The 57671-nt window shown below is 38.4% G+C and carries 52 protein-coding genes, 1 tRNA gene and 3 rRNA genes (2 of these 56 cut by a window edge); 46 read left to right on the forward strand and 10 right to left on the reverse strand.

The window, feature by feature from the left end; all coding sequences use genetic code 11:
- A protein-coding gene (locus PECL_RS00270) for an MFS transporter (protein WP_014214590.1) crosses the window boundary here: on the reverse strand, nucleotides 1-270 show its 5' portion. It extends 1065 nt beyond the left edge of the window; only the first 270 of its 1335 coding nucleotides appear in the window; the start codon lies at nucleotides 268-270; its stop codon lies beyond the left edge, outside the window.
- A gap of 436 nt (nucleotides 271-706) precedes the next feature.
- Here PECL_RS00270 and PECL_RS00275 point away from each other — a divergent pair.
- From PECL_RS00275 to PECL_RS00310, 8 genes are all read left to right on the forward strand, one after another.
- A 16S ribosomal RNA gene (locus PECL_RS00275) occupies nucleotides 707-2285 on the forward strand.
- A gap of 230 nt (nucleotides 2286-2515) precedes the next feature.
- Nucleotides 2516-5438, forward strand: a 23S ribosomal RNA gene (locus PECL_RS00280).
- A 92-nt stretch (nucleotides 5439-5530) separates the two neighbouring features.
- A 5S ribosomal RNA gene (rrf, locus tag PECL_RS00285) occupies nucleotides 5531-5647 on the forward strand.
- Together the 16S, 23S and 5S rRNA genes with 1 tRNA gene alongside form the textbook arrangement of a ribosomal RNA operon.
- Before the next feature lie 95 nt (nucleotides 5648-5742).
- Nucleotides 5743-5816 (forward strand) — tRNA-Thr (locus tag PECL_RS00290).
- Nucleotides 5817-5888: 72 nt separating this feature from the next.
- Nucleotides 5889-6344: a GNAT family N-acetyltransferase gene (locus PECL_RS00295; RefSeq protein ID WP_014214591.1), complete on the forward strand. Its 456-nt coding sequence runs from the start codon at nucleotides 5889-5891 to the stop codon at nucleotides 6342-6344.
- Between the two features lie 289 nt (nucleotides 6345-6633).
- Nucleotides 6634-8007 carry a cytosine permease gene (locus tag PECL_RS00300; protein WP_014214592.1) on the forward strand — a complete coding sequence of 458 codons (1374 nt, stop codon included), beginning with the start codon at nucleotides 6634-6636 and terminating at the stop codon, nucleotides 8005-8007.
- On the forward strand, nucleotides 7997-9232 hold the full coding sequence (gene codA, locus PECL_RS00305; RefSeq protein ID WP_014214593.1) for a cytosine deaminase: 1236 nt from the start codon (nucleotides 7997-7999) through the stop codon (nucleotides 9230-9232). Before PECL_RS00300 ends, codA begins: the two co-directional genes overlap by 11 nt.
- Before the next feature lie 182 nt (nucleotides 9233-9414).
- Nucleotides 9415-10362, forward strand: a complete 948-nt coding sequence (locus tag PECL_RS00310) for a quinone oxidoreductase family protein (protein WP_014214594.1) — start codon at nucleotides 9415-9417, stop codon at nucleotides 10360-10362.
- A 312-nt stretch (nucleotides 10363-10674) separates the two neighbouring features.
- Here PECL_RS00310 and PECL_RS00315 read toward each other — a convergent pair whose 3' ends face one another.
- Complete coding sequence (locus PECL_RS00315; RefSeq protein ID WP_014214595.1) at nucleotides 10675-11037, reverse strand: rhodanese-like domain-containing protein; 363 nt, start codon at nucleotides 11035-11037, stop codon at nucleotides 10675-10677.
- Nucleotides 11038-11039: 2 nt separating this feature from the next.
- On the reverse strand, nucleotides 11040-11522 hold the full coding sequence (locus PECL_RS00320) for a MarR family winged helix-turn-helix transcriptional regulator (protein ID WP_231952064.1): 483 nt from the start codon (nucleotides 11520-11522) through the stop codon (nucleotides 11040-11042).
- Nucleotides 11523-11744: 222 nt separating this feature from the next.
- On the opposite strand from PECL_RS00320, the gene PECL_RS00325 reads away from it, so the two are divergent.
- The 8 genes from PECL_RS00325 (at nucleotide 11745) to PECL_RS00360 (ending at nucleotide 23707) form a co-directional block, all read left to right on the forward strand.
- Nucleotides 11745-13274 (forward strand): ABC transporter permease/substrate-binding protein, encoded by a 1530-nt coding sequence (locus tag PECL_RS00325; RefSeq protein ID WP_014214597.1) that lies wholly within the window; start codon nucleotides 11745-11747, stop codon nucleotides 13272-13274.
- On the forward strand, nucleotides 13274-14254 hold the full coding sequence (locus PECL_RS00330) for an ABC transporter ATP-binding protein (protein ID WP_014214598.1): 981 nt from the start codon (nucleotides 13274-13276) through the stop codon (nucleotides 14252-14254). The genes PECL_RS00325 and PECL_RS00330 overlap by 1 nt, the downstream gene beginning before the upstream one ends.
- Before the next feature lie 24 nt (nucleotides 14255-14278).
- Nucleotides 14279-15607, forward strand: coding sequence for a dihydrolipoyl dehydrogenase family protein (locus PECL_RS00335; RefSeq protein WP_014214599.1), 1329 nt, complete (start codon nucleotides 14279-14281; stop codon nucleotides 15605-15607).
- A gap of 111 nt (nucleotides 15608-15718) precedes the next feature.
- Entirely contained in the window at nucleotides 15719-16891 is a 1173-nt protein-coding gene (locus tag PECL_RS00340; protein ID WP_014214600.1) for a cation:proton antiporter, read from the forward strand.
- A gap of 93 nt (nucleotides 16892-16984) precedes the next feature.
- Entirely contained in the window at nucleotides 16985-17470 is a 486-nt protein-coding gene (locus tag PECL_RS00345) for a zeta toxin family protein (protein WP_014214601.1), read from the forward strand.
- Between the two features lie 112 nt (nucleotides 17471-17582).
- On the forward strand, nucleotides 17583-21014 hold the full coding sequence (locus PECL_RS00350) for a pyruvate carboxylase (RefSeq protein ID WP_014214602.1): 3432 nt from the start codon (nucleotides 17583-17585) through the stop codon (nucleotides 21012-21014).
- A gap of 10 nt (nucleotides 21015-21024) precedes the next feature.
- Nucleotides 21025-22206, forward strand: coding sequence for a pyridoxal phosphate-dependent aminotransferase (locus PECL_RS00355; protein ID WP_014214603.1), 1182 nt, complete (start codon nucleotides 21025-21027; stop codon nucleotides 22204-22206).
- A gap of 361 nt (nucleotides 22207-22567) precedes the next feature.
- A complete protein-coding gene (locus tag PECL_RS00360; protein ID WP_050899545.1) occupies nucleotides 22568-23707 on the forward strand; it encodes a glycoside hydrolase family 3 protein in 1140 nt (379 codons plus the stop codon).
- Nucleotides 23708-23822: 115 nt separating this feature from the next.
- On the opposite strand, the gene helD is transcribed toward PECL_RS00360, so the two are convergent.
- Entirely contained in the window at nucleotides 23823-26114 is a 2292-nt protein-coding gene (gene helD / locus PECL_RS00365) for an RNA polymerase recycling motor HelD (protein WP_014214605.1), read from the reverse strand.
- A gap of 449 nt (nucleotides 26115-26563) precedes the next feature.
- Here helD and trpS point away from each other — a divergent pair, with 449 nt between their 5' ends.
- Nucleotides 26564-27586, forward strand: a complete 1023-nt coding sequence (trpS, locus tag PECL_RS00370) for a tryptophan--tRNA ligase (protein WP_014214606.1) — start codon at nucleotides 26564-26566, stop codon at nucleotides 27584-27586.
- 106 nt (nucleotides 27587-27692) lie between these two features.
- Entirely contained in the window at nucleotides 27693-28490 is a 798-nt protein-coding gene (locus PECL_RS00375) for an alpha/beta hydrolase (protein WP_014214607.1), read from the forward strand.
- 208 nt (nucleotides 28491-28698) lie between these two features.
- Here the strand turns inward: PECL_RS00375 and PECL_RS00380 are convergent, their stop codons facing one another.
- Both PECL_RS00380 and PECL_RS00385 read right to left on the reverse strand, forming a co-directional pair.
- Entirely contained in the window at nucleotides 28699-29151 is a 453-nt protein-coding gene (locus tag PECL_RS00380) for a hypothetical protein (RefSeq protein WP_014214608.1), read from the reverse strand.
- Nucleotides 29152-29158: 7 nt separating this feature from the next.
- On the reverse strand, nucleotides 29159-30088 hold the full coding sequence (locus tag PECL_RS00385) for an NAD-dependent epimerase/dehydratase family protein (RefSeq protein ID WP_014214609.1): 930 nt from the start codon (nucleotides 30086-30088) through the stop codon (nucleotides 29159-29161).
- A 175-nt stretch (nucleotides 30089-30263) separates the two neighbouring features.
- Between PECL_RS00385 and PECL_RS00390 the strand changes: the two genes are divergently transcribed.
- The 4 genes from PECL_RS00390 (at nucleotide 30264) to PECL_RS00405 (ending at nucleotide 35336) form a co-directional block, all read left to right on the forward strand.
- On the forward strand, nucleotides 30264-31205 hold the full coding sequence (locus tag PECL_RS00390) for a Ppx/GppA family phosphatase (protein ID WP_014214610.1): 942 nt from the start codon (nucleotides 30264-30266) through the stop codon (nucleotides 31203-31205).
- On the forward strand, nucleotides 31198-32418 hold the full coding sequence (locus tag PECL_RS00395; RefSeq protein ID WP_041534528.1) for a hydroxymethylglutaryl-CoA reductase, degradative: 1221 nt from the start codon (nucleotides 31198-31200) through the stop codon (nucleotides 32416-32418). The genes PECL_RS00390 and PECL_RS00395 overlap by 8 nt, the downstream gene beginning before the upstream one ends.
- Before the next feature lies 1 nt (nucleotide 32419).
- Nucleotides 32420-33382, forward strand: a complete 963-nt coding sequence (locus PECL_RS00400; protein ID WP_014214612.1) for a hypothetical protein — start codon at nucleotides 32420-32422, stop codon at nucleotides 33380-33382.
- 316 nt (nucleotides 33383-33698) lie between these two features.
- On the forward strand, nucleotides 33699-35336 hold the full coding sequence (locus tag PECL_RS00405) for a peptide ABC transporter substrate-binding protein (RefSeq protein ID WP_014214613.1): 1638 nt from the start codon (nucleotides 33699-33701) through the stop codon (nucleotides 35334-35336).
- A gap of 186 nt (nucleotides 35337-35522) precedes the next feature.
- Here PECL_RS00405 and PECL_RS00410 read toward each other — a convergent pair whose 3' ends face one another.
- Nucleotides 35523-35699, reverse strand: coding sequence for a PspC domain-containing protein (locus PECL_RS00410; protein WP_014214614.1), 177 nt, complete (start codon nucleotides 35697-35699; stop codon nucleotides 35523-35525).
- Between the two features lie 141 nt (nucleotides 35700-35840).
- Here PECL_RS00410 and PECL_RS00415 point away from each other — a divergent pair, with 141 nt between their 5' ends.
- The 11 genes from PECL_RS00415 (at nucleotide 35841) to PECL_RS00465 (ending at nucleotide 45955) form a co-directional block, all read left to right on the forward strand.
- Nucleotides 35841-36506: a hypothetical protein gene (locus PECL_RS00415; RefSeq protein WP_014214615.1), complete on the forward strand. Its 666-nt coding sequence runs from the start codon at nucleotides 35841-35843 to the stop codon at nucleotides 36504-36506.
- Nucleotides 36507-36558: 52 nt separating this feature from the next.
- Complete coding sequence (locus PECL_RS00420) at nucleotides 36559-37410, forward strand: DUF72 domain-containing protein (RefSeq protein WP_014214616.1); 852 nt, start codon at nucleotides 36559-36561, stop codon at nucleotides 37408-37410.
- 478 nt (nucleotides 37411-37888) lie between these two features.
- Nucleotides 37889-39901 (forward strand): methionine--tRNA ligase, encoded by a 2013-nt coding sequence (gene metG, locus PECL_RS00425; RefSeq protein ID WP_014214617.1) that lies wholly within the window; start codon nucleotides 37889-37891, stop codon nucleotides 39899-39901.
- A gap of 1 nt (nucleotide 39902) precedes the next feature.
- The gene (locus PECL_RS00430) at nucleotides 39903-40685 is read left to right on the forward strand and encodes a TatD family hydrolase (RefSeq protein ID WP_014214618.1); all 783 of its coding nucleotides are present in this window, start codon (nucleotides 39903-39905) and stop codon (nucleotides 40683-40685) included.
- Nucleotides 40672-41241 (forward strand): ribonuclease M5, encoded by a 570-nt coding sequence (gene rnmV, locus PECL_RS00435; RefSeq protein WP_014214619.1) that lies wholly within the window; start codon nucleotides 40672-40674, stop codon nucleotides 41239-41241. The genes PECL_RS00430 and rnmV overlap by 14 nt, the downstream gene beginning before the upstream one ends.
- Nucleotides 41225-42118 carry a 16S rRNA (adenine(1518)-N(6)/adenine(1519)-N(6))-dimethyltransferase RsmA gene (gene rsmA, locus PECL_RS00440; RefSeq protein WP_014214620.1) on the forward strand — a complete coding sequence of 298 codons (894 nt, stop codon included), beginning with the start codon at nucleotides 41225-41227 and terminating at the stop codon, nucleotides 42116-42118. The genes rnmV and rsmA overlap by 17 nt, the downstream gene beginning before the upstream one ends.
- Nucleotides 42119-42429: 311 nt before the next feature.
- Complete coding sequence (locus PECL_RS00445; protein WP_014214621.1) at nucleotides 42430-42678, forward strand: Veg family protein; 249 nt, start codon at nucleotides 42430-42432, stop codon at nucleotides 42676-42678.
- Between the two features lie 587 nt (nucleotides 42679-43265).
- Nucleotides 43266-44117 carry a 4-(cytidine 5'-diphospho)-2-C-methyl-D-erythritol kinase gene (gene ispE, locus PECL_RS00450; RefSeq protein ID WP_014214622.1) on the forward strand — a complete coding sequence of 284 codons (852 nt, stop codon included), beginning with the start codon at nucleotides 43266-43268 and terminating at the stop codon, nucleotides 44115-44117.
- 8 nt (nucleotides 44118-44125) lie between these two features.
- Nucleotides 44126-44638 (forward strand): TetR/AcrR family transcriptional regulator, encoded by a 513-nt coding sequence (locus tag PECL_RS00455; RefSeq protein ID WP_014214623.1) that lies wholly within the window; start codon nucleotides 44126-44128, stop codon nucleotides 44636-44638.
- Between the two features lie 384 nt (nucleotides 44639-45022).
- On the forward strand, nucleotides 45023-45490 hold the full coding sequence (locus PECL_RS00460) for a universal stress protein (protein ID WP_014214624.1): 468 nt from the start codon (nucleotides 45023-45025) through the stop codon (nucleotides 45488-45490).
- A 15-nt stretch (nucleotides 45491-45505) separates the two neighbouring features.
- Nucleotides 45506-45955, forward strand: coding sequence for a universal stress protein (locus PECL_RS00465; RefSeq protein WP_014214625.1), 450 nt, complete (start codon nucleotides 45506-45508; stop codon nucleotides 45953-45955).
- Nucleotides 45956-46126: 171 nt separating this feature from the next.
- Here the strand turns inward: PECL_RS00465 and PECL_RS00470 are convergent, their stop codons facing one another.
- A complete protein-coding gene (locus PECL_RS00470) occupies nucleotides 46127-46360 on the reverse strand; it encodes a cytochrome b5 domain-containing protein (RefSeq protein ID WP_014214626.1) in 234 nt (77 codons plus the stop codon).
- 117 nt (nucleotides 46361-46477) lie between these two features.
- Between PECL_RS00470 and PECL_RS00475 the strand changes: the two genes are divergently transcribed.
- The gene (locus PECL_RS00475) at nucleotides 46478-47107 is read left to right on the forward strand and encodes a hypothetical protein (protein WP_014214627.1); all 630 of its coding nucleotides are present in this window, start codon (nucleotides 46478-46480) and stop codon (nucleotides 47105-47107) included.
- A 90-nt stretch (nucleotides 47108-47197) separates the two neighbouring features.
- Here PECL_RS00475 and PECL_RS00480 read toward each other — a convergent pair whose 3' ends face one another.
- On the reverse strand, nucleotides 47198-47458 hold the full coding sequence (locus PECL_RS00480) for a Txe/YoeB family addiction module toxin (protein ID WP_014214628.1): 261 nt from the start codon (nucleotides 47456-47458) through the stop codon (nucleotides 47198-47200).
- Complete coding sequence (locus PECL_RS00485; RefSeq protein WP_014214629.1) at nucleotides 47455-47718, reverse strand: type II toxin-antitoxin system RelB/DinJ family antitoxin; 264 nt, start codon at nucleotides 47716-47718, stop codon at nucleotides 47455-47457. The genes PECL_RS00480 and PECL_RS00485 overlap by 4 nt, the downstream gene beginning before the upstream one ends.
- A 450-nt stretch (nucleotides 47719-48168) precedes the next feature.
- Between PECL_RS00485 and fabZ (PECL_RS00490) the strand changes: the two genes are divergently transcribed.
- From fabZ (PECL_RS00490) to fabI, 12 genes are all read left to right on the forward strand, one after another.
- On the forward strand, nucleotides 48169-48609 hold the full coding sequence (gene fabZ, locus PECL_RS00490; RefSeq protein WP_014214630.1) for a 3-hydroxyacyl-ACP dehydratase FabZ: 441 nt from the start codon (nucleotides 48169-48171) through the stop codon (nucleotides 48607-48609).
- An 8-nt stretch (nucleotides 48610-48617) separates the two neighbouring features.
- Nucleotides 48618-49592, forward strand: coding sequence for a beta-ketoacyl-ACP synthase III (locus tag PECL_RS00495; protein WP_014214631.1), 975 nt, complete (start codon nucleotides 48618-48620; stop codon nucleotides 49590-49592).
- Nucleotides 49593-49621: 29 nt separating this feature from the next.
- Entirely contained in the window at nucleotides 49622-49858 is a 237-nt protein-coding gene (locus PECL_RS00500; protein WP_014214632.1) for an acyl carrier protein, read from the forward strand.
- Between the two features lie 10 nt (nucleotides 49859-49868).
- Entirely contained in the window at nucleotides 49869-50792 is a 924-nt protein-coding gene (locus PECL_RS00505; protein WP_014214633.1) for an ACP S-malonyltransferase, read from the forward strand.
- A 2-nt stretch (nucleotides 50793-50794) separates the two neighbouring features.
- A complete protein-coding gene (gene fabG, locus PECL_RS00510) occupies nucleotides 50795-51523 on the forward strand; it encodes a 3-oxoacyl-[acyl-carrier-protein] reductase (protein ID WP_014214634.1) in 729 nt (242 codons plus the stop codon).
- Nucleotides 51524-51536: 13 nt separating this feature from the next.
- Nucleotides 51537-52769, forward strand: coding sequence for a beta-ketoacyl-ACP synthase II (fabF, locus tag PECL_RS00515; RefSeq protein WP_014214635.1), 1233 nt, complete (start codon nucleotides 51537-51539; stop codon nucleotides 52767-52769).
- A 159-nt stretch (nucleotides 52770-52928) separates the two neighbouring features.
- Nucleotides 52929-53375: an acetyl-CoA carboxylase biotin carboxyl carrier protein gene (locus PECL_RS00520; RefSeq protein ID WP_014214636.1), complete on the forward strand. Its 447-nt coding sequence runs from the start codon at nucleotides 52929-52931 to the stop codon at nucleotides 53373-53375.
- The gene (gene fabZ, locus PECL_RS00525; protein WP_014214637.1) at nucleotides 53376-53789 is read left to right on the forward strand and encodes a 3-hydroxyacyl-ACP dehydratase FabZ; all 414 of its coding nucleotides are present in this window, start codon (nucleotides 53376-53378) and stop codon (nucleotides 53787-53789) included.
- A 12-nt stretch (nucleotides 53790-53801) separates the two neighbouring features.
- Entirely contained in the window at nucleotides 53802-55169 is a 1368-nt protein-coding gene (gene accC, locus PECL_RS00530; protein ID WP_014214638.1) for an acetyl-CoA carboxylase biotin carboxylase subunit, read from the forward strand.
- Entirely contained in the window at nucleotides 55159-55980 is an 822-nt protein-coding gene (locus PECL_RS00535; protein ID WP_014214639.1) for an acetyl-CoA carboxylase carboxyltransferase subunit beta, read from the forward strand. The genes accC and PECL_RS00535 overlap by 11 nt, the downstream gene beginning before the upstream one ends.
- 12 nt (nucleotides 55981-55992) lie before the next feature.
- Nucleotides 55993-56763 (forward strand): carboxyltransferase subunit alpha, encoded by a 771-nt coding sequence (gene accA, locus PECL_RS00540; protein ID WP_014214640.1) that lies wholly within the window; start codon nucleotides 55993-55995, stop codon nucleotides 56761-56763.
- A 212-nt stretch (nucleotides 56764-56975) separates the two neighbouring features.
- Nucleotides 56976-57671 carry the 5' portion of an enoyl-ACP reductase FabI gene (gene fabI / locus PECL_RS00545; RefSeq protein ID WP_014214641.1) on the forward strand. The gene runs 63 nt beyond the window's last position, so the window shows 696 of its 759 coding nt (coding positions 1-696); the start codon lies at nucleotides 56976-56978; the stop codon falls past the right edge of the window.

Below are 57671 nucleotides of genomic sequence, written 5' to 3' on the forward strand. Positions count from 1 at the left end.
TAAGGTACCTGCAATGAATATTGTAATAAGTGTTAGATACAACAGTTTAAAGTTAACATTATTCAATAGCCAAGGAGATAGAGGCATAACGACACACATCACCAGCATAAACCCGGTTGTTAACCATGAGATTGTACTGGCTGGTAAATTAAAATAGTGCATGAAAGTTGGATAAGCAGTGGACAGTGCTGACTGGCTAATTGACATTGTAAACGTTCCAATTAGTAGTGTTACAACGAACCACCAACGTCTTTTTGAATCTAGTTTCAAGATAACCCCTCCTTTAAATCTTAGAACGATTCTAAAATACTACCAAAAATTGAATGTGTAAAGGGGAAAAATGGGATTATAAAAACCGTTTTTGCAGTATTTTTGATTATTTTGAAAATTAATTTTGAATTTTAGTTGACGAATCAAAGAAATGCTAGTATAGTTAATCTCTGTTGTCGCGACGAACATTCGCAACACTGATTCAAAATAAATGAAATTAGTTGTTGACATGTTCAATCGATGATGTTATGATTAATTAGCTGGCAACAAAGCAGTAAGCTTTGAAAACCAACACAGTAGACCTTTGAAAACTGAACAAAATTTTGACAATCAAATGGTGTAGGGATTGAGTAACGAAAGTTATTCGATAAAACATTATGCGAACGAAGTCAATTCGCAAAACAAACAATTAATGAGCTTATATAGACTCATCATATAATATGAGAGTTTGATCTTGGCTCAGGATGAACGCTGGCGGCGTGCCTAATACATGCAAGTCGAACGCATTTCCGTTAAAAGAATCAGAAGTGCTTGCACGGAAGATGATTTTAACAATGAAATGAGTGGCGAACGGGTGAGTAACACGTGGGTAACCTGCCCAGAAGAGGGGGATAACACTTGGAAACAGGTGCTAATACCGCATAATAAAGAAAACCGCATGGTTTTCCTTTAAAAGATGGTTTCGGCTATCACTTCTGGATGGACCCGCGGCGTATTAGCTAGTTGGTAAGGTAAAGGCTTACCAAGGCAGTGATACGTAGCCGACCTGAGAGGGTAATCGGCCACATTGGGACTGAGACACGGCCCAGACTCCTACGGGAGGCAGCAGTAGGGAATCTTCCACAATGGACGAAAGTCTGATGGAGCAACGCCGCGTGAGTGAAGAAGGGTTTCGGCTCGTAAAACTCTGTTGTTAAAGAAGAACGTGGGTGAGAGTAACTGTTCACCCAGTGACGGTATTTAACCAGAAAGCCACGGCTAACTACGTGCCAGCAGCCGCGGTAATACGTAGGTGGCAAGCGTTATCCGGATTTATTGGGCGTAAAGCGAGCGCAGGCGGTCTTTTAAGTCTAATGTGAAAGCCTTCGGCTCAACCGAAGAAGTGCATTGGAAACTGGGAGACTTGAGTGCAGAAGAGGACAGTGGAACTCCATGTGTAGCGGTGAAATGCGTAGATATATGGAAGAACACCAGTGGCGAAGGCGGCTGTCTGGTCTGTAACTGACGCTGAGGCTCGAAAGCATGGGTAGCGAACAGGATTAGATACCCTGGTAGTCCATGCCGTAAACGATGAATACTAAGTGTTGGAGGGTTTCCGCCCTTCAGTGCTGCAGCTAACGCATTAAGTATTCCGCCTGGGGAGTACGACCGCAAGGTTGAAACTCAAAAGAATTGACGGGGGCCCGCACAAGCGGTGGAGCATGTGGTTTAATTCGAAGCTACGCGAAGAACCTTACCAGGTCTTGACATCTTCTGACATTCTAAGAGATTAGAAGTTCCCTTCGGGGACAGAATGACAGGTGGTGCATGGTTGTCGTCAGCTCGTGTCGTGAGATGTTGGGTTAAGTCCCGCAACGAGCGCAACCCTTATTACTAGTTGCCAGCATTAAGTTGGGCACTCTAGTGAGACTGCCGGTGACAAACCGGAGGAAGGTGGGGACGACGTCAAATCATCATGCCCCTTATGACCTGGGCTACACACGTGCTACAATGGATGGTACAACGAGTCGCGAAACCGCGAGGTTTAGCTAATCTCTTAAAGCCATTCTCAGTTCGGACTGTAGGCTGCAACTCGCCTACACGAAGTCGGAATCGCTAGTAATCGCGGATCAGCATGCCGCGGTGAATACGTTCCCGGGCCTTGTACACACCGCCCGTCACACCATGAGAGTTTGTAACACCCAAAGCCGGTGGGGTAACCTTTTAGGAGCTAGCCGTCTAAGGTGGGACAGATGATTAGGGTGAAGTCGTAACAAGGTAGCCGTAGGAGAACCTGCGGCTGGATCACCTCCTTTCTAAGGAATAATACGGAAACTACACCATGTCAAAGTTTTGTTTAGTTTTGAGAGGTCTACTCTCAATTTGTTCTTTGAAAACTGAATAATATCTAAATTTTCTAATATTAATTATGTAAATAATTAAACCGAGAAAACCACCGCGTAATTTAAAGAGTTATATTAACAAGATTAGTTCAATTAATCGCTAGAATTAAACTCATAAACCACTTTGCCGTCGGCAAAGTATAGGTTAAGTTAGGAAGGGCGCATGGTGAATGCCTTGGTACTAGGAGCCGATGAAGGACGGGACTAACACCGATATGCCTCGGGGAGCTGTACGTAAGCTTTGATCCGGGGATTTCCGAATGGGGCAACCCAGCAAGCTTTACCGCTTGTTATCCACATCTGAATACATAGGATGTGTGAAGGTAGACGTGGGGAACTGAAACATCTCAGTACCCGCAGGAAGAGAAAGAAAAATCGATTCCCTGAGTAGCGGCGAGCGAAACGGGAAAAGCCCAAACCAGAAAGCTTGCTTTCTGGGGTTGTAGGACTGAACATTTGAGTTACCAAAGAGTTTGATAGTTGAGGAGTCTGGGAAGGCTCGCCAAAGAGGGTGATAGCCCCGTAAACTAAATCAAGCTCCCTCAGTTCAGGATCCTGAGTACGGCGGAGCACGTGAAATTCCGTCGGAATCCGGGAGGACCATCTCCCAAGGCTAAATACTCCCTAGTGACCGATAGTGAACCAGTACCGTGAGGGAAAGGTGAAAAGCACCCCGGAAGGGGAGTGAAATAGTTCTTGAAACCATGTGCCTACAATAAGTCAGAGCCCGTTAATGGGTGATGGCGTGCCTTTTGTAGAATGAACCGGCGAGTTACGTTCGTATGCCAGGTTAAGTTGAAGAGACGGAGCCACAGCGAAAGCGAGTCTGAAGAGGGCGAATAAGTATGCGGATGTAGACCCGAAACCAAGTGACCTACCCATGTCCAGGTTGAAGGTGCGGTAAAACGCACTGGAGGACCGAACTCGTGTACGTTGAAAAGTGCTGAGATGAGGTGTGGGTAGCGGTGAAATTCCAAACGAACTTGGAGATAGCTGGTTCTCTCCGAAATAGCTTTAGGGCTAGCCTCGGAATTAGGATCATGGAGGTAGAGCCACTGTTTGGACTAGGGGCCCGTCACGGGTTACCGAATTCAGATAAACTCCGAATGCCATTGATTTATGTCCGGGAGTCAGACGGTGAGAGATAAGTTCCATCGTCGAAAGGGGAACAGCCCAGACCGCCAGTTAAGGTCCCTAAATATATGTTAAGTGGAAAAGGATGTGGAGTTGCATAGACAACTAGGATGTTGGCTCAGAAGCAGCCACCATTTAAAGAGTGCGTAATAGCTCACTAGTCGAGTGATTCTGCGCCGAAAATGTACCGGGGCTTAAACATATTACCGAGACTGCGGATGTCACCAATAGGTGACGTGATAGGAGAGCGTTCTAAGGGCAATGAAGGCAGACCGTGAGGACTGTTGGAGCGCTTAGAAGTGAGAATGCCGGTATGAGTAGCGAAAGATAGGTGAGAATCCTATCCACCGAATGACTAAGGTTTCCTGGGGAAGGCTCGTCCACCCAGGGTTAGTCGGGACCTAAGTCGAGGCCGAGAGGCGTAGACGATGGATAACAGGTTGATATTCCTGTACTAGTTAAACTTGTTTGAACAATGGAGGGACGCAGTAGGCTATGGAAAGCATCCAGTTGGAAACGGATGTCCAAGCAGCAAGTCTGAAGAAGAGTCAAATGCTTTTTTTCTTAAGGACAAGCTGTGATGGGGAGCGAAATTATAGTAGCGAAGTTCCAGACGTCACACTGCCGAGAAAAGCTTCTAGTTAGAGTTTAATTACCCGTACCGCAAACCGACACAGGTAGTCGAGGAGAGTATCCTAAGGTGAGCGAGAGAACTCTCGTTAAGGAACTCGGCAAAATGACCCCGTAACTTCGGGAGAAGGGGTGCTGACCGCAAGGTCAGCCGCAGTGAAGAGGCCCAAACGACTGTTTATCAAAAACACAGGTTTCTGCAAAATCGTAAGATGACGTATAGGGGCTGACGCCTGCCCGGTGCTGGAAGGTTAAGGGAATGAGTTAGCGTAAGCGAAGCTTTGAACTGAAGCCCCAGTAAACGGCGGCCGTAACTATAACGGTCCTAAGGTAGCGAAATTCCTTGTCGGGTAAGTTCCGACCCGCACGAAAGGCGTAACGATTTGGGCACTGTCTCAACGAGAGACTCGGTGAAATTATAATACCCGTGAAGATGCGGGTTACCCGCGACAGGACGGAAAGACCCCATGGAGCTTTACTGTAACTTGATATTGAGTGTTTGTACAGCTTGTACAGGATAGGTAGGAGCCGTTGAAGTCGGAACGCTAGTTTCGATGGAGGCATTGGTGGGATACTACCCTCGTTGTATGAACCCTCTAACCCGCGCCACTAATCGTGGCGGGAGACAGTGTCTGGTAGGCAGTTTGACTGGGGCGGTCGCCTCCTAAAGAGTAACGGAGGCGCCCAAAGGTTCCCTCAGAATGGTTGGAAATCATTCGTAGAGTGTAAAGGCAGAAGGGAGCTTGACTGCGAGACAGACAGGTCGAGCAGGGACGAAAGTCGGGCTTAGTGATCCGGTGGTACCGTATGGAAGGGCCATCGCTCAACGGATAAAAGCTACCCTGGGGATAACAGGCTTATCTCCCCCAAGAGTTCACATCGACGGGGAGGTTTGGCACCTCGATGTCGGCTCATCGCATCCTGGGGCTGTAGTCGGTCCCAAGGGTTGGGCTGTTCGCCCATTAAAGCGGTACGCGAGCTGGGTTCAGAACGTCGTGAGACAGTTCGGTCCCTATCCGTCGCGGGCGTAGGAAATTTGAGAGGAGCTGTCCTTAGTACGAGAGGACCGGGATGGACATACCGCTGGTGTACCAGTTGTTCTGCCAAGAGCATCGCTGGGTAGCTACGTATGGATGAGATAAACGCTGAAAGCATCTAAGTGTGAAACTCGCCTCAAGATGAGATTTCCCATTGCCTTCGGGCAAGTAAGACCCCTGAAAGATGATCAGGTAGATAGGTTAGGAGTGGAAGTGCAGCGATGCATGAAGCGGACTAATACTAATCGGTCGAGGACTTAACCAAGTAAGTGGTGGTTTTCGAAGGAAAATTTAAGATATTATTCAGTTTTGAGAGAACAAAGATTTTCTCAAGCGATAACGTAAGTTAGCGTTGAGTGTGGTGACGATGGCAAGAAGGATACACCTGTACCCATGTCGAACACAGAAGTTAAGCTTCTTAGCGCCGAGAGTAGTTGGAGGATCGCCTCCTGCGAGGGTAGGACGTTGCCATGCAACTTAAAGAATTCTTTATCGAAAGATAGAGGATTCTTTTTTTGGTTAAGGTAGTCGAAACGGCTTGAAATATGATATACTATAAAGGCTTAATTGCCACTATAGCTCAGCTAGGTAGAGCACTTCCATGGTAAGGAAGGGGTCATCGGTTCAAGTCCGATTAGTGGCTTCATCGATACTACGTAGGTTAGGGGAATGAATACATCATTTCTTTAGCCTTTTTATTTTTAGGAGTTTTTTCATGGAGATTAAACGAACCCATTTTAGCGACGAACTAACTGAATTGTTACTCAGTGCAGACCCATCACTTGAAATGATTAAGAGTTATATATATGAGAGCAATATTTGGATTATTAAGAAGTCTACCTCAACAGTTGGAATAATAATTGTTAAAATACTGAACGACGAAAGTGCCGAAATAAAAAATATTGCAGTTCTTGAGGCTGAACAGCATCAAGGATTAGGAACAAAATTAATTGAATTTGTTTCAGATTATTACGCTAAACAAGGAATTAAAGACCTTCTAATTGGAACTGGTAATTCATCGTTTAAACAGTTAAAACTTTACCAAGAGCTCGGATTTCACATCTATGGTCTTCTGCCTGATTTCTTTATAAAGAATTATTCTAAGCCTATTTTTGAGAATAAAATTAGATGTGAAAGTATGATAAAGCTTAGAAAGAGGCTTAACAATTAAGCAGGCATCACAGAAGTCTAATCATTAAGCGTTCTTCTCTGTACGGCTTGTAGAAGTGGCCTGAGAATTTAAGAAAGAGAATTAGATATTGATTTAGATATTTATTGATAATAACTTAATTGAATACTAAAAAAGATAAGGGGAGTCACTCTAAAGTTCGGTCGTATTCCTTGGTTTAGAATTGTATCAGACTACTCATTAAAAGCTAGAATAATAAAAAGTTCTTGAATAAAATTCTACGGCTAGTATAATTTATAAAAATGTGTAAAAAAACTAGCAGGAGGATTTTATGCAAAAAGAGAACAAATATCAGGTAGAAAGTATTCCAATGGAAAGCCGTCATATGACCTATTGGGACATGTTTGCAACTTGGATTGGGGCCAATGCTAACAACGGAACTTGGTTTGTTGGTGGAATCATCGCTGCATGTGGATTTTGGGGTGGGATCAAAGCATTGATCATCGCCTCAAGTATTTCATATGTATTTTTAGCATTAGTTGGTTATATGGGATATAAGACCGGCGTTACAACGATGGCAATTTCACGTGCTTCATTTGGGATTCGTGGTAGTATCGTTCCGTCTTTGGTTAATTTAACGCAATTTGTAGGTTGGACTGCCGTCAACACTTTTATTGCTGCTACTTCAATGTCATACATATTACACACATTATTTGGTTGGGCAGTTTACGGGCAACCTGGTGGTAACTTAGGGCTCATTGTCGGTATTTTGATAATGAGTGGATTACATTTAATAAGTATTATTTCTGGACAACGATCGATTCAAATCATTGAGCGAATTGGAATTATTTTAGTGATAATTTTCGTGATATGGGAATCCATCGTTGTTTTTCGTGATGTATCTTTCAATCAGATTGCAAATTGGAAAGTACCTCTACACTCACAAATGAAATTTGGTTCGGCAATTGATACTTTAGCAGCTTTTAATTTAGCGTGGGTTACCGCTGGCGCAGATTTTACAAGATTTACAAATAAGGCGCGAACTTCAACCACGGCACCTTTTATTGGTGCAAACTTAGGGGTTTTTGGTTTTGCTTTCATCGGTCTGAGCGCAACAATTAGTATTGCTTTGACATCAGGCGTATACGATCCGAACAATTCTGATCCTAGTACGATAGCAAATAGATTAGGATTAGGGATTATTGCTATGTTGGTAATCGTTTTAACTAGTGTGACTGCCAACGCTGTGAATATTCAAGCGGCGGGTTCGGCATTGAATAATATGTTTTCCAAAATAACCCTGAAGCGCGCACTGTTAATTGTTACGGTTCTTTCAACAATCGTTACCTTTATTCCAGTGTTTTATGGTAGCTTCTTAAGTGCATTTACGGCATTTTTAGATTACGTGGGGATGGTTTTAGGACCGATTGTTAGTATTATGGTTGTCGACTTTTTCTTAATTAATAAACAAAAATACTATCCTGCCGAGCTTGGTGATTCCAAGGGACGATACTGGTTTGGAGGCGGTATACATTGGTTAGCGTTTATTCTTTGGGTAACGGGGGTTATCCTATACTTACTACTACAAAAGGTGTCGTTTATTATAGATTATACTGGTGCGACCTTTGTTGTGATGATCGTTATAGGTGTGATTTACTATACAGCAATGTGTTTAGGAAAGAAGGAAAATAAATATGCTAATTAAACAAGTTTACATAGAAAATTCAAACTCAAAAAAAGATGTTAGGATTATGGATGGCAAGTTTGCAGCGATTGAAACAAGCATTGAACCATATCAAAATGAAGAAGTTATTGAAGCAGATGGTAAGCTACTATTACCTCCCTTTATCGACTCACATGTTCATTTAGATGCTACATTGACGGCTGGGGATCCAGAATGGAATGAAAGCGGCACTTTATTTGATGGCATTCGTATTTGGGCGGCGCGTAAACAAAAATTAACAAAACAAGATGTGAAAGAACGGGCTTTGCAAACCTTGAAAAAACAGGCAAGCCATGGATTACAATTTGTCAGAAGCCATGTTGATACAACAGATCCTAGTTTTACCGCGTTAGAAGCATTACTTGAAATTCGGGATGAAGTAAAAGATTTTATGGAATTACAACTAGTCGCTTTTCCGCAAGAAGGAATTTTATCTTTTCCCAAAGGCAAAGAGCTTTTGAAGACTGCCGTTGACGAAGGAGTCGACGTAATCGGTGGTATCCCTCATTTTGAGTTTAATCGCGATTACGGTGTTGAATCCTTGAAATATTTGGTAGGACTTGCAGAAAAATATGATCGATTAGTTGATGTTCACTGTGATGAAATTGATGATCCTAACTCCAGACATTTGGAAGTATTAGCTACTTTAGCATATGAAACGGGTCTGAAGAATCGTGTAACAGCTAGCCACACAACTGCGATGGGCTCTTATAATGACGCTTATGCTTATAAACTAATGCGGTTGCTTAAACTTTCAGAGATAAACATGGTTTCTAACCCACTGATTAATATGCATTTAGGTGGTCGATTTGATACATATCCCAAACGACGGGGATTAACACGGGTTAAGGAACTGGATAAAAACTTAATTAATGTTTCTTTTGGAGAAGATGATATCAAAGATCCATGGTATCCCATGGGTGATGGCAATATGCTTGATCCAATCCATATGGGTATTCATGCATCACAACTGATGGGATATCACCAAATTTTAGATTCATACCAATTTGTAACAAATAACGCCGCCAAAACCCTTAATATTGAGGACCATTATGGTATTGAAGTGGGCAAACCGGCCAGCTGCCTGATCTTTAATGCTTCAAATTTCTATGATGAGCTAAATGAACGCAAAGAGTTATTATATTCGATTCATAACGGTAAAATTTTGGTACAAACTGAACCACAGGTTAAAAAAATAAATTTTTAGATATATATAATTAGACTGCGAGCCGTAAGTTACGCTTCGATTTAAGTGGGGTAAATTATGGTTCGTTTTTTTATTTTTATATTACTGGTAATAAATATTTGACTTTTTAAGGGATTATTAATATAATTTGTTTTATATTACCAGTAATATAAAAATGATGTTTAGAAAAATAGGAGATAATTATGAAGGCAGTAGTTGTACATGATTTTAATGAAGGGCCAAAATTTGAAATGGGATATTCTGAACCTGTAACTAAATTAGATGAAGTTTTGATTAATGTAGTAGGGGCTTCCTTATCTAATCGCGCTCGTTCCAGTGCAACAGGACAACACTATACATCTACGGGGAAACTACCAATGATCCCTGGTGTAGATGGGGTTGGGATTCTACCAAACGGAAAAAAGGTCTACTTTGTTGCAAATGGAAGTTTTGCCGAGCAAGTTGCTGTGGAAAAAGGACATTGGGTTGAAATACCCAAGAGGGTTGATGGTTTAAAAGTTGCGGGTCTTATGAATCCAGCGTTGTCTTCTTGGATGGCTTTAAAATACCGTGCCGATTTTAAAAGAAATCAGAAAATTATGATTCTTGGAGCAACTGGTAATGCTGGAAGTGTAGCAATTCAGGTCGCTAAACGTTTAGGAGCCTCAGATATTATTGCGGTTGGTCGTGGAGAGAAGCGATTAGAAAATTTGAGATCCCTTGGAGCAACTCGTTGGGTTGATCTTGAAGGTGACAAAGAAATTGTTAAGAAAAACCTTGCTGATGCCGGCAAAGATGTTGATATAATTTTGGATTATCTTTGGGGGGATGTGACTGCGGAAGCAATGTGGTCCATTATTCCTCACCGGAGTAGTGATGAACAAGATCTAAAATGGGTTTCAATTGGTACTGCAGCAGGACAAACTGCGCCACTTCCAGGTGCTGCATTTCGAGCTGTAAGGCTGCAGTTAATCGGTTCTGGGCAGGGATCAGTAGATATTCAAGATATTTTAAAATCTTTTAAAGAGATTATAAGGTCGGAAAAGGAAAATCCCTTTGATTTTGCAGTTGAAGAGGTACCATTATCCTCTTTTGAAGAAGGATGGAACAAAAAAGGAGGAAAGCGAATTGTCTTCAACACGAGTAAATAAAATTTCTGCTGGAGAAGAACCTGCAAACTTGAATAAAACGATCCTTGATATATAACTTTGTGCTACATGAAATCCTTGGGTTAGTGCATGAACTACACGAAGCGATTGGGTAATATTCATCATTTAACTCGTGATATCCTAGTACGATGTACACCACTATCATTATAGAGTAGAACGATGAATTTATATGATCAGCGGTAGTAGAAAAAGAAATTATAATATCAAATAATTAAAAATACGTTTTAACCAGTTAAATAACTATTTACTGGTTAAAACGTATTTTAGATTGTTCTTAATATTGAAAAAAAGAGTCTAGATAATTGATTCGATTGGTAAATTCATACCCTTCCAACCTTCTAAAGCACTGGCCAATTCATAAGCCTCAAAGCCGGCCGAGAGTAAGGTTAAAAGTGCAGTTTTTCCTAAGGTTGTTCCACTTGTCCAATCGTATACTACATAGATTTTGTCCTTAGAAAGTTCATTAAGACGATTGGGTAAATCTTTAGCAGGCATTGCAATTGCACCTTTAATTTGGTCTTTTTTAACAGCCGCTGGCGCGTTTCTTACATCGAGAACAACGTAGGGAGAATCTACATCATTCATCTTTTCCAAAACTTTATCATGTCCAATATATAAACTTAAATATGTTTCGAGCCATTCTATTTTTTTATCCATAATTATTTTCCTCTTTTATCTGATAATTTTTTTGTGCCTGTTTTGATTTTATCCAGTAGCATGGAAAACTGATTAACTTCGTCCGCAGATAGATCTTCCATTAAAGTATCAACTGAGCCAAAATTAAATGGTAAGAACTCTGATAATTTAGATTGCCCCATTGCGGTTAACTTAATATTTAAGGACCGTTTGTCGGATGAGGAATGAAGTTTTTCAATTAATCCTTTTTCGTTCATTCGATTTAGTAGTTTGGTTACAGTAGCCTTGGTTGCTCCTAATTTACTTGCAATCTCTGAAGGTGTTAACTGTTGATTAGGTGCTTGTCGTAAAAACATTAAAATAATAAATTTAGATTCGGAAAGTTGATGGTCTGCTAATATCGCATCATACTGTGACTGCATCTCGCGATAGGTCCATTGTATATCGAGGAAAAGTGCGACCTTAGTAGGATCGACCGAGGGAAACTCATGATCTAAAGTACGCAACCTTTCTTGATCGGGTCGATCGCTAAATTTGAAGTTTTCGATGAAATCACCTCTTTTAAATATGATTAGCCGGCTAACTATATAAATAATAACACCAAAATAAAATAAGTCAAAGATAAATCATTGTAAGCTTTTTAAGCAAAGTCTTATGTTAAGTTTTTTGTCTGTGAGATAATTAAACCACTGTTGTTTTGTACAAAATAAATTAAAAAGAAGAAGACCATGAATGAATTAATTAAAACTTTCATGGACCAACGTGGTGCGCTGGCCCAAGCACTGTTGCAACACCTAGAAATTTCAATAATTTCGCTTTTAATTGCTGTAATTATTGCCGTGCCTTTGGCAATCTGGTCAACTAGGCATAAGAGGATAGCAGAATTTTTTCTGCAAATAACCAGTGTTTTACAAACAATTCCGTCCCTAGCACTGCTGGGACTTTTGATTCCGTTTGTCGGAATTGGAAGTGTTCCCGCAATTATCGCTTTAGTAATTTATGCGCTTTTGCCTATTTATCAGAATACTTACATTGGAATTGATGAAATTGATCCTTCATTGGAAGAAGCTGCAGATGCTTTTGGAATGAAAACAAGTCAAAAGCTTTTCAGAGTGGAGTTACCAATTGCTATGCCAGTAATTATTTCTGGGATTAGAACTGCTTTAGTTTTAATTATTGGAACGGCCACTTTAGCAGCCTTGATTGGAGCTGGTGGCTTAGGTAACTTCATTTTACTTGGAATTAATCGTGACAATGTTTACCTAACGTTGATCGGAGCAATTAGTTCTGCACTATTGGCGATTATTTTAAGTATGCTGGTTCGCGTGCTTCAAAAAGTTTCAGTTCGAACTACTTTGGTAACTCTTGGTGTTTTAGTATTAGGATTTGGTGGAGTTGCCGGCTATCAGGCAGTTCAAAAACCTGTGGATCAGGTAACAATTGCTGGAAAGCTTGGTTCAGAGCCTGATATATTGATTAATATGTATAAGGACTTGATTCAGCAGGATAGTCCAACTACTAAGGTGATTTTAAAGTCTAATTTTGGTGAAACTAGCTTTCTTTTTAACGCTCTTAAAGCTGGCCAAATTGATATTTATCCTGAATTTACAGGAACGGTCCTAGAAACCTTAGTAAAAGATTCTTCACATAAAACTTTAAGTGCCAACCAAACGTATCTCCGAGCGCGAAAGTTATTACAAGAACAAGATAACATGGAGTATTTGCCACCAATGCAATATCAAAACACATTTGCTATTGCGGTCAAAGATAGTTTTGCAAAAAAATATAATTTGAATAATATTTCAGATTTAAAAGACGTTGAAAATCAACTTCATGGCGGAATGACGTTGGAATTCATTAATAGACAAGATGGGTTGATCGGTATTAAAAAAGCGTATGGACTTGATTTTCCGGTTAAGTCCATGCAACCATCACTGCGCTACGATGCAATTGCTAAAAATGATATCAATATAGCTGATGCATACTCAACTGATAGTCAGATTCGTCAGTTACATTTAAAAGTCTTGAAAGATAACAAACATGTTTTTCCACCATACCAAGGTGCTCCTTTGATGAAGACTGATTTTGCCAAATCGCATCCAGCAGTTGTGAAAGCTTTGGATCAACTAAAAGGGAAGATTACGGACGAGCAAATGCGTGAGATGAATTATGAAGTAAATGTTCAAAAGAAATCAGCGGCTAGCGTTGCGCATAACTACTTAGTTGAACATCATTTGCTGAAGGAAGGTGCAAAATAATGACAGACGCAATGATTGAATTTCGCCACGTAAAAAAGAACTTTGGAAATGATGAAACAATTAAGGATCTTAGCTTTAAGATTAAAAAAGGTGAATTATTTGTACTAGTTGGAACTTCTGGAAGTGGGAAAACCACTACCCTTAAAATGATTAATCAACTTTATGTTCAAACTGATGGTGATATTTTATTTAAAGGGAAACGAATTAAAGATTATGACTTGCGTTCCTTACGACTGGATATTGGATATGTATTGCAGCAAATAGCTTTATTTCCAACAATGACTGTTGCACAAAATATTGCCCTGATCCCGGAAATGAAAAAGTATCCCAGAACTGAAATTGATAAAAAAATTAATGATTTGTTAAAACAGGTTGAATTAGATCCGGAGCAGTACCGAGATCGTTATCCTAATGAGTTATCAGGCGGGGAGCAACAACGAATTGGTATTTTGAGGGCTATTGCGGCTGAACCACCACTTGTTTTATATGATGAACCCTTTAGTGCTTTGGACCCATTAGTTCGAACTCAATTACAAGATCTGGTATTAAAGTTACATGAAAGCACTAAGAGTACTGCTGTATTCGTTACCCATGATATGGATGAAGCTTTAAAGTTGGGTGACAGGATTGGTGTTATGAGTAATGGTGATTTATTACAGGTTGATACGCCAGAAAATATTGCACAACATCCTGCTAATGATTTTGTGGAAGAATTTTTTGCGGATACCATCAATAAAAACGTCTTTGATACGTCAATTGATAAACTGTTCAAAACTGGATTTTATATTGATAATCCACATTCTGACGATGTAGTTGTCCTAGAGAATAACACTACCCTCACCGAAGTTTTTCAAGCATTATCCGAGCATCAGTATGTCCAAATAAAGGATAATAGGGGTAAGACGATTTGTTGGACCGACCGCCAGGAGGTTATGCGCTTCTTAGGTGAGCGGAGCGATGTTGTCCATGAAAATAAATGATTATATTTGGAAGGAGAATATGGCATGAATGAATTTGATGTTGTAATTATTGGAGCTGGGCCGGGTGGATTAAGTTTGGCATACCAATTAAAAGCTCAAGACAAGAATGTAGCCGTCGTTGAAGAAAATTTATGGGGAGGAACTTGTCCCAATCGGGGCTGTGACCCTAAAAAGGTTCTACTAGCAGCTGTTGAAGCTAAACAGCATAATGACTATTTGGTTGGAAAAGGAATTAAGCAAGCTTCCATGATTAATTGGACAGATTTAATGCAATTTGAAAAGACTTTTACTAAGGATGTTTCTCCATCTAGTCGGGAAGGGTTGGTCAATAGTAATATAACTGTATACGATGGACATGCAACCTTTATTGATAAGCACCAATTACAGATTGATGATCAAATCATTAAAAGTAAGCAGTTCGTGATTGCCACGGGCCAACGTCCCGGACGACTTAGCATTAAGGGACAGGAACACCTTAAAACGAGTACAGACTTTTTGAAAATGGACGAACTGCCAAAATCAATTGCACTAATTGGTGGGGGGTATATTGGGTTTGAATTTGCAGCGATCGCTAGTGCTGCTGGAGCTGATGTGCATTTAATCCATCACAATGATCGTCCGCTCAAAGAATTTCCATCTGATGGTGTTCAATCACTAATTAAACAACTACAGAAAAAAGGCGTTCATTTTGATTTGAATATAGATGTCACTAGTGTTGATCATAGGGATAAGCAATTTCGATTGAGTGATGATGGTAATTTTAATTTAGATGTTGATGCTGTATTTGTAACCGCAGGACGACAGGCTAATGATGATACTTTGAATTTAAATCACATTGGTGTAAAAACTGATCGTGGTGGAATAGTTGTTAATGATCATTTGCAAACCGATGTTGAAAATATCTATGCGCTTGGCGACGTTATTTCTAAAAAGCATCCTAAATTAACCCCGGTTTCTGGGTTTGAAGCCAAGTATTTATCGAAGGAATTAAATGGTGGGGATGAACCAATTGATTATCCAGTTATTCCAACGGTTATCTACGGAATGCCGAAGCTAGCCCAAGTTGGAATATCAATTGAAACTGCGGAGCAAAATCCAGAGCAATTTAATATTAGTAAATTAGATATGAAAAATTGGTTTTCGTACAGGAGAATTAATGAGCCAGTTGCGGAAGCAGAAATTATACACGAAAAATCTACCAATCGAATAGTTGGCGGTTACGTAGTAAGTTCGGAAGCTGACACATTAATCAATTACTTAACGATGATTATTAATAAGCAAATGACCATGGATGATATTACTAATGAAGTATACGCATATCCAACGGAAGCTAGTGATCTAGAGTATCTATAGAGGGTATACTTTTTAAAAAATGAACTGAGATATTATTCAACAAGTTGACATGAATTTCCTGTTTTGTGATATGTTAGTTTTAACTGAATCAGTTTCACGAGAGGAGTATTTATGGAATTTGTTGGGGTCTTGGTTTTAATACTTGTTTTAACTACATTGGCAGGACATTTTGCACAAAGAATGGGTGTTCCTGCAGTAGTTGGGCAATTATTAGTTGGAGTTATTTTAGGAACAGGTGGTTTAAATTTAGTTCATTCAAACGAATTAGTTCAAACCTTTTCGGAAATTGGCGTTATTATTTTAATGTTTCTTGCCGGAATGGAAAGTGACTTAAGGTTGTTGCGAAAGTACTTGAAGCCTTCATTGTTTGTTGCGATACTGGGTGTGATTTCTCCTGTGCTATTTGTTGGTAGTGCGGCCTTGTTACTGCACTTATCTCTACTTGAGTCACTGTTTATTGGAGTAATCTTTTCAGCAACATCAGTCAGTATCTCAGTAGTAGTTTTAAAAGAATATCAAACATTAGATTCTAAAGAAGGAATTACAATTCTTGGAGCTGCCGTGATCGACGATGTCCTTGGGGTGTTGCTATTAAGTATGATGGTTCTTTTAACGGAGGGATCATCAAGTAGCTTAACTCAACAAATTGTTAAGATTGTCGCGGGCCCACTGGTTTTCTTTGGACTAGTATATTTAATTGTGAGGTGGGTTGCACCGTACTTGATGAGGTTAACTGATCAGCTTTATATAACAAATAGTAAGCCAATCATGTCGTTGATTATCTGTTTGGGAATGGCATGGGTTGCCGAAGAAATCGGACTAAGTGCAGCAATTGGTGCATTTTTCGCTGGTATTGCTGTGTCAGCGACAGACTCAGAAAATGAAATTACTGAGAGTATCGAACCAATCGGATATGCCATGTTCATTCCGGTATTCTTTGTAAGTGTTGGTTTAGCTGTTGATTTCAAAAATATTGTGGCCGATTTTTTGATTATTGCAACATTAATCATTTTAGGAACTTTAACAAAGTACTGGGGTGGTGGTATCGGTGCCCGTATGGCAGGATTTGATCGTCTAAGTGGTAACGTAATTGGTGCGGGAATGATTTCGAGAGGTGAAATGGCATTAATTACCCTTCAGATTGGATATGCGGAACACTTGTTAAGCGCTGAATATTATTCGGATATTGTAATTGCGATTGTTGTAGTTACGATCTTGGCACCATTTATGTTGAAATGGACGATTCAAAAGCAACGAGCTGAGCAAGGCTTGAAAGAAAATTAACCTAAAAAAGCGAGATGTTGGTCAAAATTATCCAATATCTCGCTTTTTGTTATAAATTAAATTCTGATGATTTAAAGATTGAGAAGTGAAAATATGGAACCAATTTTAATAATAATCAGGGGAAACTCGGGAAGTGGAAAGACTGTTTTAGCTGATGCATTACAAAATTATTTTGGCTATGACAATTGTTTGTTACTGCATCAAGACATTATTAGGCGAGAAATATTGCATGCAGCTGATCACCCAGGAACAGCAACAATTGGAATGATAGAAACACTAGTTAATTATGGATTAAAGCATTATTCGATAACTATTTTGGAAGGGATTTTGCGTAGAGATGTCTATGGTAAAATGCTGCAAAAATTAATATCTGGCAATGATGTGCATACTTATTATTTAGATGTTCCGTTTGAAACAACTGTTAAGCGAGATCAAACTAAAAATAGCCCCTTTGGTGAAATCAATTTAAAAAAATGGTGGCGAGAGAAAGATTATTTGAATCAAAATGACGTAATTATTAATAGCGGGAATGAAAAAGATATTATGATGAAAATTATTAAAGATATAAGTAAAAAATAATTTTTCAAAAGGAGATTCTCATAAAAAATTCATAAAGTTGATGAAGGCACTAACATTTCCTCATTTATTTTGCTAAAATCGGTATTATTAAAGGTAAAACGGGGGATATATAATGCAGCGAATTTTAATTGCCAATCGTGGTGAGATTGCCACGCGAATTATCCGTGCTATTCATGAGCTTCATATGACAGCTATTGCCATTTATTCTAAAGAAGATGAGTTTTCAATGCACCGTTTTAAGGCAGATGAAGCTTATCTGGTTGGTGAGGGAGATAGCCCCATTGACGCGTATTTAGACATTGAGGATATTATTAGAATTGCTAAAGAACAACAGATTGATGCAATTCATCCTGGGTATGGTTTTTTGTCCGAAAATGCGGATTTTGCACAGGCAGTTACTGACGCAGGTATTAAGTTTATTGGTCCAAGTCCTGAGTTGTTAGAAATGTTTGGTGATAAGATCAAGGCCAAACAGGCTGCAATTAAAGCAGGTGTTCCAACGATTCCTGGGACAAAAGAACCTGTGGAGGATGTTGAAACAGCACTTGCATTTGCTGAACAGTTTGGATATCCAATTTTTGTGAAATCAGCTGCTGGTGGTGGCGGTAAGGGAATGCGTGTTGTTAATCATCCACAGGAAATGCGGGAGGCTTTTCAGATGGCTCAGTCTGAAGCAGAAAAGTCTTTTGGAGATGATGAAACATATCTTGAACGTTATCTGAAGGAGCCTATACATATTGAAGTGCAGATTATTGCCGATGAGCACGGTGAAATAATGCATTTATTTGAGAGGAACTCATCTGTGCAACGGCGTCATCAAAAAATGATTGAGTTTGCACCCGCAATTCAGATCAACGAAAAGCTACGACAGGCTATTCAGCAAGCAGCAGTGCATTTATTACAAAGTGTTGATTATTATAATGCTGCTACTGTGGAATTTTTAGTAGACGGTGATAACTTCTATTTTATGGAAGTTAATCCCCGCGTGCAGGTGGAACATACTGTCACGGAGGAGGTTACGGGCGTTGATATTGTCCAAACGCAGATAAGGATTTCAAACGGTGAAAGATTACATGAAGAAATCGGAATTCCACGTCAGGAAGACCTAAAGGCAGTGGGTGTTGCTATTCAAGCTCGAATTACTACTGAAGATCCTATGAATAATTTTGTTCCAGATGTCGGGAGAATCCAGACCTATCGTTCTCCTGGTGGGAATGGAGTTAGATTAGACGCGGGAAATGCCTTTACGGGGGCTTATATTACTCCTTATTATGATTCTCTTTTGACAAAAGCCATTGTCCACGCTTCTACTTTTGAAGAAACACTTATCAAGTTAGACCGAGTACTTCATGAGTTTGTAATTCGAGGTGTTAAAACAAATTTACCGTTCTTGATTAAGTTAATTCATAATCCAGTCTTCAGGTCAGGACAAGCATCAACGATTTTTGTTGATGAAACACCAGAGTTATTTGATCTAAAGCCTGAATTACATGGAATTACAAAATTGATGGATTATATCGCCAACACAACTGTTAATGGCTATCCAGGGTTAAATATTGAATCTGAAAATTTCCGTCATATTAAGACGGTACACCCGCAGTTTACTAAAACAGACAAAAAATTAATTTCAGCAAAGCAAATTTTGGATCAAAATGGTCCGGATGAGTTATCAAATTGGGTTAAAAAACAAAGAAAAGTACTTTTGACAGATACAACAATGCGTGATGCTCACCAGTCGTTGTTCGCTACTCGACTTAGGACTAAGGATATTGTAGATGTAGCTGGAGAAATTCAAAAGGGACTTCCAGATTTATTTTCTGTCGAAGCTTGGGGAGGTGCAACTTTTGATGTCGCATATCGTTTCTTGGGAGAGGATCCTTGGGAAAGGCTACGAAAGATACGCAAATTAATGCCAGATACGATGATTCAAATGCTATTACGAGGTTCTAACGCAGTTGGATACCAAAACTATCCTGATAATGTAATTGATAATTTTATTGATTTAGCAGCTAAAAATGGTGTGGACGTATTTCGTATTTTTGATTCCTTGAATTGGGTTCCACAAATGGAAGAATCGATTAAACAAGTTAGGGATGTCGGTAAAGTTGCCGAAGCTGCAATGGCGTATACCGGAGATGTCTTAGATACTGATAAAAATAAATACAACATTAAATATTACGTTGATTTAGCCCGTGAGTTGCAAGCAGAGGGTGCGCATATTATTGGTATTAAAGATATGGCGGGAATTTTAAAGCCCCAGGCTGCTTACCGGTTAATCAGTGAATTAAAGAATGCCGTCGAGATTCCGATTCATTTGCACACGCATGATACGACCGGAAACGGAATTTTGACGTATTCAGAAGCAGTTCGAGCAGGCGTTGATATTGTTGATGTAGCGTCATCTTCTTTTGCAGGAACAACATCACAACCATCTATGACCTCCCTGTTTTATGGACTGGAGGGGTCAGAACGGCAACCTGATTTAGATGTAGAAAAAGCTGAAAAAATTGATGAATATTGGAATGATGTTCGTCCCTATTATGAAAGCTTTGGGAAACAACTCAATGGCCCTCAGACTGAAATTTATCGGATTGAAATGCCTGGTGGACAATACACAAATTTGCGGCAACAAGCCAATGCCCTCCGATTGGGAGATCGTTGGGATGACATTAAACAAGCATACGCAACAGTTAACCAGATGTTTGGTGATATTACAAAGGTAACACCATCATCTAAAGTGGTCGGAGATATGGCCCTATTTATGGTGCAAAATAACCTCACAGAGGAACAGGTTTATAGCGAAGGTAACCATCTTGATTTTCCAGAATCAGTCGTGGATTTTTTCAAGGGTGATTTAGGTCAACCGGTTGGCGGTTTTCCAGAAAAATTACAGAAACTTGTTTTGAAGGGCCAACCGGCGATTTCTGTTCGTCCGGGTTCGTTAGCGGAACCAGCTGACTTTGATAAATGGAATTCTAAAACTTCTAAATTACTTAACAGAGAAGCGACGCCAGAAGAGGTTATTTCAAATATTTTATATCCAGATGTTTTTAGTGATTATGTACAAAGAATCAAACAATTTGGACCAATGACGCTTTTAGATACACCTACTTTCTTTGCAGGAATGAGAGTCGGTGAACGAATCGATTTAAGATTAGGAAAAGGACGTTCGGTAATTATTGTATTGCGAGAAATCAGTCAGCCTAATGACGACGGACAACGTTCTTTATTTTTTGAGGTGAACGGTCAAGCAGAAGAAGTAGTTGTACAGGATATGAATGCTAGTGTCACAAATGAGCGCGCAAAGAAAGCTGAACCAACTAATAAGGATCAAATTGGTGCAACTATGCCGGGTTCTGTTGTAGAAGTACTAGTTGAAAAGGGGCAAATGGTACATAAAGGTGACAATTTGATTGTTACTGAGGCAATGAAGATGGAAACAATGATCCACGCTCCATTTGATGCCAAAGTTAAACACATCTATGCTTCTAGCGGAATGCAGATTGAGAATGGTGATTTATTAGTAGAATTGGTACGAATTTAGGGGGATTAGAATGCAATTATCGAAGCGAGTATTAAATGTTAGTCCATCAGCGACTTTGGCGGTTTCAGCAGAATCCAAACGAATGCAAGCAAATGGAATTGATGTTGTTAATTTAAGTGCTGGTGAGCCAGATTTTGCGACTCCACAGAATATCCAAAAAGCGGCAATTAAAAGTATCCAAAATGGAACGGCGAGCTATTATACTCCAGTTCCGGGATTACCAGAACTTCGCCAAGCTGTTAGTGATCGAATTCAAGCGGATACTGGAAGGGTTTTAACAACAGACCATATTTTGATTACTACCGGAGCCAAAATGGCATTATATGAACTCTTTCAGGCTTTGGTTGAACCAAACGATGAAGTGATATTGATTGCACCTTTTTGGGTAAGTTACGAGGAACAAATTAAATTAGCAGGTGGTCAATCAACTGTTGTTCATCCGAGTGCTAATGATATGAAGGTTACGGTTGAGGAATTAGACAAAGTAGTGACGAGAAAAACAAAAATGATTATCATTAACTCTCCACAAAATCCCTCTGGATTAGTATATTCAAAGGAAGAAATGCATGTACTTGCCAAATGGGCGTTAAAGCGTGGAATTTTATTTGTTGTGGATGAAATATATGGGAACCTAGTATACAACGGTCAGAAATTCACATCAGTTTTAACATTTGAAGATGATTTGGTTGCCAATACGGTCGTAATTAACGGTGTTTCAAAGTCGTACGCAATGACTGGTTGGCGAATTGGTTATGCAATTGCGCAACCTGAATTAATTAAAAAGATGTCGGCATTACAAGGACATATGACGTCTAATCCTTCAGCAGTTGCGCAATACGCTGCAATTGAAGCGTTAAGTGGTGAACAAAAAACGGTAATTGAAATGAAAGATGCTTTTCAAAAACGTTTAAATCGAACTGCTGATTTAGTTGAGGCATTACCTGGTTTTCATTTAAAACACAAACCAACCGGTGCTTTTTATCTCTTCCCAAACGTTGAAGAGGCAATGGCAGCAAAAGGGTATGATAGTTCTGCCGAGTTTGCAATGGAACTATTGCAAAAGGCACATGTAGCAGTAGTTGCAGGTGAAGGCTTTGGCATGCCCGGATATATACGTTTATCCTACGCAACTAGTCAGGAACAATTGGATAAAGCTATGAATAGAATTCAAGAATTTTTAGCGGCTAAGTAATGATGACAGGAAAGGTTGCTAACTCGTTGTTGATTTGGCTGAATCACCATCTGTGATAATAAAAGAAGTAATATCTGCTATTTTTCAGCATGTATTACTTCTTTTTTGATGAAGGCAATTCATGTTAGGAGTCTAAGTGCTATTCCAAGATTGGTTAAAACACACAAGATTACCTGTTTATAAATCGCACTATCATTGGATTTGATTTAGCTAGTATTGCTTTGTATAGAGGTAATATAAGGTTTATTGGTTGTAATATATTTAAGAGATGCGGTATTAAAAATTGCTTTTTAAGTGTATCTAGGATAGTATTTCAATACTATTGCCATTTAGGCGTTTTCGCTAAGGAGTATTTTAAATTATGCAACGAAAGTATATAGGAATGGGTATTGGGATTATCAGTGTCATATTTATGTTGTTTTTAATTGGAAAAGGTGAAAGACCGATTAAAGAACATATTGAAGTTAAAAAGGTAACTGTTGAAGAAAAGATTCAAAAAAAGGTAAAGAGTATGACGCTAGATGAAAAAATAGGTCAGCTATTTGTGCCTGAAGCTTCAAGCGATGACGTTGCTAATGCTTATAATATTAAAAAATATCATCTCGGTGGTATGTTGCTAATGGGAAATGCTTACATGGGAGATCGAGCCCAATTTAAAGCTAAGATTAAACAATTTCAAAAAAACGCCCAAATTCCACTTACTATTTCTACAGACCAAGAAGGTGGCTTGGTATCAAGGTTAAGTTACAATCCTGCAATTTCGAAGAGAAGTTATTATCCATCACCTCAAGAGGCATATCAAACTGGTGGAATGAAAAACGTTAAATATTGGTATTCGCAAACGGCAATTGATCTAAAGTCGTTAGGAATAAATTGGAATTTTGCACCAATTGCCGATGTTTCTTTAGATCCTAATAATTATATTTTTGGTAGAACGATTGGTAAAGGATATAAAGGTACTGGTGACTACATAAAAGATGTCATTCCAGAAATTCAAAAACACAATGTTGCCGCATCTTTAAAACATTTTCCTGGTTACGGAACTGCTGCCAACACACACGTCGGTTCTGCGACATCATATAAATCCGTTGCTCAGTATGAAAAAGAGGACTTTGTACCATTCAAAGACGGAATCAAGGCAGGTGCGGATTCGATTATGGTTACGCATATTATTATGAGTAAAGTTGATCCTTATGTACCAGCCTCCTTATCAAAGAAAGACATTGATTTACTACGAAAAGAGCTACACTTTAAGGGAGTAATTGTGTCTGATAGTTTGCAAATGGGAGCCGTGTCTGATTATGTGGCATTAACTGGAATTAGTAGGGATGTTACAGCGTTTAGAGCGGGAAATGACGTTTTACTATCTGACGATTTTGTACAGGGAATTCCAGAAATAAAACAGGCTATTACTGACAAACAAATATCAATGAAGCGATTGGATAAATCTGTCGAGCGAATTTTGATGATGAAACACAAAATAGGATTGAAAGTATATTAAGATAGGAAATTTAAAAACCAGCTTTTGGCTTAACATGTAAACGACATGAAGGTCAAAGCTGGTTTTTAAATGAACAATAATATTTGCGTTGAAGTTTACTAAAAGCTATGCAAAATTATTTCGGTAAAATAGAAGTTTGCATACCAAACAAATTAGTATCTAAATGTGTAATTAATGGAGAAACATTACCCTGACTTATTAAAGTAAGGTGATGCATTGCTCTTGATGCGATTGTGTATAAAGTCCCTCTCCAAAGTTCCGTTGGATAATTTTCCTGAGAGACATTGAAGCCAATTACAGAATCAAATTCCAGACCTTTCGCTAAGTAGATGGGCATAATTACTACACCCTTTGGCAAAGAGCGGTCTCCATCCGTCATTAAAGTTGGATGGAGGCTTGATTGGAGAATATTGAAAACTTGTTCGCTTTCCGCCATGTCTTTTGTTAAAACTGCAACGGTGCCAAATGCCTTTAGTTCTTCGTGACAGAGTTGCTGCAAGTCTGCCGACATTACACGGGGTGAATTTGTTAGAATGATTTTAGGAAGGTCCCCTTGGCGATTGAATGCCTCAATCTTTTGTCCATCTGGAATCAGCGCTGCTGCAAAATTAGTAATAGGTGCCGTGGAACGGTAACTTCTGTTTAAAGTGATCAAACGCGCTCGGCGAACATCAAATGCTGATTTTAGTTTTTTTAATAGTTCGTTAGGATCAGTGATGTCCTTGAAGAGGGACTGTTCGCTATCGCCTAATAATGTAAACTTTGCCTTAGAAAAGGCGTGTTTTAGATACATTAGTTGAGCAACGGAGTAATCTTGCATTTCATCAATGAAAACGTGTTGGAACTTGCGGTTTCCGCCACCACCAGTTATCAAATCACGGAGAAATAGTAATGGCGTGGCATTTAAGAGACTAATTTGATGTAACTCAAGTTGTTTAGAAAACTCGTCAATGTGGTGTCGCCACGCGTTAGAAATATTGACGGAAACATCCAAGCTGTTCATAAAACTAATATATTGGCTATAAATATCAATAAAATAGTTGTTAAAAATAGCATCATCTATTACTTGGAATTTTTTTTGAACGATCGAGGCTCCAATGAAGTTTTTTTCTTCTTCAAAACTCTTGAAATGTCGTTTACCAACGATATCATGATAGTTTTCTTCGTTAACGTCTTCTAGGCGTTCCTGAACCCAGTCTTTTTGAATCTCGAGTTTAATTCTTTGCTTAAGCTTTTTAATGAGTTGATTTTTAGTACGCAAAACTCGTTCAGACACACGCATACTAGTTGGAAATGATTCAAAAATATTTTGAATATCCTCCTTTTTGAAGAAGACAGTACCATCTAAGTTAATATCAGTAAACTTAATATTATTGGCGTTAAGATTAAGGGTATATTGTTCTAATAAGTGCATAAAATCTTCGCCTTCGAGCCAATCTTGTAATGCTTGCTGCTCTGAGGTTAAGCTAACTTGTTTTTCATAACGATCAAACAGAGATTCAACATGCATACCCTCAAAACGACGAGAAAAGAACTCTGCGAGGGTTAGTTGACGCATGTTACGTTCACCTAGACTAGGAAGAACATCTGAAATATAACGACTGTATAATTTGTTAGGTGAAAATAGGACGATTTCATCGGCGTTTAAAGAAGTTCGACTATGGTACAGTAGGAAAGCTATTCGTTGTAAGATAGCGGAAGTTTTACCGCTACCAGCGACACCTTGAACTACAAGAAGATCACTTCTAGTGTCGCGAATGATATCATTTTGATCCTTTTGAATAGTAGCTACAATATTGCGCATATATTCATCATTTTGTTCACCAAGTGCTTCCTGTAGCATCTCATCACCCACAGTTTCATTAGTGTCAAACATATGGACGATCTCACCGTTTTGGATATTAAATTGACGTTTCTTTTTTAGATCAGTTTGCATAGTTCCTGCTGGTGTTGAATATTGAACAGGACCAAGTGTTCCGTTGTAGTAGATACTAGAAATTGGTGCTCTCCAATCATAGACTAAAAAATCACCACTTTGATCGGCAAATGAGGAGATACCAATATATAGTGATTCGCTAACGGGTTCGTCAGGATCCTGAATATCAATTCTTCCAAAATAGGGTGATTTTTTTAGATTCTCAAGGTCATTAATCTGACGTTGCAAAATAGTTTCATTTTCGACAGCTCGAGCGACTAATCCCTTTTGCTGTTGGATTTCTGCATTGGTTTCGATTCGGTCATCGGCCTCAATCAGGTTAACTTTTGCGTTTTGAACGTAGTTCTTTTCAACACTGCTTGTTTCGGTATGAGCTTTATCGTATAGATCTTGTGTATGTTGTTTTTGCTTTTCAATTTTGTCGATAACTTCATCAACACGTTTTTGTTCTTTGGCTTGTTCTTCTTCCAAATTTTCACCCCCCATGGTGGCTTTAAATGCTTGAACAATTCTAGGTGCAAAAACGCATAAAGTCAAATGATTTGACGACTTTGACAACTCTCAATTTTTACCATAAACTTAAGGTAGTAGTCGAACGGTAACAGAGAGGAACGATGATGGAAAGTTCCGTGATGAAACGAACTGGATATAGTTTGTAAAACTGGGGGAACCCATATTTTTCATTAAGAATGGTAGCTATACAATTTAGGTAGTACCGCGAATAGTCGAGTTTGGAACATAAATAAAATTTAAATTTAATTTCCGAACAAAACAGCAGAAATGCGGGAAATAAGTCAATGATTCCGCTTAAATACAAAATCTAAGTGATGAATAATCATCATCATTTGTATTTTGCCTTTAACGCTCGTCATTTACTGACTTATGTTCCGCTCTCTTTTTAATATCAGGAGGAATTAATAATGACAAAACACGTAATTTTAACAGGTGACAGACCGACTGGAAAACTTCATATCGGACATTATGTAGGTTCTTTAAAAAATCGAGTAGCACTTCAAAATACTGGCGAATATGAAACCTTCATTATGATTGCAGATATGCAGGCATTAACTGACAATGCTCGTGATCCAGAGAAAATCCGCAACAGCCTAACGCAAGTAGCACTTGACTATTTGGCCGTTGGAATTGACCCAAGTAAGTCAACAATTTTTGTGCAGTCTCAAATCCCAGCACTGAGTGAATTAACACAACATTATATGAATTTGGTGTCAGTTTCACGTTTGGAACGAAATCCCACGGTTAAAAATGAAATTAAGCAAAAAGAATTTGGGAAAAGTGTACCAGCAGGATTCTTCACTTATCCAGTTAGTCAGGCGGCTGATATCACTGCCTTCAAGGCTGATACCGTGCCAGTTGGTGATGATCAAGAGCCTATGCTAGAACAGACACGAGAAATTGTGCGTTCATTTAATAACATTTATGGGAAAGAAATTCTTGTTGAACCAGAGGGATATTTTCCACCAAAGGGGTTAGGAAGAATTCCAGGACTTGATGGCAATGCTAAGATGTCTAAATCCCTGAATAATGCTATTTATTTATCAGATGATGAAGATACAATTCAGAAAAAAGTAATGTCAATGTACACTGATCCACAGCATATTCGAGTTGAAGATCCAGGACATATTGAGGGAAACACTGTTTTTACGTATCTGGATATTTTTGATAATGATAAGGCCAAGGTAGACGAATTAAAAGAACAATATCAAGCTGGTGGATTAGGAGACGTCAAGATTAAGCGTTACTTGAATGAGGTACTCCAAGCTAAGTTGCAACCAATTCGAGAAAAGCGCGAAGAATATGCAGCTGATATGGGTGGAGTTTACGATATTTTAAAACGGGGAAGCGAAAAAGCAAATAAGGTCGCTAATAAAACCCTTGAAGAAGTTCGAGATGCAATTGGAATTAATTATTTTACTAATAAATAGGCATTTTTATACAAATGAATAATAAAACAATTTATTAGGTATAATTATTTCTCTTTTAAAGAAAATTCTGTTAAATTATCTTCCAAGAAGGGGAGGTAATTTTTTTATGGCAAACGTTACAGTTGAAAAAGATATTGTATTTAATGCGAAATATGATTTGAAATTGGATGTCTATCAAGATACAGATTCGATTGCTGAAACCCGACCTGTAATTATTGATATTCATGGCGGTGGTTGGTGGCTCGGCTATAAAGAAGAAGAAACTGACTGGGCAACGGACTTTGCTAAACGCGGATTTATTGTGTTCGTTCCTAATTATCGCTTAGCTCCTAAGTATCTGTATCCAGCCCCTGTTGACGATTTAGTTGGCTTGTATGACTGGATTAAAAAATCTAAATATGAATTTGATCGTAATAAAATTGGCGCTGTTGGAATGTCTTCTGGTGGAAATCTTGCAATTGAGCTGGGATTGAAACTTGGAATTCCGATTGCATCATGGTCAGGAATCATTGACTTGGATAATTGGATTGAAAAGCATCCTGATGTTGTAGCATCTAATAAAAATGCTCCAATTCCTGGGACACCAGTTGGAAAGATTAATCAAACGGGCTCGAATGATCCGTATTATAAGTGGTTTGTTTTGAATTACGTTAATGGAGATCTAGACTTGCTCAGGAAAGCTTCTCCTCTACACCGAGTTACAAGGAATGCTGGACCTATGTACTTGGCAAATTCACTTGATGAACTGTCACCAACTGATGCAGTTGAAAAATTGCAAAGGGAATTAACCAAAAATGACATTCCGTCGGTTGTTCAGTTTGTGACTGGCCATGGGCACGGTGAAGCATACATGGATCAGGCTCAAATAGCAACAGTTGCGTTCTTTAACCACTATTTCCAATGATCTAGAGAGCGGTATATAAGTTGGAAATTGAGGTGTATTACTAACCCGTAATTAATAGATGTTTTGTTATACAAAACTTAGATACTCGTATGTTGTTTATTTTTATGGCAAAGGAGACTAGCCTCTAAAAACTAAGCAACAAAAAACAGAGCTTTGACGAATGCGTGCTGTTAGCATTCTTGTCAAAGCTCTGTTTTTAAATTATTAATTAATCCAGCCAATCTAAAATGTCATAGGCGCGGTTACCATTATAAAAACGAGATTTGTTCTTATGGATAATTTCTACAACAGGTTCTTCTTTAGAAAATTTAGGTTCGATATTTTTTTTAAACCAAGAGTCCCAATCAGTGGTTGATTTGCCGTTTTCTAAGCGATCATTCAGTAAATCAACGGAACGACGCCAGATCTTAATGTTCAAATGATTTTTATTAAGGAAATTAGGATTGTTAATGTATGAACGAACACCATCCAGTCTTCGAAGTAACTTATTAATGCGATAACGTTCTTGGATTAGTCCAGAGAACTCCAACAGATCTTCATCATTTGCGTAGCTTCGTATAAAAGTACGTGCCGAATTTCTATAGGACATCACTTTACGTTTCTCTTTATTTTTTTCATTATATTTTTTTTGTGCACGTTTTTGTGCATCAGTTTGTGGCATATAAATACTACCCTTTCTGTAATGCTGTAATAGTTGTTCGCAACCCTTGCTCAAATGGGGTATCAGGGATTGGACCAAAACGTTTTTCATATTTAGTGTGGCTTAGATAGATTGGTCTCTGTGTTAAATAATACATTTCTGAAATTTCCGCAACATTAGGCTGCCAGGGACCAATTATTTTAATTATATTTTTATTTAAAGTTATCACTGGTAAGTGATCGTGTGCAAGCCGCTTTGCAATTTTTATAAACAATGTTCCAGAAATAATTTGCCCAGGAATATTCCATGATTGGTTACCAGTATTACTAGCGGATGCAATTGTGACGGCCATCTTAGCGGCATCTGGTAGATAAACGTATTCGCGTTGCAACTTTTTAGGCCCTACATACATAGCAAATTGACGCTGAGCAATATTTAACACAGTTGGACCGAGGTAACTTGATTCTCTCATTGTTGGGCCATAGTAATCTGGCAATCTAAGCAATATCGGTTTGAGAGATTTATATTTGGAATCAAAAATCAAATCATTTAATTCTTTTTTGACGATTCCTTTTTTTGAAACTGGTAAAAGTGGGGACTTTTCTGTCACAATTCCGTCGGCGTCGCCAAAAGCATAAATCCCGTCAATAAATATAATACGACAATAAAGCGATAGTGCTGCATCCATGACGCTTTTACCTAGTTTAACTTGTTTTTTTACAGTCTGATTGTATGGAACAGCCGCACATTGAAAAATGGTATCCACATCATTTCCTGCAGATATAATGTCATCTTTATTAAAGACATCACCAATTGAATGGTCAATGGAGGGCCATAATTTTTGTAACATAGAGAGATCTCTGCCAAAAACCTTAGTAGAAAAACCTTTTGCAATTAATTCATTTGTAATAACCTGACCTGTTGCGCCAGTTGCTCCTAAAACTAGTACTTTTTTCATGGCTTTCTCCTTTGCATGTACTACATAAGATTTGATTTGTGTAATAAAAGAATCCTTTGCTAGTATAGTGCATGCACTATATAAAATCAATTACTTGTAGTTAAACTTATTTCAGAAATGGTGCTAGGTGCTCTTTATGGTAAAATTAAGGCGAATACATACAAGGGGAACACGCATGAAAAATTTAGTGATAGTTGATTTAGGGTCCAATTCGGTTCGAATGGCCATCAACACAATTTATCCTGATGGTTCATTTAAAGAGGTAAAACGAATCAAAGAAGATTCCCGTATCTCTGAGGGAATGGGAAAAGAACGTTTGCTACGACCGATTGCCATGGAACGCACATTAAAAGCACTTAAAAGTTTTAAGGGAATTTATAAAGACTATCCAAATATTGAAGTTCGGGGAATCACAACGGCTGCCGTGCGTATGGCGCGAAATCAGCGCGAATTCTTGACGCGTGTAAAAAAAGAAACTGGGATTGAATTAGAAGTTTTGTCAGGTGATGATGAAGCATATTATGACTATTTAGGTGTGATGAATTCACTTGAAATTCGAGATTGTTTAGTTCTTGATACTGGCGGAGCGAGCTGTGAGTTAATTGATGTCAGAAATGGAAAAGCTGTAAACTTAATTAGTATACCAATCGGGGCAGTAAGCCTTTCAGAACGTTTTAAATTAAATAATATTGTACGATCAGACAATTTGTTTTCTGCTGAAATGTTTGTCAATAAGCAGTTGAGGGATATTTGGTGGATTATGGATGCTGTTAATAAGCCAGTTGTTTTACTTGGGGGAGCTAATCGAACACTTGCACGTATGAATCGTAAACGACAAAAGTTAGCTAGGATAAACAATATCCACGGCTATCGTTTGAAAACTGAAACGGTTAATCGAACTTTCCGAGCATTTTTGGCAAGAAGTCTTGAAAATAGGAAGAAAATGCCAGGCTTGGAAGCAAATCGAGCAGACATTATTGTTGGTGGAATGCTTCCATTGGTAATGCTATTACAGATGATTGATTCCGATCGAGTTATTTTTTCTGAGAGTGGTGTTCGAGAAGGAATTATTTCCGAATATATTAAGAAGCTTGGTAGTGGGGATGAAAATGATTAATGGGTATCATCGTTTAAATCGAATGCAGCAGCTTGAAATTCTTAGTCAGACTACGGGAATTGATGGAAAGAGTTTAGCTAATTTAAGTTTTGATCAGGTTCGTTCTCAGATTATTGAGAATTATTTAACCGATTATATTCTTCCAGAAGGAATTCTTGTCAATCTTAGGGTTAATAAAAAAGATTACGTAGTTCCAATGGTTACGGAAGAACCATCAGTTGTGGCTGCGGCTAATAATGGTGCTAAATTGTTTCATACATTCGGTGAAATTACGGCCCATGCAGAGCGTTTGAAAATGGGACAAGTTTTGATCAGTGGTGTATCGCAAAAAAAAGACTTGATTGAGAATCTAAGGGCATTTGAGAATGAATTATTAGCAGTTGCTAATCAAGCTTACCCAAGTATTGTAAAACGAGGCGGTGGTGCACAAAAAATTCGAGTTCGTCAACTCGGTGTGGATAGTCTATCGCTTGATGTGTATGTGGATACAAAAGACGCAATGGGGGCAAACATTGTAAATACTATGATGGAAGCTATTGCAGCCACATTAGAAGTTAAGTTTAAGGTTACAACTGAAATGGCAATTCTTTCTAATTTTACGGATCGGGCAACCGTCAAGGTGACAGGAATTATTGATGCTAATGCAATTGAACATAGTGTTGCAGAGAAAATTGTCAAGGCTAGTGAATTTGCACAGGTTGATCCGTATCGAGCAACTACTCATAATAAAGGTATTATGAATGGCGTTGACGCTGTGGTAATGGCAACTGGGAATGATTGGCGAGCAATTCAAAGTGGAGCTCACGCTTTTGCGGCACGTGATGGGCAATATAAGGGCCTCTCAACTTGGCATCTTGATGGTTCAAAGCTGGTGGGAACTCTGGAAATTCCAATGGCGGTTGCAACGGTAGGGGGCTCAATAAAGATTAATCCGATGGCACAGTTGAATTTAGAACTATTAGGAATATCAGATTCTAGAGAATTGGCAGAAGTAATTGGATCAGTTGGATTAGTCCAGAATTTGGCAGCGTTAAAAGCATTAGTAACGGATGGAATTCAAAAGGGGCATATGCAAATGCAGGCCCGTTCGCTATTACTTTCTAATGGGATTCATCCTAAAAATATTGAACGGGGTGTTCGTGCGTTATTAAAGTATGACCGAATGAACGCTGAAAGTGCGATGCAGGTAATTAAAGAAATTGAGGGGAAATAATATGGCAGAGATTGAAATTAATGATGAAGTTCAGCGACTTTTACAAGACGTTAATGACGCGTTTCCCGGAGAAGTTAGACTTCATTTTGGAAAAGAACGTAGTGGTTACGTGCGACATGATCAATCTAATCAACTGATTAATGGCGATAAAATATTAGTTGAGGTTAGTGATGTAACGGCACCAGATTATACAGCGTCTCATGAGCTATTACATATGCTACTTGCATTAAAAGGCTTTCCGCAGTTATTTTTCAAGTTAACAACGGGTGACGAAGATGCAGACCAACAGTTAATGTTTTTTATTACCGAATTATATGATGTTGTGGCACATGAAATTGTGGTTTCGGAGCAACGTAAGCACGGTTTGATTGATACAGTAATTGAATCACTATTTTTAAACGGTATTCATGAAACTATTACACCAGAGAAAAAAGATGAGATAGATCCAATGAGTACACTACGTTTGTTGATGATGATGAATGCAATTGTCTTTTATGGTGATAAAATTGATCAATATAGTGCTGAATTTGAAGAATCTTATCCTCAGGCATGGCAAGCTGCCCTTGACATTATGACTAAACTGGATGAACGAGACATTAAGACACCCCTCGACTTTCGACGTAAAGTCATTAAAGCATTTAAGTTATTTGATGGGCAAATGAGTAAGTGGGGCGTAGCTGAGTTACACTCAATGGAATTTGCAACGCTTGGAAGTGTGTTCAGTGAACGTCAATTGCGGTTAACCGTGCGCCAATTATTTCAAATTTTCCATGCTGATTTGGATGAAAAAGCAACTAAAACACGTGCTTACATTGGTTTATCAATTGGTGAGGAACAACAAAATGCTTTCGTGCTACCAACTCCAAAAAATAAGCAGTCTGATGAATATTTCAGAGAACTATACAATAAAAACGTTAAGGATCTATTTGAAGAACTAAAAATGCCGTATTCGATTCGTCAGTAATTAATGGTTGACAATTAGTAAGTGTTTCAGCTATGCTAATAACATCAAATTAACAAGGAGTAAGTCAATGCTATTTTTAAGCGCCACAGTTCAAGAATGCCAAGTATGCTGTCTTTCAGACAACATACTATTTGGCAGGCGTAAATAGCGGATTTATTCAACGGAGAACTTCACTTGATGAAGGGTTGAACCGGTTAATTACACTGCGGTGTAGTTGCCGGTTTTTTGTTTGGGGGATGATTGATTGGAAGCAGAATGTAAGATGGGAATACTCAGTTAATTTTTACATAGCATAATTATTTGGAGGAACCTTAAAGTGAAAAAGAAGTGGATTTTATTAGCAATGTCAGCAGTCGCAGTTATGTTAGTGCTGGCAGGGTGTGGTACGAAAGGCAAGCTGGCAGATAAACAAGAAATTAATTTGGCGGCCGACTCGCCACTAGATACAATCGATGTTTCAAAAGCAAATGGATATGGACAAACTGGTAATGTATTTGAAAGCTTGTATCGCTTAGGGGCTAAGGGAAAGCCAACTCCTGGATTAGCAAGTAAAACAGAAGTTTCTAAAGATGGTAAAACATACACTTTTACGATTCGAAACAATGCTAAATTTAGTGATGGCACCCCTGTAACGGCAGAAGATTTTGTATATTCTTGGCGTAGAACTTTAAAGCCTGAAACCAAAGCACAATATGCATATCTATTTGAAGGTATCAAAAACGCGGATAAGATTAACGCTGGAAAAATGAGTCCAGATAAATTAGGTGTTGAAGCAAAAGGCAAGCACACTTTTATTGTTCATTTGGATAAGCCAATGACTTACTTTAAAATTTTGATGAGTTATCCGCTTTTTTCACCAATTAGTAAAAAAGCTGTTGATAAATACGGATCCAAGTATGCAACAAAATCGCAGTACATGGTTTATACGGGCCCATTTAAGATTACCGGTTGGAACGGTACTGGCGACCACTGGAGCTTCGTGAAGAATGACCAATACTGGGACAAAAAAGCAGTTAAGTTAGATAAAATTAACTATCAAGTTGTTCAAAATCCACAAACGATGTTGAACCTGTATCAATCAAATAAGTTGGATATGGTACAGCTTTCGAGCGAACAGGTTAAAAATTATAAGAATAATAAAGATTACACAACGCAGCCATATTCAATTACAGCTTTTCTTCAGTATAATTTGAAGGATTCTAATGATGTAAAACGTAAGGCTTTGAATAACAAAAATATTCGTTATGCAATTTCTTTGGCAATTAATCGTAAACAATTAATTGATAAGGTGTTGGGTGATGCTTCAACAACTTCTAAGGGTCTTGTGGCAACTAATTTAGCAACAAATCCTAAAACTAAAGAAGATTTTGCTAAAGAAGCATATTTGAAGGGTACAGTGGATTATGATGCTAAAAAAGCCAAAGAGTACTGGAATAAAGGTATGAAGGAAATTGGTGAAAAGAATCTCACATTAACATTGATGTCTGATAATGAAGCATCAACGGATAAAGCCGTTTCAGAATATTATGGTTCACAGTTAGAAAAAACATTGCCAGGTTTGAAGATTGATTTAATCAATATTCCGACTCAAGTTGTTTATTCACGTTCTACGAAGGGACAATTTGATATCCTTGTTGGACATTGGGGTGCCGACTTTAATGATCCAATCTCGTACCTGCAAATTTTACAAGCAAATAGTGGATTTAATTATGGAAAATGGAATAACAAGGATTATGATGCTTTAGTTAACAAGGCTCAAAATGAAGATGCCAATAATCCAGAGAAGCGTTGGCAAGATATGATACAGGCAGAACAAATCGTTATGAAGGAACAGGCAGTTTCACCATTGTTCCAGACCGTTTACTCATATCTTCAGAATCCAAAAGTTAAAGGGATTATTCATAATACTGCTGGTACGCAGTGGAATTATAAATACGCTTATGTTGCAAAATAATTAATACTAATAACTAAGATTTCATATAAAAGTCAAAATGAGTCCAGATTACAGTCCTGGGCTCATTTTTTGTAGAGAAGAGAGTGGAGCAAGCCGTTTAGCCCATCAAGGAAGCTTTGTTGTACAAAGCTAAATATTCATACGCGAACCATTCTTATGGGCGAAAATCGCCTCATAAGAACTGGTTTACTCCGGCATTACAACTGCTGCCACAAAATATAGTAAGATCAACGGTGGGAAGAAAAGTGACGCTGCTGCGTATCCAACCCTCAATAGTGTTGGATCAATTTCATATGTTTCAGCAAAACCGCCGATCACACCCAAGAACATACGATCTGATGACTTTTTAAGTTTTTTATTCATTGTAATTCCCCCTAACGTATGGTGTAGCTATATTATAGCTTAAAAATGGTGGCGCTGTCATAAATTTAAGGTTGTTTACTATATTGTCAAAATGTTAAAATGAAAGCATTGACGCCTTAAATAAATGGAGATTTTAGATTTATGAATAACCAAGAATGGAATAGAGTTGCCAATATTTCCGGAATTATTTCGTTAATCTCGATTCCGCTGTTCCTTTGGCGACTTATGTCTGGATCAATTGGATTTCTTACTATTACATTTTTTTCATTAGTAATTGTCGGTGTGGCTGCGTATCTGGCAATCAAGTTAATTTTAGTCATTCGCAAGTCAACACCGGAGCCATACTCGGTTTCACACTTGGTTTCTGGAACAAGGGAGTTCGTTTATTTCTTTATTTCAATGTTTGCGCTATTGTTGTTTGGAATTGGTTTTGCTTTTTTCAGTTCAAGCGCTGCTGGACGAACCGGTGGTTCACTGTTGATGCTTTATTTCGTAATAGAAGCGGGGTTCAAGGTATATGATGTTCAGAGGCTTACGACCCACCGAACAGCACATATTACACTATCAAGTGACTATAAATTACGATCATTTTCGCGAGCAGAACAGATTGGTTTAGGGATGATGGGATTAGGATTCATTTTAATGTTCTTTATACCAGCATGCTCAGTTATAATCTTTATTGGTGGGGCAATTTTTCTCATCAGACCACTTGCTAAACATATGGTAGGACAGGTTATTGATCAATTGCTATTACTACTGAATTGCGTAATGATTGTGGTTTCAATTTTATTGGTAATTTTTAAATAGAGTGAGAGCAGACATCCAGATGTTTGCTCTTTTTTGCATAGAGGATGGGTTTATGATTGAAATTGGGTTAACAACTTGGGCGGGACATCCAAGTTTATCTGAAAATGGCAAAGAAAAATCGACTTTAACGGAGTATGCTGCTAATTTTCCGCTAGTTGAAGGGGATAATTCTTTTTACGCTACACCTACACTTTCACAAGTTGTAAATTGGCAACATATGGTACCAGAGGAATTTAAATTTATTTTTAAAGCCAACCAATTAATGACATTACATGATAATCCTGATGAAAGTGAACCGTACTTATCAACTGAACGTCGCATGATTTTTACCGATTTTAATAAGGCAATTTATCCGTTAGTGCGTGATAATCAGTTGGAAGCTATTTTATTTCAGTTTCCGCCTTCGTTTCGATGCACTCTTGTAAACATTCAATATTTAATGGAAATTAGACGGATTATGGCGCGAGTTCCAATTGCAGTCGAGTTTAGAAATGTTAGTTGGTTCACTGATGAAGTTAAAAAAGATACTTTAGCATATTTAAAACGTTTGGATTTTATAAATGTAATCGTGGACGAACCTTTTGACGGGAACCAGGGAATGCCGATGATTTCTGAGGTGACAAATTCTAAGTTAGCGATACTTCGTTTACATGGGCACAATCTCGATGGATGGCTGCGACTGGCTGAGGGCAGTTCTCAGGAACGTACAAATTACGATTATTCTGAGGAAGAATTGCAACGAATTGCTGAGATTGTGCGAGAGTTGGATAAAAATGCTGAAAAAGTTGATGTGATTTTTAACAATAATGGTGGTAAAGCTGCTGCTGATAATGCTAAACGACTGCAAGAAATTTTACATCTACACTTTAATGGATTGGGACCGATGCAGATGGATTTGTTTTGATGAGGGGTATCAGCATTAACTAATCGGGCTTTTCCACACTTCCGGTCATAACGTGTTATAAAGCCCAGCCTTCTGCGCTTAACTGCAAATCAAAAACAATGAACAAAAAGCGTTCATTATTTTCGATTTACTGTTAATGCTCAAAGCCTAAACAGGCTTTTCCACACTTCCGGTCATAACGTGCTACAAAGCCCAACTTCCTCCGCTTAACCTGAAACGCCAAGCCGCTGAACAAGTTCAGCAGCCCGTCATTTCCTGTTAATGCTCAGAAGCTAATCGGGCTTTTCCACACTTCCGGTCATAACGTGCTATAAAGCCCAGCCTTCTGTGCTTAACCTCAAAAGAAAAACAATGAACAAGGTCCATTCATTATTTTCCTTTTAAAGTTAATGCTCGAAGCCTAAACAGGCTTTTCCACACTTCCCTGGATATGCTACAATTTACTATAACAATTACGCTTAGAATCGAGGAATTTTTCATGTCATCAGACAATACTTACTACATTACAACGCCGATTTATTATCCATCTGGGAAACTTCACATCGGGAACTCTTACACCACCATCGCAAGTGATGCTGAAGCCCGTTATCAACGTCTTTTGGGGAAAGATGTCTTCTTTCTTACTGGGACCGATGAGCACGGACTAAAAATTGAACAAAAAGCTGACGAGCTTAATATTGAACCACAAGCCTATGTTGATGGCATGGCAGCTGATATTAAAAAGCTTTGGAAACTTCTTGACATTTCAAATGATAAATTTATTCGAACGACTGATGACTACCATGAAAAAGCTGTTCAGAAGATTTTTCAACAATTTTTGGATCAGGGCGACATCTACCTAGGAGAATATGAGGGATGGTACTCGGTTTCTGATGAGGAGTACTTTACAGAATCTCAATTACTCGAAGTTTACCGTGATGAAGATGGTAAAGTGACGGGTGGTAAGGCTCCTTCTGGACATGAAGTTGAACTTGTAAAAGAACAGTCATACTTCTTTAAAATGAGTAAGTACGCGGACTGGTTACTTGATTACTACCAAACCCATCCTAACTTCATTCAACCAGCTACTCGAATGAATGAAATGATTAATAATTTCATAAAGCCTGGTTTGGAAGATCTTGCTGTTACTCGAACTGGTTTTAAATGGGGAGTACCCGTAAAAAGCGATCCTAAGCATATTGTATATGTTTGGGTGGACGCTCTTTCTAACTATATTACTGCGCTCGGTTACGGTAGCGATGATGATGGTAATTTCAAGAAGTTTTGGCCAGCTAATGTTCAAATGGTAGGAAAAGAAATTGTGCGTTTCCACACAATTTATTGGCCAATTATGTTACATGCTCTTGGATTAGAACTTCCCAAACAAATATTTGGACACGGTTGGCTCTTAATGAGAAACGGTAAAATGTCTAAATCAAAGGGCAACGTCATCTATCCCGATACGATTGTTGAAAAATATGGTCTAGATGCGTTACGTTATTACTTATTGAAGTCAATGCCTTACGGAAATGATGGTATTTTCACTCCAGAAGATTTCGTTGATAAGGTTAATTTTGATCTAGCAAACGACCTTGGAAATCTTTTAAATAGAACAGTTGCCATGATTAACCAGTATGAAGGTGGGACGATTCCAACCTTTGTCAGCGGTGTGAATGTAGTCGATGAAGATTTGGAATCAGTTGCAGCAACAACAATCGTGAACTTCAAAAAATTGATGGCTGATTTACACTTTGCTGATGCTTTGTCAGAAATTTGGAAGTTGGTTGCACGTTCTAACAAGTATATCGATGAAACTGAACCATGGGTTTTAGCTAAGAAGGATGATGACGAGTCTAAACGTAAACTGGCAAGTGTGATGAATCATCTGGCTGAAAGTCTGCGTGTGGTTGCGGTATTGTTGCAACCAATTATGACAGAAGCGCCTATTAAGATATTTACACAGTTGGGACTTGAAACTGATGATATGGGATTGAAAGATCTAAGGTTTGGGGTTATTCCAGCTAATACAACGGTTATTGCTAAGGGTACACCAATTTTTCCACGTTTAGATGTTGAAAAAGAGGTTAGTTTCTTACAAGGTCAAATGACTAAGACAGATAAGAAAAAGGGACGTGCCGCGATCCAAGCTGCAAAGGATCAAGCCCAAAGTGAAGAGGGCAAGAAAGAAATTCGAATCGAGGCTTTTGATAAAGTTGAAATGCGGGTGGCTGAGGTACAGGCTGTGGATCACGTTAAAGGTGCCGATAAGTTACTCAAATTCCAGTTGGATGCTGGTGATGAAGAACCAAGGCAAATTTTATCTGGAATTGCAGAATGGTATCCACAACCAGAAGTATTGGTTGGTAAGAAAATCATAATTGTTGCTAATTTGAAGCCACGCAAAATGCGCGGCGAAATGAGTCAGGGTATGATTTTATCGACTGAACATGATGGTAAAGTTACAGTGGTTGAAATTGGTAATGATCATGCAAATGGAAGTGTATTGGGATAGTATGGAAATTTTTGATTCGCATACCCACTTAAATGATGAAGCATTTTGGGGTGCTGAACAGTCGTATATCAAGCATGCCAAAAAATTAGGAGTAACTACAATGGCGCAGGTTGGTTCGAACACTATTCTGAACCAACGCGCTATTCAGCTGGCCGAAAAATATCCTAATACCTATGCGGTTATCGGCTGGCATCCTGAAGATTCTAAAGATTTTCACGATAACGAACGTGAACAACTGTTAAATGATCTGAAAAACGAAAAAGTAGTAGCAATTGGTGAAATCGGTTTAGACTATCACTGGGACACGTCACCACAAAAGGTTCAACGACGCGTTTTTGAAGAGCAGTTAGAGATTGCAAACACGTTAAAGATGCCAGTAGCAATTCATAATCGTGATGCTATGGAAGATACCTATGATATTTTGAAAAGTTCTAACATTAAAGAATTTGGTGGAGTAATGCATAGCTTCAATGGTTCTGTAGAATGGCTTGAAAAGTTTTTAGCATTAGGTATGAATATTTCTTATAGTGGTGTAGCAAGCTTCAAAAAAACGAAAGAACTACATGAGTCTGTGCGACAGACGCCGTTGGATCGTATTATGGTAGAAACCGATGCACCGTATTTGGCGCCTGAGCCCTTGCGTGGGCAACAAAATGAACCGGCATATGCACTATATGTATTGGAAGCGTTGGCTCGTCATCGGGATATGAATCCAGTTGATTTGGCAGATGCAACGTATCAAAATGCATGTCGATTATATAGGATTAAAAATGAAAAAAATTAAAGAAGTTATTGTTGTAGAGGGAAAAGACGATACTAAGAGAATCAATATGGCAGTTAATGCTGACACTATTGAAACACGTGGATCGGCAATTTCCGAAGAGACATTGGAACAAATTGAAGAATTACAGGCAAGTCGGGGCGTAATTGTGTTTACAGATCCCGATTTTTCTGGTGAAAAAATTCGCAAGACAATATCGGCAGCAGTACCCAATGTTAAACACGCGTTCTTGAAGCGAAGCGAAGCGGTACCAGATCATAAGGGCAGTCTTGGAGTTGAGCATGCTTCACCAAAGTCAATTCGAGAAGCGTTGGCACACTTATACACCGAAGATGATGAAAGTGTGGAACAGATTTCAAATAGGGATTTGATTCATGCTGGACTTGTGGCAGGACCAACGGCAAAGCAGCGCCGAATTTTGCTTGGAGAAATTTTGCGAATTGGTTATGTAAATGCAAAACAACTACCAAAGAGGTTACAGCTCTTTCAAGTATCACAGGCTGAATTTCAAAATGCTGTTAGACAAATAGACGGAGAAATAAATGAAAAATCAAATTGATATAGGAAATCCAGTTCGCACACGTGCCATTTTGGAAGAATATGGATTATCTGCTAAAAAAAGCCTTGGGCAGAATTTTTTAACGGATCCTAACGTGTTAATTAATATTGCGATTGCCGCTGGCATTGATAACGAAGACGATGTTATTGAAGTTGGACCTGGGATTGGTGCTCTGACAGAACAGCTGGCAAGACGTGCGCATCAGGTTTTAGCTTTTGAAATCGACCAAAATCTACTTGATGTGTTAGATGATACCCTAGCAGAATATAAAAATGTTACGGTGTTAAATCAAGATGTTTTAAAAGCCAATTTACCAAACGAAATTAGTGAATATTTTGATGGAAAACACCATTTAAAAATGGTGGCTAATTTACCTTACTATATTACAACCCCGATACTGAAGATGTTTATGGCAAGTCCATTGCCAATCGAAAAAATGGTTGTAATGATGCAAAAAGAAGTTGCCGATCGGTTAACAGCAAAGCCAGGAACTAAGGAATATGGCTCATTATCTGTGGTTGTGCAATATCGAATGCATACTGCTGTTGAATTTGACGTGCCAGCCAAAGTTTTTGTTCCCAAACCTAAGGTTGATTCAGCAATTGTAAGTTTAACTCCGCGTGATGATTGGACAATTAAACCGGATGATGAAATTGAGTTCTTTAAAACAGTTCATGGTTGCTTTATGCATCGTCGTAAAAATATTTGGAATAATCTGCAAGGCCTATATGGAAAGGACGCAAGTATAAAGGAAACAATCCAAATGGTCTTGGATGATTTAGAGATTAGCCCGCAAATTCGACCGGAGCGTTTAACGGTGGAGGATTTTATTCGATTAGCCAATCGATTGGGAAAAACAGATATGAAACGTAAATAATTTTCTGGAGTTTAATAAATAAGTGTAAAGGCAAAACATTAAAAACGCAGGTAATAAGAGGAGTAGCATCGATTATTGCTTGCGTTTTAATACATTTTAAAGTTAATTATGGAATGGCATTTAGTTTTGGTGATGACGAATGCTATTGAAAATTGATTTAGTGCTAGCAGTGGTAGCTGAAGAAACTAAAGTTTTAGCGTATTTACCACCTTTTTGATTAATAAACAATATTGATATTGATTATAGGTTGTGTTAAAATTGACGGCTTTGTGAAACTATGATAAAATGTTTCACATGGGAAGGTGAATGCGATGCCAATCACACTAGCAGCAATAAAGGATCAGCTTGACGATAAGATTGGCGAGGAAGTCCTCGTTATCGCCCAAGCGGGTCGCAAGAAAATCACTAAACGGCACGGTCGTCTCCACATGACTTATCCAGCTGTCTTTGTGGTAGATCTTGATCAGGATGAAAACTCATTTGAACGTGTTTCGTATAGTTACACGGATATTTTAACTGAAAATATCAAGATTGATTTTGATGGAACAAGTGAAGCTTAGTTAAGATATTTATGTGGTTTCTAGCCCATAACTATTAATGGACTATTTTTTATAAAAAGAGCTGTAATAAGATAAGATCTTGTTACAGCTCTTTTTACGTCTTCTTATAAAGTTAGTTATTCTGCAGAGTATTAGGCTATTATAATTAATAGTCATTATGTATCTGAGATTATTCAAAATTATTTTATGCTAGTATAACCTTTGAAATAAGTGTGGCACTCACTAGATGGAAAATTCAAAAGGTTTATTTTTTCACAGCGCTGATTTAATGACTACTGGTCTGGGGAAAAAGCTTACTTGATTTATAGAAAATATAAAATGATACCAAAACACTGTGAAAGCTTGAAATAGATGGGCTAGTTATCAGAATCAAAATCTTACCCTCCTAGAGTAGAATATTGATTAACTGATAAGAACGCTTCTTTAATGCCAATTATTGATTCGGTGTGTGAATGGGTGAGAAATTAAACAGATGTTAGGAAAGAAAAATTGGCTATAATTAAGCACCTTTAATGGTATGTTATTCACACGCAACCAGTAATTTAGTATAATCAAGAATAAAATGATGAGATGAAACTGGTGATGAAATGGAGATAACGGAAAAAGCTCCGGCAAAGCTAAATCTTTTTTTAGATACCCCGTTTAATCACCCTGATGGCTTACAGGAATGGAATATGGTCATGACGTCAGTTGATTTAGCTGACTATGTGAAGATTGAGAGCATTGAAGGAAGACCAAGTATAAAGGTTAAAACGAATACTGGTTTTTTACCAAACGATGATCGTAATTTAGCCTTTCAGGCTGCTAAACTATTGCAAGATCAATATCGCATTCGTGCACGGGTTAGAATTGAAATCCGCAAACATATTCCGGTTGCTGCTGGCATGGGTGGTGGATCTTCAGACGCTGCTGCAGTGTTAAGGGGATTGAATCAATTGTGGAATTTAGGCTTAAGTCTGGAAGAACTAGCTAGGATGGGGTTAGGTATTGATTCCGACGTTCCTTTTTGTGTTTATGGACAGACTGCACATGTTGTAGGCAAGGGTGAAAAAGTAATACCTTTAAAAAAATTACCACCGATGTGGATGGTCATAGCTAAACCAAAAATGAGCGTATCGACCCCGTATATTTTAAATAAGTTGAAACATGATCAACTAAAGCACTTCAGAATTGATGATATGCTGCGGGCAATTGATAACAGTGATTATCAAGGTATCTGTGATAATTTAGGTAATGTTTTGGAACAGGTAACGGGTTCAGAATATCCGGAAATTTTAAAAATTAAATCTAGAATGATTAGGTATGGTGCGGATGCTGCTCAAATGAGTGGTACCGGCCCAACTGTTTTTGGTATTTGTTCAAAGTCTACGCGAGCTAAACATCTTGTTAATAGCCTCAACGGATTTTGTCACGAAGTTTATCTAGTGCGGACACTATAGGAGAGAAAATGGCTAGTCGAGAAGATACAAAGCAAAAGATTGTTAACGCATTATTTGATTTATTGGAAAAAAATGATCTTGAGAGCATTTCTGTAAGTAATATTTGTCAACAAGCGTCGGTTTCTAGAATGTCTTACTACCGAATTTTTAAAAACAAGGACCAAATTATAGAGTATGAATTAAATAAAATTTTTGACGAATTTTTTAATTATTTGATGGTGATGCCGATGCATGATATACCAGCATTTTTGGAGGCCTTTTTTACAATTTGTCGTCGGAATTCGCAGTATATTAAGGCTCTGATTGGCGCTGGGTTAAACGAAAAGCTTTATAAAAGTGTCAATGAACATCTTACAGAATTAATTGATAAGGGAATTTTTAAGTTACGAACTGAATTACCTGAATTATGGGTAAGTTTTGTTGCGGGCGGATTAAATCAGATGATTGTTAAATGGATGAACGATGATTTATCAGAGACTAACCAAGAGATGGTCATGGTAGCACGTCGTTTTCTAAAATAGAACGAATGGAACAGACCGCTTAGCTCTTGAGGAATAACAGGTAACCTGAAGAAGCTGGAGCTAGCTCGTCTAGTAAAGTGAACTTTGCTTCACAAAGCTTTAATACTCGTACGCGAACCATTCCTACGGGCGCATAACACCTCGTAGGAACTGGTTTGTGGAATTCGTTTCGACTATAAAAAGGTATAGTACGGGTTACTGACGCGTTTAGTAAGGTGGCTATGCTATATAAAAACACGCAAATAGGATTAAGAACTACGAGTCTAATCATCGCTAACTAGAATACAACTAACCAAACAAAAGACGGTTTATTAAGAGAAATTGGTAGCGCTGTCTTTTGTTTTTTATTATAATGAGATTATTAAAGAAAAGGGCGTGAGTGTCGTGCTGCAGTATAAAAGAATTTTAGTTCCAGTCGATGGTTCACCTAACAGCGAGTTATCCTTAAAAAAGGCAATTGCCACTGCTAAGCGAAATAAGGCACATTTAGACATTGTGGCGGTAATTCAATCGACACGATTTTTAGATATATATGGTCATATGGGAACTAACATGGACTACGTTGAAATATCTCTTTTGAAGGCCAAAGAGTACGTTGATGACTTGAAAGAACAGTTGCGGACTAAATATGATTTTAAAGATGTTAATGTCCGAGTTGAAGCTGGAGATCCCAAATCAATAATTGCAACTGAAATGCCAGACAAGTTCCATTCGGATTTGATCATGATGGGGGCCAACGGATTGAATGCGTTTCAACGTGCGATGCTGGGATCAGTTGCCGACTATGTGATTCGGGTTGCGCGTTGTGATGTTTTACTAGTTAGAACAGATATGGATAATAAGTTAAATTAAGAAAGGGTGGGTAACATGGCTGAAACAGAACTGAATCCAAAGAAATTTTCAAAAATTTTGGTGGGGGTAGATGATTCACCTGATGCCCAAATGGCGTTTAGGTTCGCAATGAACCGTGCTAAGCAAGACGATGCCGAATTGGATCTTGTAACGGTTATTGAAGATGATGATATTAATGTGTACCAGGCTCTAGACAAGAATTTTATTACTGGGAAACGGGAGCAGTCCGAAAAACATTTAGCGCAATACAAACAAATTGCCGAAAAATTTGGAATCAAAAAGGTTCAAACGTACATTGCTGAAGGGGAAGCCGGCGAAACCATCGTCAAAAATGTAATTCCACAGGTAGATCCTGATTTGTTAGTGATTGGTTCCTCTTCACGAACTGGGGTTGCAAGATATTTTGGCTCGCAGGCATCATATATGTCGAAATATGCACCGGTGTCAGTCTTGGTTATAAGATAGGGACATATTAGGTTACTTTAAGGGTAATATGCTGAATGAAAATCCGAACGTGATTGAAACTTTAATGTTAGATTAAACATAAAAGTTTCAATCACGTTCGGATTTTTTTACATAACTGTTAAATGGAGTTTTGCTATAATTTCACAAAATTATAGTTGTACAACACATTCTTCATTTTACTAATCGACCTACCATGGGAACCTTTTTTAACATTCCGGTACCATGTGGTGAAAATTTAATAGCATCACTTAGGTCTTTACCAGCACTGTTACCGTGATGTTGGCCTTCGTTCCACTCTTTAGAGCCAGTTACATCGTAAATTTTACGATTAACTGCGACATATGCCTTATGCCCATTTTGGCCATCAAACTGTTTCAAATCTTCTAATGTAAATTCTTCATTCATTTTAATCGCCACCCTTGCAACTCATTCTATCAAAAAGTAAGAGCCTTTTAAATGAGATCTTGTTCAAAATTTATGAAAGCTTTAAACTAGGTGTATCAAGGAAACGAGGACGGTTTGATGGGAAATCTAACGATATTAATTTCCGTAATATTTATTATTTACTTTATTCGAGAACAATTTGAGTTTGGACGAGTTTCACGAATAGAATTAATCGCCATACCTGCTTTTGCTGCCTATCAGTTTGTTGATAAATATAGGCATTCACATAATGGTATGCCACTTTTGATTGCAATTATTCTTATCTCATTAGTAGTTAGTTGGTATCAAGCAAAAAACACAAGAGTTCGAACAATTGATACTGCTGTTTATTGGTTTAAGCTACCAAATGATGATGAAGATCATCCAATCTATAAAAAGGAAGTAGTAACGCGAGGAGGACGCCATTATTTAGCAGGTTGGGCTCTGATTGTGTTGGCACAATTAATTTTAGAAATCTTTTTTGTACATGAACATTTAACATCAAAGCAAATTGGTTCGCAGATCTTTGGGGAAATGCTTCGAGATTTAGCAGGTGCATTTCGCTTTTCAGATGCTGGGAGTGGGAGTTGGATGATTTGGGCTTTGACTACTTTTTCGTCAGCGGGGTACACAATGTGGCTATTGAGAAAATCACCGGCGCTTCGAGGAGTAATTTTCGGTGGAGATGCAACGCCAAATAAAAAGACAGTTGGTATTAAAGAAGAATAACTAGTCTTTATGTAAAATGTATTATCATTTAAATTATTAAAAATCGTTCTAATTTGGTAATAAGCTGTTTACACCAAATTAGAACGATTTTTATTGATAATGATTTTTAACTTGTACAATTTCGATTTGTTCGTCATAAATTCTAAAGACTATTCTATTAGTCTGATCAATTCTACGACTGTACCATCCAGATAAATTAGAATGTAGCTTTTCAGCTTTCCCAATACCTTGGCTTCCATTTCTTTGAATATCTTTTATAATGTTGTTTATTTTTTTGAGAGTACGTTTATCTTCTTTTTGCCAAGATAGATATTCATCCCAAGCATCAGAGGACCAAAGGATTGGTTTCATTCTTCAATTAATCCTTTTCGCTTGGAATCTCCAGATTCGAGTTGGTTAATAGAATGCTGAAGTTGTTTCTGATTAATTTTGGAATAAAACGGATCTCCCTTTATCTCAAATGGAATTTTACCCTCGTTTGTAACGGCCTTTAAGAACAATGTGATGGCAGTTGTATAATTCAGTCCCATACTGTCTAAAACTTCTTCTGCTTCGCTTTTTAGGTCAGAATCAACACGGATAGAAATAGAATTTTTCTTTTTAACAGGCATTTTATCATCTCCTTGTAGTGCTATTGTAGTGCTATTATATTGCGATGGCAATATATATGCTTAAAAACTAAATTGAATATCAAATTTATTGAACAAAGTCTTCCCTTTTTTAAATAACTAATAATAACTATTAATATCATATTATTTAACATAGTAAGTTACATAATCTAGTTTTTTGTAATGATTCATAGTGTTAACTAAAATTAAATTAGATTGAAGGCTACAAATACCGTGATAATAGTGTTTACAGTGATTGATAGGCGATGTGTTATGAGAATTCTAAAAAGTGATCAAATGGCCAATGAAATCCTATTATAGCAGCCTATATAGTATTTATATATTAAAAAATAGAATAAAAAAAATTGTACGGAGGTTTTGCAAAAAAATATACAAATCTGTAATCTTTGAATATTCCCAAACGAGGAATTATTTTGGAAAGGGGCAATACGAGTGAGTGTATTAAATGCAACAGAAATTATGGAGCTAATTCCAAATCGTTATCCAATTTTATTTATGGATTATGTTGATGAACTAGTTCCTGATGAATCAATTATTGCAACTAAGAATGTAACGATTAACGAAGAATTTTTCCAAGGACATTTTCCTGGGAATCCAGTTATGCCTGGTGTTTTGATTATTGAATCATTGGCACAGGCTGCTTCAATCTTAATTCTTAAATCACCCAACTTCAGTGGAAAAACTGCATACCTTGGAGCAATCAATAATGCCAAGTTTCGTCAAATTGTACGCCCAGGTGATGTTTTAAAACTACACGTTCGAATCACTAAACAAAAACATAACATGGGTGTAGTTGAAACCTTTGCAATGGTCGGTGAAAAGAAAGTTTGTCAGGCAGATTTAACATTTATCGTTAGTCCTAACGCTGAATAGGTGACGCCATGGGGTTAAGAATTGTGCAGGCTGCCAAATCGTTACCGGAAAGAATTGTTACAAATCAGGACTTAGAAAAGTATCTTGATACCAGCGATGAATGGATTACCAAACGTACTGGCATTAAAGAACGACGCATGGTCACAGATGAAACAACTAGTAGTTTATCTACAGAGGTAGCAAAACAACTTATTGAAAAAACTGGAATTGACGTTTCAAACATTGATTTGATCATTGTTGCAACTATGTCACCAGATCTATTGACACCGTCAACGGCTGCAGTAGTGCAAGGCGCAATTGGTGCAACAAACGCAGCGGCATTTGATATTAATGTTGCCTGCTCGGGATTTGTTTATGGGCTGAGTGTGGTAAATAACTTCATGCAAGCCGGAAACGTAAAAAATGCTATTTTGATAGGTGCAGAGACACTTAGCAAATTAACTGACCAGAATGATCGCAGTACAGCGGTTTTGTTTGGAGATGGAGCCGCCGGAGTATTAATTCAAAATGATTCTCAGTCAGAATTGATTGCGAATGAGCTTGAAACATTTGGCGATTTGGGAATGAATCTTACTGCTGGAAAGCTTGGAGTGAAGCCAATTGCAATCAGTGATAAGACGAGTACCGAACCGGGGTTCTACTTTGAAATGAATGGTCGACGCGTTTATGATTTTGCAACCAAGAATGTTACAAAGTCAATTACTAAAGTATTAGATGCGGCACAGATCGAGGCGGATGAAATAGATTATTTCCTACTCCACCAGGCCAATCAAAGAATTGTATCGAGCATAGCAAAAAGATTAGACCTTGATATGGACCGTTTCCCGATCAATATAAATAAATATGGTAATACCGCAGCGGCCAGTGAGCCACTATTATTAGCGGATTTATTGGAACAAAAAAAGATTCAGCGTGGCAATAAGTTAGTATTATCTGGCTTTGGCGGTGGATTAACAATTGGAACTACAATACTAAAATTTTAAAAGCAAAAATATTTCGGAGGATTTTAATTATGACTAAAGAAGAAACATTCGCAAAGGTAAAAGATGTAATCGCAGAACAAATGGACACAGATGCAAGTAAATTAACTATGGAAACAAGTTTTTCTAAGGACTTAGAAGCTGATAGTTTAGATATTTTTGAAGTGATCGATAAGCTGGAAGACGAATTTGATATTGAAATTGAAACCGATGATGACATGGATACAGTTGGCAAGTTGGTTGACTATATTTCAGAAAAGGCTGCTTAGGTATAAGCAGATGAGAGTTGCATACTTATTCAGCGGACAGGGCCAGCAATTTGATGATATGGGAATTGACCTATATCAAAATGAGCCGGCCTTTCGTGAAATTATCGACCAAGCTTCAAATATTTTAGGAATGGATTTTTCAGATTCTCAAGTAATTAATGATCCTAAAAATGTGCAGTTAGCTGTTTCATTAATGAGCTTAGGTACTTTTCAGGTGCTTAACCAGCTGGGACTGAAGGACGTTGCTCACTTGGGTCTTAGTTTGGGTGAGTATGGCGCTTTGATTACTAGTGGTGCGCTTAGCCTTGAACAAGGGTTACGCCTGATTAAAGATCGCGGTCATTATATGGAAGTGGCCGGAGAGAAAAATCCTGGTAAAATGATGGCTGTTTTGAATGCAAGCGATGCTCAAGTTAAATCAGCCATGAAAGCTGCTCAAGAGATTGGACCAGTTTATGTCGCTAACGTTAATACGCCGAAACAAATTGTTGTTGGTGGCGATTTTAGGGCAATGAGTGAGTTTCAAAAAAGTGCAAAGGGAGCTGGCATAAAAAGAGTGGTACCACTAAAAATGACAGTTGCTTCTCATACGCCACTAATGAATGAAGCAAAAGATCAGCTTGAGATAAGGTTGAGAGATGTTGAATTTAGTACACCCGAAATTCCAGTTCTAAGTAATACGACAATGGAACCCTTTGAATTGGATGAAATTAAGGAAACATTGGCAAATCAGCTGATTCAAACAACTCATTTTAGTGAGTGTCTTGGGAAAATAGCAGAATATCAACCCGATTTATTACTTGAAGTTGGGCCAGGTAAGGCATTGACTGGCTTCGTGAAGAAGACATTAAAAGATGTGCCGGTGATGCACGTTGATAGTGTTGAAACTTTGGCAGAAGCACGCAATTTCATAGCACAGAAAAACGAGGACTAAAAATGGATTTAAACCAAAAAGTAGCACTAGTAACCGGTGGTACACGAGGTATTGGACTAGCTACAGTGAGATTATTAGCTGAGCAAGGGACAAAAGTTTATATGACGGCTCGCAGCCAACCTAGTGAAGATCTACAAGCTTACATAGATAATACATCTAATGTGGTATTTGCAAGTATGGATATTGCCGATGCAGACAGTGTACAGCAGGTTGTAAATCAAATTATCGAAACTGACACAGCAATTGATATTTTGGTTAATAACGCGGGTATTACAAAGGATATGTTATTAACTCGGATGAAACTGGAAGATTTTGAACAAGTTGTGAATGTTAATCTTGTTGGAACTTTCAACGTAACGAAGGCAGTTTTAAAAGGAATGCAAAAAAAGCGTCAAGGTGCCATTGTTAATATTTCAAGCATATCTGGTACAAACGGGAATGCGGGACAGGCAAATTATTCAGCTAGCAAGGCGGGAATCATTGGGCTTACAAAAACGACTGCGCGTGAAGGAATTAGACGTAATGTTCGTTGCAACGCAATTGCACCTGGAATGATTGAAACAGATATGACCGATAAATTAAGCGACAAAATTAAAACAAGTATTGAAGAAAGTATTCCGGCACATCGTTTTGGAAAGCCAGAAGAAATCGCACAAACCGTTCAATTCTTGATTGAAAACGAGTTTATTACGGGGCAAACCATTGTTGTTGACGGTGGGATGACTATTTAAGGAGGCAAGATCAGTGGAAAGAAGAGTTGTAGTTACAGGAATGGGCGCAGTTACGCCATTAGGAAATGATGTACCCAGTTTTTTACAAGGTATTCGTGATTCAAAAGTGGGAATTGATAAAATTACTCATTTTGACGCCGAACCAACTGGTATCACAGTAGCGGCCGAAGTTAAGGATTTTGATCCTAAAGATCGAATTGATCGTAAATTGGCTAAACGAATGGATCCATTTTCACAATATGCCATGTATTCAGCGATTGAAGCGTGGGAAAATGCTGCCTTTGATGAAGATGATATTGATCCTGATGAACTTGGAGTTATCTACGGCTCTGGAATTGGAGGATTAACGACGATTCAAGAGCAAGTTACTAAAATGAATGATAAAGGGCCTAAGCGTGTTTCACCATTGTTTGTAACCAACTCGATTACGAATATGGCTGCTGGTAACATTTCAATTCAATTTAATGCTCAAAATACTAGTCAGGCAGTTGTTACAGCATGCTCTAGTGGGGCTAATGCGATTGGAAATGCCTTTGAACACATTAAGTCAGGTAAAGCTGAGGTAATGATTGCTGGTGGAACAGAAGCATCTATTAATGAAATCGGAATCGCAGGATTTGCTGCATTAACAGCTCTTTCTGCAGAACCGGATCCTAAACGAGCTTCAATTCCATTTGATAAAGACCGTAACGGATTTGTTATGGGTGAGGGTGCAGCAACATTGATCTTAGAAGATCTAGAACATGCAAAAAAACGTGGAGCTAACATCATTGCCGAGATTACGGGATACGGAACGACAAGTGATGCATACCATATGACGCAACCTAATCCTGAAGGTAAAGGTGCCGTTAAAGCTATGCAAATGGCAATTCGTGAATCAGATCTAACTCCTGAAGACGTGGATTATATTAACGCTCATGGTACAAGTACAGTTGCTAACGATAAGGCCGAATCAACTGCAATTAAGACTTTATTTGGTAATAACAATCATTACAGTGTAAGTAGTACTAAATCAATGACCGGACATGCTTTAGGTGCGGCGGGTGCCCTTGAAGCCGTTGCCACAATTGGTGCTCTTCAATCGGGAATTTTACCTGAAAATGTTGGGCTTCAAAATGAAGACCCAGATTGTGATGTGCCCTTGGTTAGGGAACCAAATCAAAAAGCCGATGTAAAATTTGCAATCAGTAATTCGTTTGGCTTCGGTGGGCATAACGCTGTGCTTGCATTTAGAAGAGTTGATTAATTTTTAAATTAAATAGCTTAAATGGCGTGACATAAGTCAAGTGATTCCGCTTAAAAACAAACCACATACGATGAATAGACCTCATCATTTGTGATTTGTCCATAATGCTCGTCACTTCCCAGACTTATGTCACGCTCTGATTTAGGAGGGTAGATAGCTTTGAATGATGAACAATTAAATGAATTGTTAACACGTCTTGAAAACTCATCAATTGATGAATTTGAACTTGAACAAGACGATTTTAAACTAAAAATCAAAAAAAATAGTCAAAATGTTATGTCATCTGACGAAACCAGTGTACGACCACAAAAGTTAGAAATTTCAAATAAAAAAGAAGACACAGTTGTGGACGAAGACTTAGTTGAAATTAAGGCACCATTAGTTGGCGTTGTTTATCTATCGCCAGCAGAGGATCAAGATAAGTACGTTGAAGTTGGTTCTAAGATTAAATCTTCGGATACAGTTTGTCTGATTGAAGCAATGAAAATGTTCAATGAGGTGCATGCCGAAATAGACGGAGAAATTGTGGAAGTTCTAGTTACGAACGGAACGATGGTTCAATACGACCAACCCCTATTCAAGGTGCGACCAAACGAGGTTAAATAGATGATTGATATTAAGAAGTTAATTCCACAGAGGCCGCCATTCTTGATGATTGATACTTTGGAAGAGTTGAAGCCAGGTGAGATGGCGAAAGCTAACAAACTTGTAACAATTAACGAGTGGTTTTTTAAATCCGGTAATGTTAAGACAATGACAATGCCAAATACATTGCTGGTTGAGGCTCTGGCACAAACGGGTGCTGCTGCTATTTTATCGGCTCCTGATTTTAAAGGAAAAAATGCTTTCTTTGGTGGAATTCGAAGCGCAGAATTTAGTCGACCTGTAAAGCCGGGCGATCAGCTTAGTTTACAGGTGGAAATGACTAAAATGCGCGGTAAGATCGGCACCGGACACGGTGTTATTAGCAATGGAGAAGAGGTCGTTTGTGAGGCCAATTTAACATTTATTGTTGGATAATGAGGTGGAATTTTGTTTAAAAAGGTATTAGTTGCAAATCGTGGTGAAATTGCGGTGCAGATTATCCGTGCACTTCATGAAATGAAGATCGAGGCTGTTGCAGTTTATTCAGTGGCAGACGAAGATAGTTTGTTCGTTCAAATGGCTGATGAAGCGATTTGTATTGGGGATGCACAGCCACAGAAATCATATTTGAATATGCAGAATATTGTGAGTGCAGCTAACTTGACCGGTTGTGATGCTATTCACCCTGGTTACGGATTTTTATCTGAAAATGCAGAATTTGCGCAACTTTGTGCAGACTGTCAAATTAATTTCATTGGGCCAAGTCCTGAAGTTATTGAGTTAATGGGCAATAAGTCTAAGGCTCGTTCAACTATGAAAGATGCTGGTGTTCCAGTGATCCCAGGAAGTGACGGAATGCTATCTGGGTTAGAGGAAGCAAAGCAAGTTGCCTCTAAAATTGGCTATCCCGTTATGTTAAAAGCTGCTGATGGTGGCGGTGGTAAGGGAATTCGCCGGATTCAGTCCGAAATGGAACTAGAGAAAGCCTTTGTTGATGCAAAGCGTGAAGCTCAGACTTCCTTTGGTAATGCTGATTTATATCTCGAAAAAATTATTGAAGACGCTAAACATATTGAAATGCAGGTAATGGCCGATAAGCACGGAAACGCGATTTATTTACCCGAACGTGATTGCTCATTACAACGATCAAATCAAAAGTTAGTGGAAGAGTCCCCTTGTGTCTTGGTAAATGAGGATGAACGAAGTCAAATGGGAAAGACCGTTATTCAGGCGGTCCATCATTTAAATTATTATAATACTGGTACTTTTGAATTCTTAATGGATAGTGATCATAATTTTTATTTCATGGAAATGAATACTCGCCTACAAGTTGAGCATACAGTAACCGAAGAAGTAACGGGATTAGAATTGATTAAAATGCAAATTCAAGTAGCAAATGGGGATCAACTGGAAGTTACCCAAGATCAAGTAAAGATCGATGGTCACGCAATTGAAGTGCGAATTAACGCGGAAAACCCAGCACAGAATTTTCAACCTTCTCCTGGAATATTAGAAGACCTATTTCTGCCAATCGGAACACTGGGCGTGCGAATTGATTCGGGGGTTAAAAGTAACAGCATCATTCCTCCCTTTTATGATTCAATGATTGCAAAATGCATTGTGCATATGCCATCAAGAAAGCGAGCAACAACGAAAATGGCGCGCCTACTAACAGAGTTAAGTGTAGCAGGAGTTAAAACCAATCAATTTTTCTTACACGATTTAATAGAGGATGCTAAGTTTGAAACGGCGGACTTTAATACTAAGTACGTTGAAGATCATTTTTTGAAGGAGTGGCAAGCAAATGCAAAATAAATTTACAATTCCAACTGCAATGCAAATTAAACAACGTTTAGAAGCCATTCCTTCAGGGATTTGGCAGGAATGCCCTAACTGTCACTCGCGAGTTTATTTTAGAAAACTAAAAAGTTCGCGAGTGTGTCCGGAATGTGGTTATGGATTTAGGATTGGTGCATGGCGCCGTGTTAAGTTAACGTTTGATAAATTTCACGAATGGGATGCGGATTTGGCAACTGATATGACGGGCATCGATGAACGTTATTCACAAAAATTGACATCTGCTAAAAAGAAAACTCGAATTAATGAAAGTGTACTTACAGGTGAGGCAAGCGTAAATAATCAAAAGTTTGCTACCGGCGTAATGGATTCACGTTTCGTAATGGGAAGTCTTGGTAAAGTTACTGGCGAAAAATTAACTCGTATGTTTGAACGTGCCACTGCAGAACGTTTACCTGTTATTTTGTTTACGGCTTCGGGTGGAGCTCGGATGCAAGACGGTATAGACTCATTAATGCAAATGGCAAAAGTTTCAGATGCAGTGGCAAAACATAGCGAAGCGGGATTACTTTACGTGAGCGTGTTGACTGATCCTACAACTGGCGGGGTAACAGCTAGTTTTGCCATGCAGGCTGATGTCATCATTGCGGAGCCACATACACTGATTGGATTTGCTGGACGACGAGTTATAGAACAAACTATTCAGCAAAAACCACCAGTTGATTTTCAAAAAGCCGAGACATTATTAGAAAATGGTTTTTTGGATTCAATTATTGAACGTGAAGATATGAAGCAATATCTTGGGCAACTATTAACTTTTTATGTATAAAAGGAGACTGTTATGTTGAAAAAAACTGCATATGAGACCGTAGTTGCGGCACGGGATGCAAATAAAATTGACACACAGGTACTAATCAATGACCTGTTTAGTGATTTTATGGAATTGCATGGTGATCGTTCAGGAAAGGATGATCCGGCAATTATTAGTGGAGTGGCCAAATTGGGTAATATTCCGGTAACTGTAATTGGTACCCAAAAAGGACGTAATATGAATGAAAATGTTTCACGTCATTTTGGTTGTGTTGAACCAGAAGGGTATCGAAAAGCATTACGCTTGATGAAGCAAAGTGAGAAGTTTAATCGTCCGATTATAACTTTGGTAAATACACCAGGAGCATATCCGGGTGTAGAGGCTGAATATCATGGACAGGGTTCCGCAATTGCCCAATGTATTATGGAGGGAATGCGATTACGGGTTCCGTATTTAAGTGTAATATTTGGAGAAGGCGGAAGCGGTGGTGCGTTAGCGCTAGCAACTGGGGATGAAGTATGGATGTTTGAAAACAGCATTTATTCAATCCTTTCGCCGGAAGGCTACGCAAGTATTATGTGGAAAGATGCTAAAAAAGTGAAAGAAGCATCAGAAGAATTAGGTTTAACACCGGAAGATTTATTGGAAAATGGAACAATAGATCGAATTGTGGACGAAGTGGTAGACCAAAAGTCAGCAGATGCATTACAGAAAAGCTTACTTAAAAAAGTAATGGAATTAAAGGCAATGACGCCAGAAGATTTAGTGTTGAAAAGGGAACAGAGATTTAGAAAGTTCTAAAGGCAAGAGTGCACCTCAACCCGGGTAAGATGTGAGCATTAGCATGACTTACCATTATGACGGGTTTGGTCATGAGGGGTAAGTTGGGCTAAGCGGAAGATCTTGGGTTGATGTGCACGTTTCGGCTATAAGGCAGAGAAAACAATGATGCTATAAAAAGCAGTGACACAATAAAAAGCAAATATCACACTATTAGGAAGAGGAAATGGAATATGGGTACTTTACTTGAAAATAAGAAAATAATTGTCATGGGTGTAGCTAATAAGAATAGTATTGCCTGGGGGTGTGTTGAGGCACTTCAGGAACAAGGCGCTAAAGTTATTCTTACATATCAAAACGATCGCTTACATCGTAGCTTAGAAAAATTGGTAGGGGATGATGTTCCCCTTGTTGAGTGTGATGTTTCAGAAGATGAAAACGTTGAGAAAGCATTTCAACAAATCGAACGTGATTTTGGCAAGATTGATGGAATTATTCATGCTATCGCATTTGCAGACAAAGAGACTCTTGAAGGTGGAGTTTTGAACACCAAAAAAGAAGGATATAACCTTGCCCAAGATGTATCTGCCTATTCTCTTATCTCAGTATCCCGTTACGGATCTCAAATTATGGCCGAAAAAGGCAGCATCGTAACTATGACCTATTTCGGATCAGAACGTGCTGTGCCTAACTATAATATGATGGGTATTGCTAAGGCTGCTTTGGAAGCGAATGTTCGTTACCTTGCATCAGATTTAGGTGAACGTAAAATTCGTGTTAACGCCATTTCAGCTGGGGCAGTTAAAACGCTGGCAGTTACTGGAATCAAACATCACCGTGATTTATTAAAAGAGTCACAGTCAAGAACGGTTGACGGTGAAAGTGTAAGTACGGAAGAGATTGGTAACACTGCGGCATTCTTATTAAGC

Origin of the sequence: Pediococcus claussenii ATCC BAA-344 (genome assembly GCF_000237995.1) — a bacterium.
Lineage (GTDB): Bacteria > Bacillota > Bacilli > Lactobacillales > Lactobacillaceae > Pediococcus > Pediococcus claussenii.

Excerpts from the sequence above, each read along its gene's own strand:
- PECL_RS00335 (WP_014214599.1), top strand. The coding sequence starts at position 14,279 with ATGAATGAATTTGATGTTGTAATTATTGGAGCTGGGCCGGGTGGATTA.
- PECL_RS00415 (WP_014214615.1), top strand. The coding sequence starts at position 35,841 with ATGAATAACCAAGAATGGAATAGAGTTGCCAATATTTCCGGAATTATT.
- ispE (WP_014214622.1), top strand. The coding sequence starts at position 43,266 with ATGGAGATAACGGAAAAAGCTCCGGCAAAGCTAAATCTTTTTTTAGAT.
- codA (WP_014214593.1), top strand. The coding sequence starts at position 7,997 with ATGCTAATTAAACAAGTTTACATAGAAAATTCAAACTCAAAAAAAGAT.
- PECL_RS00420 (WP_014214616.1), top strand. The coding sequence starts at position 36,559 with ATGATTGAAATTGGGTTAACAACTTGGGCGGGACATCCAAGTTTATCT.
- PECL_RS00345 (WP_014214601.1), top strand. The coding sequence starts at position 16,985 with ATGGAACCAATTTTAATAATAATCAGGGGAAACTCGGGAAGTGGAAAG.
- fabZ (WP_014214637.1), top strand. The coding sequence starts at position 53,376 with ATGATTGATATTAAGAAGTTAATTCCACAGAGGCCGCCATTCTTGATG.
- rnmV (WP_014214619.1), top strand. The coding sequence starts at position 40,672 with ATGAAAAAAATTAAAGAAGTTATTGTTGTAGAGGGAAAAGACGATACT.
- metG (WP_014214617.1), top strand. The coding sequence starts at position 37,889 with ATGTCATCAGACAATACTTACTACATTACAACGCCGATTTATTATCCA.
- PECL_RS00295 (WP_014214591.1), top strand. The coding sequence starts at position 5,889 with ATGGAGATTAAACGAACCCATTTTAGCGACGAACTAACTGAATTGTTA.
- rsmA (WP_014214620.1), top strand. The coding sequence starts at position 41,225 with ATGAAAAATCAAATTGATATAGGAAATCCAGTTCGCACACGTGCCATT.
- PECL_RS00470 (WP_014214626.1), bottom strand. The coding sequence starts at position 46,360 with ATGAATGAAGAATTTACATTAGAAGATTTGAAACAGTTTGATGGCCAA.
- PECL_RS00380 (WP_014214608.1), bottom strand. The coding sequence starts at position 29,151 with ATGCCACAAACTGATGCACAAAAACGTGCACAAAAAAAATATAATGAA.
- PECL_RS00455 (WP_014214623.1), top strand. The coding sequence starts at position 44,126 with ATGGCTAGTCGAGAAGATACAAAGCAAAAGATTGTTAACGCATTATTT.
- PECL_RS00480 (WP_014214628.1), bottom strand. The coding sequence starts at position 47,458 with ATGAAACCAATCCTTTGGTCCTCTGATGCTTGGGATGAATATCTATCT.
- PECL_RS00385 (WP_014214609.1), bottom strand. The coding sequence starts at position 30,088 with ATGAAAAAAGTACTAGTTTTAGGAGCAACTGGCGCAACAGGTCAGGTT.
- PECL_RS00505 (WP_014214633.1), top strand. The coding sequence starts at position 49,869 with ATGAGAGTTGCATACTTATTCAGCGGACAGGGCCAGCAATTTGATGAT.
- PECL_RS00350 (WP_014214602.1), top strand. The coding sequence starts at position 17,583 with ATGCAGCGAATTTTAATTGCCAATCGTGGTGAGATTGCCACGCGAATT.
- PECL_RS00445 (WP_014214621.1), top strand. The coding sequence starts at position 42,430 with ATGCCAATCACACTAGCAGCAATAAAGGATCAGCTTGACGATAAGATT.
- PECL_RS00410 (WP_014214614.1), bottom strand. The coding sequence starts at position 35,699 with ATGAATAAAAAACTTAAAAAGTCATCAGATCGTATGTTCTTGGGTGTG.
- PECL_RS00310 (WP_014214594.1), top strand. The coding sequence starts at position 9,415 with ATGAAGGCAGTAGTTGTACATGATTTTAATGAAGGGCCAAAATTTGAA.
- PECL_RS00355 (WP_014214603.1), top strand. The coding sequence starts at position 21,025 with ATGCAATTATCGAAGCGAGTATTAAATGTTAGTCCATCAGCGACTTTG.
- PECL_RS00390 (WP_014214610.1), top strand. The coding sequence starts at position 30,264 with ATGAAAAATTTAGTGATAGTTGATTTAGGGTCCAATTCGGTTCGAATG.
- PECL_RS00400 (WP_014214612.1), top strand. The coding sequence starts at position 32,420 with ATGGCAGAGATTGAAATTAATGATGAAGTTCAGCGACTTTTACAAGAC.
- PECL_RS00315 (WP_014214595.1), bottom strand. The coding sequence starts at position 11,037 with ATGGATAAAAAAATAGAATGGCTCGAAACATATTTAAGTTTATATATT.
- PECL_RS00500 (WP_014214632.1), top strand. The coding sequence starts at position 49,622 with ATGACTAAAGAAGAAACATTCGCAAAGGTAAAAGATGTAATCGCAGAA.
- PECL_RS00340 (WP_014214600.1), top strand. The coding sequence starts at position 15,719 with ATGGAATTTGTTGGGGTCTTGGTTTTAATACTTGTTTTAACTACATTG.
- PECL_RS00465 (WP_014214625.1), top strand. The coding sequence starts at position 45,506 with ATGGCTGAAACAGAACTGAATCCAAAGAAATTTTCAAAAATTTTGGTG.
- trpS (WP_014214606.1), top strand. The coding sequence starts at position 26,564 with ATGACAAAACACGTAATTTTAACAGGTGACAGACCGACTGGAAAACTT.
- PECL_RS00485 (WP_014214629.1), bottom strand. The coding sequence starts at position 47,718 with ATGCCTGTTAAAAAGAAAAATTCTATTTCTATCCGTGTTGATTCTGAC.
- PECL_RS00375 (WP_014214607.1), top strand. The coding sequence starts at position 27,693 with ATGGCAAACGTTACAGTTGAAAAAGATATTGTATTTAATGCGAAATAT.
- PECL_RS00475 (WP_014214627.1), top strand. The coding sequence starts at position 46,478 with ATGGGAAATCTAACGATATTAATTTCCGTAATATTTATTATTTACTTT.
- fabG (WP_014214634.1), top strand. The coding sequence starts at position 50,795 with ATGGATTTAAACCAAAAAGTAGCACTAGTAACCGGTGGTACACGAGGT.
- PECL_RS00300 (WP_014214592.1), top strand. The coding sequence starts at position 6,634 with ATGCAAAAAGAGAACAAATATCAGGTAGAAAGTATTCCAATGGAAAGC.
- PECL_RS00360 (WP_050899545.1), top strand. The coding sequence starts at position 22,568 with ATGCAACGAAAGTATATAGGAATGGGTATTGGGATTATCAGTGTCATA.
- accA (WP_014214640.1), top strand. The coding sequence starts at position 55,993 with ATGTTGAAAAAAACTGCATATGAGACCGTAGTTGCGGCACGGGATGCA.
- PECL_RS00535 (WP_014214639.1), top strand. The coding sequence starts at position 55,159 with ATGCAAAATAAATTTACAATTCCAACTGCAATGCAAATTAAACAACGT.
- PECL_RS00395 (WP_041534528.1), top strand. The coding sequence starts at position 31,198 with ATGATTAATGGGTATCATCGTTTAAATCGAATGCAGCAGCTTGAAATT.
- PECL_RS00495 (WP_014214631.1), top strand. The coding sequence starts at position 48,618 with ATGGGGTTAAGAATTGTGCAGGCTGCCAAATCGTTACCGGAAAGAATT.
- PECL_RS00430 (WP_014214618.1), top strand. The coding sequence starts at position 39,903 with ATGGAAATTTTTGATTCGCATACCCACTTAAATGATGAAGCATTTTGG.
- PECL_RS00330 (WP_014214598.1), top strand. The coding sequence starts at position 13,274 with ATGACAGACGCAATGATTGAATTTCGCCACGTAAAAAAGAACTTTGGA.
- PECL_RS00325 (WP_014214597.1), top strand. The coding sequence starts at position 11,745 with ATGAATGAATTAATTAAAACTTTCATGGACCAACGTGGTGCGCTGGCC.